Below are 57,671 nucleotides of genomic sequence, written 5' to 3'. Positions count from 1 at the left end.
AACGTGATAGGCACCCACCAGCGAAAAGAGATAGTAGAGTACGCCCGGAATGTTCAGAACGGCGACATTGACCCGGCAGCCGATTCTCTGCATGATTTCAAGGAAAACGCCGCTGACAATCCATCCGGGGAGGAACATGAATTTCCGGTAGTCCGGACGATATTTTTGAACCATCCATGCCATCCAGTAGAGCGGGACGGCAAGAGCCGCGGCATGCATATTCAGAGGCAGAGTGACAGCTCCCGCTGCAAGCAGAAGACCGAGAAGGCCGAAGAACATTGCGAAAATGCCGGCGGACAAGGATGCACAGCGTCGGAGTTTGGCCGGTTTCTCTGCGGCAAAATCAGAACAGGTCTCCGTCCTGTCTTTTGCCGGAGCACAGTCCTTCGCGGAAGGAGCGCGGTTAAACTTGGCAGACAGCGCATTTCCCGCCCACACGCAGCCGCCGAAGAGTGCCGCGGAGGTGATCCAGACCGGGACAAACCACAGGGCACCGTGAAGCGGTTCCGGGCACTGGAAGGTGACGGAGGTGAATATGGAACCCAGTATCTGCGGGAGGGAATAGATCGGCTGATCCCGATAAATCCCGTGGGTCACGCAGAAGTTATGGATCAGGGCGAAAAATGCCGTGTATACCATGTATCTCGGCCAGACGCCGCGGACGCGGGCCGCAAAATATCCCCAGGGATTACCGGCATATTTTTTTTCGTTGTATAGAAAGCCGGTTATAAAAAAGAAGAGAGCTACATGGAAGAGATAGAGGAACCGGTGGGCGAGCCCTGTATGGCCGATTACGATGGCAAGGATGCCGATTCCCTTTACGATATCCCAGTAGGGAGAGCGATTCATATTTTTGTCCTCCAGGCTCAAGCAGACAAGCTTGCTTGTCTATTTGAGCCGTCAATCAAAGTTTGAAAGTTTACTTTCAAACTTTACTCCTCCTCCGGTTTTACATACAGCCGGTAGTGGTAGATCAGATCAAATGCGGTCTGCTCGTCGGATTCATTGTCCAGAGTCCACCCCTCTTTTTCCAGATCCACCATGAAGGTGTCGGCGTCATAGGTGTATTCGACCCGGGTGATCAGCGCCTGGTCGCAGTACGGAAGAAACTGACGGTAGATCTCGCCGCCGCCGATGATCACCACATCCTCGTCCCGGAGATCATTTTCCTTCTCCAGACGGTCAATGATGTCAATGGCTTCCTCGAGATCGGAGACAACGTAGGCATCCTTCGGATTGAAGGACGGATTCTTGCTGAGGACAACGTTGAGACGTCCCTCCAGAGGACGCATGGCACCGAAGGTCTGAAAGGTCTTTCGGCCCATGACCACGATGCGGCCCATGGTTGCGCGGCGGAACATCTGCATATCTTCCGGGATCGTGACGAGCTGCCGGCCGTCCTTGCCGATACCCCATTGCTGGTCAACGCAGGCGATCATCGCAAAATGACGGCCGGCCTTTCCGGTGAAATCGATATTTTTAAACATGGTTTGCACCTCTTTCTTTCTGATGTGATTGTCGGGCAAAACGCAGCCAAGGCTCATTCCGGAATCGTCCCCGAAGCATGGCTTTCCGATCGCAGGGGCGTCCGCTGACCGGAGTCGTTCATGTACTGTCTGTCAATTTCCCGGAAAAACGGGAGAAGCGAAGTCCATAGCCTGCTTGACAACGTTTTATTCTATAACTAAAACGTTATACAATATAGAAATGAGGAATGATAAGATTCTGTCGGATTTCACAAAACTGTGTTATAATAGCGACGTTATCTATAATCACTTGGATCAGGAAGCATTTTGCCGTCCACTATTATAGGGGAAAATGCGTTTGAAGGAAATACCGCACAGGGCAAAATCCGCGGATTGTTTTCCGGAAAACGCAGAAAACGGGGAAAGGCGGCTGGAAACTCTACGGAGAGGAACCGATGCATCCGAATAACAGGAGGGAAATCAATGTTTGAGATTCTTAAGGCGGAAAAGCTGGCCGAGCGAATCTTTCGTCTCGTAGTCAAAGCACCGAATGTCACTCATGCATGTCAGCCGGGAGAATTTGTCATTGTCAGACCGGATGAGAAGGGGGAGCGTGTTCCGTTTACGATCTGCGATTTCGATCGTGAGGCGGAGACACTGACTCTGGTTATCCAGACGGTCGGAGCAACCAGCGAAAAGATGAGCAGATACAAGGCCGGTGATCGTTTCGCGGATATCGTTGGCCCCCTTGGAAATCCGTCCGACTTTGTGACGGAGGATATCGAGGAAGTGAAAAAGAGACGGTATCTCTTTGTGGCAGGCGGTCTCGGAACCGCTCCGGTTTATCCGCAGGCAAAATGGATGCACGATCACGGCATTGAGTGTGATGTCATCATCGGCGCAAAGAATAAGGATCTCCTGATTTATACAGAGGAAATGAAGTCGGTCGCAAACCTCTATATTGCGACGGATGACGGCTCCGAGGGCTTCAAGGGAATGGTTACCGCACTGATCGAGGATCTTGTGAAGAATCAGGGAAAACACTATGATATGTGCGTTGCGATCGGTCCGATGATCATGATGAAGTTCTGTTGCATGACAACCGAAAAACTCGGAATCCCGACCATTGTCAGCATGAACCCGATTATGGTGGACGGAACCGGAATGTGCGGTGCCTGTCGTCTCACCGTCGGTGACGAAGTGAAGTTCGCATGCGTGGACGGACCGGAGTTTGACGGCCATAAAGTGAACTGGGATGAGGCAATGGAGCGTCAGCAGCTCTATAAGACCCAGGAGGGAAGAGCGATGCTCAAGCTGAAGGAAGGCGATACCCATCACGGCGGCTGCGGACAGTGCGGAGGTGAAGACTAATGGCAGATATGATGAAGAAAGTACCGGTACGTGAGCAGGACCCGCTGGTGCGTGCAAAGAATTTTGAAGAGGTCTGCCTCGGATACAATGAAGAAGAAGCAAAGGCAGAGGCGGAGAGATGTCTTGACTGCAAGAATCCGCGCTGTGTTCAGGGATGTCCGGTGAACATCGACATTCCGGGATTTATCCGTGAGATCAAAAAGGGCGATATTGCGGCAGCCGGCCGCGTCATCGCAGAGTCTTCCTGTCTTCCGGCAGTATGCGGCCGTGTATGTCCGCAGGAGACTCAGTGTGAGGGCGTCTGCGTCCGCGGAATCAAGGGCGAGGCTGTTTCCATCGGAAAGCTGGAGCGTTTCGTTGCAGATACCAACCGCGCAAACGGCGGCGTTGAGGCGGCAAAGGCTCCGTCCAACGGAAAGAAAGTTGCAGTCATCGGTGCCGGCCCGTCCGGCCTTTCCTGCGCCGGCGACCTGGCAAAGAAGGGGTACGACGTGACGATCTTTGAGGCACTCCATCAGCCGGGCGGCGTACTGACCTACGGTATTCCGGAGTTCCGTCTGCCGAAGTCCAGAGTCGTTCTTCCGGAGATCGAGGAAGTGACGAAGCTTGGCGTAAAGATTGAGACTGATGTGATCATCGGCAAGTCCGTCACGATTGACGAACTTCTTGAAGAGAGAGGATATGACGCGGTATTTATCGGATCCGGCGCAGGCCTTCCGAAGTTCATGGGAATTCCGGGTGAGAACGCCCTCGGCGTATTCTCCGCAAACGAGTTCCTGACCAGAAACAACCTCATGCGTGCATATCTGGATGAGTACGATACTCCGATCATGATGCCGAAGAAGTGCGTTGTCGTCGGCGGCGGAAACGTGGCGATGGATGCGGCGAGAACCGCTCTTCGTCTTGGCGCGGAGACACATATTGTATACCGCAGAAGTGAGGCAGAGCTTCCGGCGAGAGTCGAGGAGGTTCATCACGCAAAGCAGGAAGGCATTATCTTCCAGCTTCTGACCAATCCGGTGGAGATCCTGACTGACGAGAAGGGCTGGGTTCGCGGAATCCGCGTGATCCGGATGGAGCTCGGCGAGCCGGATGAGTCCGGAAGAAGAAGACCGGTGGAAGTTCCGGGATCCGAGTACGAGATCGAGTGCGACGCAGTCATCATGTCTCTCGGTACTTCTCCGAATCCGCTGATTTCCAAGACCACAAAGGGACTGGAGATCAACCGCAGAAAGTGTATCGTTGCCGAGGAAGAGACCGGCGCGACCAGCCGCAAGGGCGTATTTGCCGGCGGTGACGCGGTAACCGGCGCGGCAACCGTTATTCTGGCAATGCAGGCAGGAAGAGCGGGCGCGAAGGGAATCGATGAGATGCTCAGCGGAAAGAACTAAGTGGTAAGAATGTGATATATTCGGGCAAGTTGCCCGTGGGTCAGCGTAAAGAAGTCCAGCCCGGCCGGAGCGGAAATGCACCGGCCGGGCTGTTTTTTACGCGAGCAGCGAGCCAAAGCCCACGCTTGCACGAGGCCTTGGCGACCGCCGCTAAACGTTCGAAACTCGCGAAGCGTGTTTCGTCTGAATCGTCCAAAAGCCGCCCGGAGTTTTGGCGGCGACCGCCGATGAGAATACCGGACTCGCAAAGTTGCGGCATCCCGTTTCGACAAAGCATAATGTATGAACCTGTGATGAGATTGTTTTGCAGAAAAGGCACAGATGTAGTAAACTCTATGGAATGAATGCCGGTTTTTTACGAATGGGAAGATGTTTCGCGTATGGCACAGATTCAGAAACTGAAATGCCGGAGTGTGAAGATGATCGGTGAAAATCCGGAGACAAATACGGAAAGAAAGGAATATGGTGATTTTGTCACAAAAAGCACCATTGAAGAATGAATATGGCAGAATCTTTGGTAAAAGACGGAAAGGTGATTCTGAAGAAAGGCGAAGGAAGAACCATCAAGTCAGGCGGTGCATGGGTGTTTGACAACGAGATCGCATCCATGGAAGGAAACTTTGAGGATGGTGATATTATCCAAGTAGAAGATTTCGATGGCTTCTTCCTTGGATACGGCTTTATCAACAGCCGATCCAAGATCCGTGTGCGGATGCTCTCACGCTGGAGAAAGGCGCCGATCGACGCGGACTTCATCCGGGAGAGAGTGAGAAAAGCATGGGATTACCGCAAGAAAGTGATTGACACCTCCTCCTGCCGTGTGATCTTCGGCGAGGCAGACTGGCTTCCGGGAATCGTGGTCGATAAATACGAGGATATCCTGGTGGTTGAGTCACTGGCTCTCGGCATTGACCGTCTGAAGATGATGATTTTGGAGTTTCTTAAGGAGCGCCTTGCGGAGGACGGAATCCGAATCCGCGGTATTTATGAGAGAAGCGATGCGCCGGTCCGCCGGAAAGAGGGACTTGCTCCGGTGAAGGGATTCATCGGGGAGGAATTTGATCCGAATGTTGAGATCTGTGAGAATGGCGTAAAGTACATCGTTGATGTCGCAAACGGACAGAAAACCGGATTTTTCCTGGATCAGAAGATGAACCGTCTGGCGATGCAGCCGCTCTGTAAGGGCGCGAGAGTTCTGGACTGTTTTACACACATGGGAACCTTTGCCCTGAATGCGGGACTTGGCGGCGCAAGGGAAGTCACCGGTGTGGATATCTCTGAGTTCGCGGTGAAGGAGGCGGAACGGAACGCAAGGCTGAACGGTCTGGATCAGACGGTGAAATTTGTCTGCGCGAATGTTCTGGATTATCTGCCGGAACTGGAGAAGAAGGGCGAGAAATATGATGTCGTGATTCTGGATCCGCCGGCATTTACCAAATCCAGAGAGGCGACCAAGAATGCGATCCGCGGCTACCGCGAGATCAACATGAGAGGACTCAAACTCGTGAAGGACGGCGGTATCCTTGCCACCTGTTCCTGCTCACATTTCATGACGCAGGAACTCTTCACAAAGACCATCGCCGAGGCGGCAAGAAGCGCACACAAGCGCCTTCGCCAGATCCAGTTTAACACACAGGGACCGGATCATCCGATCCTCTGGGGCGCGGGCGATTCGTATTATCTGAAGTTTTATATCTTTGAGGTAAGCGACGAGAAGTGATATATATGACGGTGAAAAGAGTCTGAAAGTGCATGCAGCACTTTCGGGCTCTTTTCATGAATATCACCATTGTTCTGTGTTATACTTGAAATATATGATGGACCGGAGGAACAGAACAATGGCATTATTTGAACGTCCAGAAGTGGTGATTCTCAAAGAATCAAGTGATGCAAAAGAGTACCTTGAAAAACTGTTGGATTTACAAAACGAGGTACAGAAGGACACTCCGTTATATAAGAAAATTGAAAAGGAAATAGCTGTCGTAAAGGCCGGAATCGCTGGAGAAGACAGAATTATGTTTGAATTGAAGAACAGCGGTATGAATCTGGTGGTTCTTCATGATATATGTCTGGTCGATCCGGAGGGAAATACAGCACAGATTGATTTCATTGTACTGACTCCTTATGTCAATGTTTTTATTGAATGTAAGAATCTCTTTGGAGATATTGAGATCAACGCAAAAGGGGATTTTATTCGTACATTTTCCTATAATGGGCACAGGTTTAAAGAAGGAATTTATAATCCTCTCACACAAAACGAACGTCATATGCTTGTGTATAAAAACTGCCGGGAGGCTAATAAAAGCAAGCTTGCACGCTGGGGATTTGAATTATACTTTCAGCGTTACAATAAACCGCTGGTAGTACTGGCAAATCCGAAAAGTCTGATTAATGATCGCTATGCTCCGAGAGAACTTGACGGAAAAGTGATCCGGGCGGATCAGCTGATCAATACGCTGAGGCAGATGAAGTCGGATTTGAAAAGTAAGAAAACGGAACTGTTGGACTTTGGCAACAGTATTCTGGAGATGAATCGGGCAGACCGGACGGATTATCTTGCGAAATTTGTCGAATTGAAAAGTGCTGTGGAAAATGAACCTGCAAATCAGGCAGCCGAAGAAAAGACAAAAACGGTTTATCAGGATGAGCAGGTTGATAATGCTGCTGAACATTGCGGTCCGGATTCGGAAGCGGCGGATTTCAAAGCACCGGATTTCAAGGCTTCTGTGGCTGAAGATGCTGGAGTGGCAGACGGCATACCTCAGAAGCCCGGAAGTGAGGCATTCCAGTCACCGGTTGTTGAGGGCAAGGTGAAAGAAGATATCGGAAAGGAAGAGGACGAAGTCAGAATCTGTCCAAGATGCGGCAATCGGCTTGTGATGAGGACCGCAAAACGAGGCAGTTATCAGGGAAATCATTTCTGGGGCTGCTCCAGTTATCCCAAATGCAGATACATTGAGAATTTGCCATCTGGACAGAATGAAGGGTAAAACATATTCTCCCGGAATAATCCCGTAATAGAAACGCGATTTATTATGGCTGCTGAATCTCAGGATTTCCAAAGGAATTACGCATCGTTATGCACATCATCGAAGTATCATTTCCATCGCAACAGACTGGTGATAAAAGAGGAGGACATATGAACGCAATCAAAATGTTTCAGGTTTCCACACTTCAGGCGCTGATGCTGGGATATTCCAGACCGGTGATCACCGTGGAAGAGCTGCTGAAGCACGGTGATACGGGCCTTGGGACTTTTGAGGACGTGGACGGGGAAATGATCGTTCTGGACGGCGTCTGCTATCGGGCAACCGAAGACGGAACGGTTGTGGTCGCGGATTCCGCAAAGGGTGTTCCGTTTTCGGCGGTCTGTCATATGAACCGGAGCCGCACCTTTGAGATGGGAGAGGCCCGGTGCGCCGCTGAACTGAAGTCGGAGCTTAACAACCGGATCGAAGAGGGATTCGGACTCAACAGTATGCATGTGATCCGGATTGATGGAGAGTTCCCGATGATTGACGCGAGGTCGGAGTCATCTTACCGTTCCATGCATGTGTCGCTGAAGACGATTTTATCCAAAACGCAGAAATCCTTCTGCTTTGAGAATGTGAAGGGATCTCTGGTCTGTGTGTATTATCCGGATTATATGGACGGGATCAATGCGGCGGGCTGGCATTTTCACTTTGTGTCGGATGACCGGAAACGCGGCGGACATGTCTTTGAGATTGCAATGAAGCGCGGCACGGCATTTCTGGACAAGATTAATTCCATCGAACTGAAACTCCCGGATGAGCCGGTGTTTGACACTTATTCGCTGAAAAATGCGTCCGAGAGCGAGATCAAACAGGTGGAGCAGGGAGAGTAACAAAGCGGGCGAACAGAAGAAACGGGAAAAACGGCAAAAACGGCAAAGGAATTCCGGGACGGACCGGAGATTCCGGAGCGAATCGGCGGATGGGAGAAACGATATGGGTCAGGAAGCAACAGGTGGAAATATGCGGAAATTTTGCGACGGAGAAGTGATTTTCCGCGAGAATGAAATCAATCCGTATATGTATAAAGTGCTGAAAGGGAAAGTCGCGCTCTATGTCAATTATGAAGAAGAGCAGGAAAATATTCTCGGAATTCTGGGCACGGATAAATTTTTCGGTGAGGTTTCCATGCTCACCGGCAAACCGCAGGTTTATACCGCGGTCGCCATTGAGGATTCTCTGCTTCTGAAAGTGGGAGAGGCGCAGCTGGAGCAGTTTCTGATCGATAACCGGGGCAACACACTCGGAATCATGAAGAGTATGGCGCAGGTGATTCTAACCCAGAATACGAACATTTCCCTCCTGATGGAGGATATGAAGACCATTCTGAAACAGCTTCCGGAGGAGGTAAAGACGGATTCCCGGATCGAGATGACGATCCGTCAGTATCAGCTGAAATATATGGTAAACGGTTCTTCCGCGGCGGAGCTTATGGTGAACAAAAAGGCGTAAGCAGATCCCGTTCAGCGTTCGAAATGGTAGTATTCATGGACCAGACTTCGGTACCCCATTTTCTGGAGGTCCCGGTAGCGGAGCCGATAGCGCTTTGCGGAAAAGGAACCGCAGTATACATAGCGGATTGCCTCCTGTGCGTAGTGGTCCATTTCCTTTAAGGATGCGATGGTGTTAATGACCGGGAAAATCCATCTGCTCCAGCTGAGTTCATTGCTTCCCGCTTTGCCGAAAAAAAGATTATTGCAATAGACGGTCATCTGAACAGCCGCTTCCCGGTCGGTCAGATGCCGTTCTTTTTTTGCGAGAATCAGCCGCTTGCTGTGCATGCGGATTTTGCGCAGAAGTTTTTGCCTGGAATGATCGGCAATGTCGAGGATTCCCTGATTCAGGGAATAACCGAGAATGTCCACCTGTTCTCCCGGTTCAATGAGACGCATTTTTTCCGGATTGACCGTCAGATGTTTTTCCTTCAGGACGGATTGAAAAAAAGAGATATACCGCTCTGCCTCTGCACGGTTTTCGGCAAAGATGATCAGATCATCCGAATAACGGCAGTAGAGCGGAGCGTGGCATTCATAATACGTATCCAGATCCATGAGACAAACATTCATCAGAAAATTGGAGAGCGGATTGCCGCCGAGAATTCCTGGTTCGCATTTTACAAGGGAGCCGTCTCTTTCGATACACTCCCGCCGGAGCAGTAAAAACTCATAGAGGGAATACATTCCGGGATCATTTTGAAAGATCTTTTTTAACTGCGGAAGAATCTGTTCCGGGACAATGGAAGACGCATAACTGGAGATATCTGCCTTGACGATGTAATACTTCCGGGTGTCCGGACAACGCAGCAACTTTCGGATAAAATCGTGTGCATTCATTTTGGAACGGAAAGAATAGAGACAGGGGGAAAAGATCGAGTCATAATCCCGCAGAAGATAGCAGAGCAGACTCAGGAGATATTTTTCCGTACCGTACCATACATAGATGTCCCGTTTGCGCTGGCTGAAATCTTTGGGAATCCGAAAATGCCGCGGCGCGGAAAAGAAAAATTCTCCGCGCTTTAACCGGTTCAGATCATTTTCTACAGCGCTGCTTCGTATATAAGAAGCCATTTCATCATATTTTTCGGGCTTTGAATTATTTTGTTTCTGACGGGAAGACAGAAAATCCTCTCGGATTTCGACAGCGGCAGCCCGGTCAAAGATTCCATTCGCGTTATTTTTCATTTTATCCAGATATTCATCTCAATTTCAGAATGTCCGTGTACAGAAATGACACGGTCGGGTTTTTGATTTCGATTACAATATGTACGGATTGCTGAAAAAAGTCAACTCCATTCTATGGAATACCGTTGTATTGACGGCTGACGTGGATTATAATTTCAGATGAGAGAAGGGTGCGGAAATCGTGTTCTCAGAGAACCGGACATGCTCACATGAAAAGCTTTGAGAACGGCTGTGAGCACAAGCCGGTTTTGTCCAGCCAGGCAAAATACCCCTTCTCTTTTGTTGTATCCAGGATCAGGAGGGAAGGAAAACAGACGTGAAGATACCGGTTATGATTCAGATGCAGAACGGTGAAAATGCGGCAACCGCTTTGTGTATGATGCTGGGATATTTCGGGCGTTTTGTTCCGATTTGTGACATGCGGGAAGTCTGCGTGTCTTCCCGGAACGGGTCCAGCCCGCAGCAGATCGCCGACGCGGCTCTTGTCTATGGATTGGAGACAGAAATCCGGAACATGACGATCCCGGAGCTGCGAAATCAGGAGTTTCCGGTCATGGTCCGGTGGAAAAGGCGTTATTACTGTCTGATCGAATCGATCCGGGGAGATCTGGTCCGTATCGTCGATCCGGCCCGGGGGACGTACGGAATCCGGCTGGAAAAGTTTGAACAGCTTTTTTCCGGAACCGTGCTGGTATTCCGGAAGACGAAGGAATTTCAGGCCGGTGGAAGAAGAGAACCGCTGTTCAGCCAGATCAGCAGCCGGCTGAAAACGCTCCGTGGGCCGATGGCCGTGATGCTGGTCTATACCGCCGGATGTATTGCACTGAACGTTTTTATGATGAATCTGGAAAAACAGATTCTGGACCGGCACATGGGCAGCAGAACGGCGGTGGTTTCGGATGGCGCAGAGGGGCTGATCCGGTATTATGCGGCGGCCATGGTACTCTATGTGATGTTCAGTATTCTCAAAACCCGTCATGTCGACCGGTCCAGCCGGAAGGCTTCCGCCGTTTCCGGGATCCGCCTGTTCAAAAATATTTTCCGCCAGCCGCTCCGTTTTTTTGAGGAACACAGTGCCTATGATCTGATCTCGAGAATGGAGAACAATATCACATTGGACAACTCGATTCTGAAAGCCGTGGTTCCGAGAAGCATCGATATGATGATGTCGATCGTCTATCTCATATATCTGTTCCGCTATCAGCCGTTTATTGCCGGAATCTGTGCGCTTCTTGTGGCGGGATCGGTCTTTTCGAGCACGCTGGTTCAGAATAAGAGGGCGATTGCGTCCAGAAGCATGGTCACGAACGGGAACTCCGTCAATGCATCACTGCTGAACGGGATGAATATGATTGACACGATTCAGGCGTCCGGGGCGGAGCACTCGTTTTACAATATGTGGTACCGGTCGCAGTACCGTTATCAGAAAAACCGTATGGTTCAGTTCCGGTATTCTGCTGTGTCCAATCTGATCAGCATGCTCTCCCAGAACCTTCTTCAGGCTGTATTACTCTTTATGGGGGCGTATTTTGTGGTTCACGGAAACATTACCCTGGGCGGGATGTCGCTGTTTCAGGGAATTTTAGGAAACATGATCACATCGGTCAACCGCTGTGTGGGTTCGGTCGATATGCTTCAGACCATGCGGACCAATATTGAGCGGATCGATGACATCAACAGCCGGGCGACAAGACCCCGCCTGTCCCCGCGGACGGATACGATGGAAAATGTCGACAAACTCGAGGGCGGACTTTCGGCGAGGGATATCTGTTACCGTTATCATGCCGGGGACCGGCTGGCACTGGATCATGTCAGCATTGAGGTTCGTCCGGGGCAAATGGTGGCGATTGTCGGGGAGAGCGGGTGCGGAAAAAGCACCCTCATCAAAGTTCTGTCAGACCTCTATCAGCCCGAGTCCGGCGAGATTTTCTATGCAGGCCGACGCCGGGAGGAGATTCCGGACGAAGTTTTTTATTCCTCTGTGTCCGGCGTGGATCAGGAAACGATGATGTTTGAGGATTCCGTCTATAACAATATCAAGATGTGGGACAGTACCATTCAGGATTATGAAGTGATTCTGGCGGCGAGAGATGCTCAGATTCATGAACGGATCAGCCGGGAAAAGAAGAATTACAGCGTCCGGATGAAAGAAAACGGACGGAATTTCTCCGGAGGGGAACTCCAGCGGATCGAGCTGGCGAGAGCGCTGGCGCATGAGCCGACACTGCTTTTTCTGGATGAGTTTACATCCGCGCTGGATGCGCGTACAGAGGACAGGGCGATGAAAGCGCTTCGGGAAAAGGGAACCACCTGCGTGATTGTAGCGCACCGGCTTTCCACCATCGTGGACTGTGACCGGATCTATGTGATGGAACACGGCCGGATCGTGCAGCAGGGAACACATGAGGAACTGTACGCGCAGGAAGGTCTTTACAGAACGTTAATCGGATAAGGGAATAAGAATGGGGCTTTACGGAGAAATCATCAAAAAGAGGGAAGAAAACAATGCCCGGATGGAGCAGAACGCGGACGCAGCGCTTCTGCAGGACAGACCGGTCCGGCTCATTGAAGATGAGATGGAGGACGTCCAGACCACAGTGCTCTATATTCTGGGACGTTTCGGCATTGATGCAGACCGGCTGTACGGATTTCACAGTATTTCGCCGCTTCTGGACACGATGCTGGATCCGCTGGGGATGATGTACGATTATTATGAAGATACGCAGGCGGTCTGCAGGAAAAAAACGGATTTTATTCTGGCTTTCCGCGCGGACAACAAAGCGGTCGCCGTCATCCCGACCGGAATGGGATACCGGTATTACTGCCCCGGTGATGCGTCGGAAGGATATGCGTCCGCCGCGTTTTGCGAAGGTCTGAAAAAGGGATGCTATATTTTTCACCGACCGCTGACCGTGCGAAAAACAATCCTGCGGACTTTTTGCGTCCATGCCATATACAGTCTGAGACTGTCGGATGTTGCCCGGCTTGCTCTGGCAACCGGTCTGTCCGCCGCGCTGGGCCTGGGGATTCCGGCGGTCAGCAGGTATATTTATCAGAACTACATTCCGTCAGAGCATTCTGCCGGCGGTTTTGCCATCGCGGTTTTCATCTACCTTCTGGTTGTTCTGATCCGTGCACTGATCACGACGGTCAAGACGCTGCTGCTCTCGGAAACCAAGATCCGTGCGTCGATTGAGGTCGAATCCAGTGTCATGGCAAAGCTTCTTCATTTGCCATATGCCTTTTTTAAAGATACCTCTTCCGGAAAGATATCGCGCAGAATTAACAGCTGCAACCGCCTGTCGGACATTATTCTGGACATCATTATGGATGTCCTGCTGAATCTCAGTTTTTCCGCGGCCTATCTGGTCCAGCTGCATTCTTTCAGCGCGGATATGTTCGGGCCGGCGATGATAATGCTTTCCGCGTACATCCTGTTCTCTGTGCTCAGTGCATGGATGAACATGAGAAAGGAAGCCCGTCTTCTGGATCTGGACATGGAGTATACGGATTTTCTGTTTTCGGCCATCAGGGGAATTCAGAAGATCAAGGGCCTGGGCGCCGGTGTTTTCGTCTATGCCAGATGGGCAGAAATGTACCGAAAGCGGTTGGCGCTTACCTACCGGCAGCCGTTTCTTCTGAAATACAGCAATGAAATCATGGCCGGAATCAGGCTTCTGACCACGATGGTTTTTCTCATGGCGGCGCTGAATGCAGGTTTGCGCAATACCCAGTATCTTACCTTTCTATCGTCATTCGCACTGATTATGACGGTAGTCGACCGGATCACGGATATTATGAAAAATATGTTCCTGACCGTTCTTTTATGCAGGAACATCGCGCCGATCCTTGAAATGCCGGCTGAAGAGACGGAGAGCCTGGAATATGTGCGGAGTCTTCAGGGAAATATCCGACTGGAAGATGTCACATTTTCCTATGAAAAGGGAAGCCGGCCCTGTCTGGACGGGTTTTCCGCCGAGATAAAAAGCGGAGAAAAACTGGCCATTGTAGGGGAGAGCGGATGCGGGAAAAGCACACTTCTGAAGATTCTTCTCGGACTGGAAAAACCGGATTCCGGAAATGTTTTTTACGATGAGAAATCGATCAGCGGTCTGAATCAGAAATCGCTCAGGAAATGCATCGGATCTGTTTTTCAGTTCAGCCGTCTGTTTCCGGGAACCATTGCGGAAAACATTGCGTTCGGAAAAGAGGAATATGCGGACATGGGGCAGATCTGGGCGGCTGCGGATGCTGCGGTCATCGGAGATGATATCCGGTCACTGCCGCTTCAGATGAATACGGAGATTTCGGAATCCAACTCGGGCGGTTTTTCCGGCGGACAGCGTCAGAGACTTCTTCTGGCGCGGGCTTTTCTGGCAAATCCCAGAATTCTTTTGCTGGATGAGGCAACTTCCGCGCTGGACAATGAAAGCCAGCGGGCGGTACTGGAGCATGTTCGCCGGATGAAAGCAACGGTGATTATGGTGGCGCACCGCCTTTCTACCGTGGAACAGTTTGACCGGATTATCATGATTGAGAATGGAAAGATTGCGGAAGAGGGTAAATATTCTGAATTAATGGAGCGAAACGGAAAATTCGCAGAGCTTGTGCGCAGGCAGCTTTTGTGATACGTCCATGGATAAATGAAAGAAGACATATCGAAAAAGGTGCTGTCGCACTGGTTGATTGATCAATCAACGAATGTGACAGCACCTTTCAAAGCTTTTATCAATTTTCATCCTATCAGTATTGAAATTCAGAATGATCAGTTCGTTACGGCAAGCGGTACACGGATACAGTGCGAACGCCGTAGTTATAGCACTCGCGGTTGGTGTTGAAGAAGATGTCCAGCTTGTTTCCGCGGATGGCGGATCCGGTGTCTTCCACGGTGTATACAGTTCCATCGATCAGAAGCTTTGTTCCCATCGGGAACACATTGCGGTCTGCTGCGATTGTGTGATTTGCCTTTGCATAGACACCGCTTGCGGTGAGACTGGATCCATACTCCTCAGCACTGTAAGCGCTTGCACGGAATTCTCCGGCATAGGATGCGATGGTGCCGTCCGGTGTCTGCATGGTCAGTAGGTGTCCTGCCTCGTCTGTCTGCTGGGACTCCGGCGTGGTTTCTTCCTGAACGGCCGCAAGTGCGGGACCGGTGGCGGTATCTGCCGCAAAGGAAGTGAACGTCGAAGCTGCCGCAATGAAACATGCGGTCACAGCAGTGATCATCTGTGAATTCTTCATATAACCTCACTTTTGGGCTGACACAAAAGATATCGTTATGTCATTGGGTTTCGGGTCAGGAGATGATTTGTAGTAAATCATAAAATCCTGTCACATCTTCAATGTCAGATTTTGCAGTTTCGTGTTCATTATATTACAGAAATGTTAAATGTCAAGCCCGGGCCCGGAAGCACAGGTTGAAAAGGGCGCATTTAGGCGCTTTTTGAGACAGGGAACCTATCATTATGGACATAAGTACAGCATCGGTTTTTTTACATTAGTTTAGATGTACCCTATCCGGATCGGAGGGAAAGGAAAATGCGAAAAATGTGTTGACAAAGCATTCCCACCGTCCTATATTATGAACTGTAGATATTAGCACTCCACAAAAATGAGTGCTAACAAATCGAAAGAGAACAGGGAGGAGCATTGGATGGAACTGGATGCGAGAAAGATTACGATTCTGAAGACGATTATCCAGACCTACCTTGAGACAGGTGAGCCGGTCGGTTCCCGGACGATCTCGAGAAGTTCCGACCTCAAGCTGAGCAGTGCGACGATCCGAAACGAGATGTCGGATCTGGAACAGATGGGCTACATCATTCAGCCGCACACCTCATCCGGAAGAATTCCCTCGGACAAGGGATATCGCTTCTACGTCGATGAGATTGTGAAGGAGAAGGATGCCGTCATCAAAGAGAGGGACGCTGAGAAGGCGGAACTCGCAGAGGTGACGGAGGAGAAGGACTCCGTAAACAGCCTGATGATCAGCCGGGTGGACCGACTGGAAGATCTGCTGAAGCAGATGGCGAAAATCCTTGCGGTGAGTACAAATTACGCCGCGATGATCAGCGGTCCGCAGTATAACCGGACAAAGTTGAAATTTGTCCAGCTTTCCAGAGTAGAGACAGGCAAACTCCTGATTGTAACGGTGCTTGAGGGAAACATCATCAAAAACTCGATGGTGGATACCGCAGAGACGCTGAGTGATCAGGAACTGCTGAATCTTAATATTCTTCTGAACAATAATCTGACCGGCCTTACAATGGAGCAGATCAACCTGGATGTCATCTCCAAGATGAAACAGCAGGCTGGAGAACAGCGTGAGGTGGTCGACATGGTTCTGAATGAGATCGCGGAAGCGATCCGGACCAACGAGGAAGATCTGAATATCTACACCGAGGGTGCAACCAACATCTTTAAGTATCCGGAGCTGTCCGACCGCAAGCAGGCGAGCGAACTTCTTCATACTTTTGAGAAAAAGGATGAACTGAAGGAATTTCTGGCAGAGAATGCTTACATGGAGGAAGTGGCGGAGGATAAGAAGAACGGGATTCAGGTCTACATTGGCCAGGAGAATCAGGTACAATCCATGAAAGACTGCAGCGTCGTTACCGCAAATTACGATCTGGGTAACGGTCTTCGCGGAACGGTCGGTATCGTCGGCCCGAAACGAATGGATTATGAGAAGGTTGTGGGAACTCTCAGAACGCTCATGAGTCAGTTGCAGAGCACGTTCAATGACAAAAAGAACGGCAGTGGAGCGGGCTGAAACATTTCGAAGAAAGGTGTGCTGAAAAGTGAGAGAAGAAGAAATGAAAGAAAATCTGAATGCTGAAGAGTGTGCTGAAAATGCCGAGGACGCGAAGACAACCGGTAATGTCGACGCGGAGGCAAGGGAAGCAGATGAGAAGCAGGAGGAGCCCGAGAAGGAAATGACTTCCGGTGAGGAAGCGACATGCGACGCGGAGGAAGCTTCGGAAGAGGCATCCACAGGCGATAAAGATAAAAAAGGCTTTAAATTCTTCAAGAAGGATAAGAAGGATGAGCGCGACGAGAAGATCGCTGAACTCACCGACCGCCTTCAGAGAAATATGGCGGAATTTGACAACTTCCGCAAGCGTACCGAGAAGGAAAAAGCGCAGATGTTTGACATGGGCGCGAAAAATGTCATCGAGAAGATTCTTCCGGTGGTCGACAACTTCGAGAGAGCGCTCGGAAGCCTTTCCGAGGAAGAAAGAGAAGCATCTTTTGCAAAGGGCGTCGACGGCATTTATCGTCAGATCGAGAAATTATTCGAAGATCTGGATGTGAAGCCGATCGAGGCGCTGGGACAGAAGTTCGATCCGAACCTTCATAACGCGGTTATGACCGATGAGGATAGCGATGCCGAGGAAGATACGATTACCATGGACCTTCAGAAGGGTTACACCTTCAGGGGACAGGTAGTCAGACATTCCATGGTTAAGGTAAAGAAATAAGCCTTTCGGAAACCGCGACAGTCCCGAAAAAACAGGAAAAATAAAACCATTTGGAAAACCACATTCCGGCGACGGCGAGTATCCGCGCCGGACATCATAAAAAGGAGATACATCATGGGAAAAATCATTGGTATTGATCTTGGTACAACAAACAGCTGTGTAGCAGTTATGGAAGGCGGAAAGCCGACCGTTATCGCAAATGCAGAGGGTATCCGCACAACCCCGTCGGTTGTTGCATTTTCCAAGACCGGTGAGAGACTGGTCGGCGAGCCGGCAAAGCGTCAGGCGGTAACCAACGCAGACAGAACCATTGCTTCCATCAAGAGACACATGGGAAGCGACTATAAAGTATGCATTGACGACAAGGCATACACTCCGCAGGAGATCTCCGCGATGATCCTTCAGAAGCTGAAGGCAGACGCAGAGGCATATCTCGGCGAGAAGGTAACCGAGGCGGTTATCACCGTTCCGGCTTATTTCAACGATGCACAGAGACAGGCAACCAAGGACGCAGGTAAGATCGCAGGACTTGATGTCAAGAGAATCATCAACGAGCCGACCGCTGCAGCGCTTGCTTACGGTCTGGACAATGAGTCCGAGCAGAAGATCATGGTATACGATCTCGGCGGCGGTACCTTCGATGTCTCCATCATCGAGATCGGTGACGGTGTCATCGAGGTTCTGGCAACCAACGGTGATACTCACCTCGGCGGTGATGACTTCGATAACGCGATCACAAACTGGATGATCGACGAGTTCAAGAAGGCAGAGGGTGTTGACCTTTCCGGCGACAAGATGGCAATGCAGCGTCTGAAAGAGGCGGCTGAGAAGGCAAAGAAAGAGCTGAGCTCCGCAACCACAACAAACATCAACCTTCCGTTCATCACAGCAACCGCTGAGGGACCGAAGCACCTGGATCTGAACCTCACAAGAGCTAAGTTCAACGAGCTCACCAGAGATCTGATCGAGAGAACCGCAATCCCGGTACAGAACGCGCTCCGCGATGCAGGCCTTACCGCTTCCGAGCTTGGAAAGGTTCTTCTTGTCGGTGGTTCCACACGTATGCTGTCCGCACAGGATAAGGTGAAAGAGCTCACCGGCAAGGAGCCGAGCAAGAGCCTGAACCCGGATGAGTGTGTCGCAATCGGTGCTGCAATCCAGGGCGGTAAGCTTTCCGGCGATGAGGGCGCAGGAGATATCCTTCTTCTCGATGTAACCCCGCTTTCCCTGTCCATTGAGACCATGGGCGGCGTAGCAACCAAGCTGATCGAGAGAAATACAACCATCCCGACCAAGAAGAGCCAGATCTTCTCCACCGCAGAGGACAACCAGACGGCAGTAGACATCCACGTTGTTCAGGGTGAGAGACAGTTCGCAAGAGATAACAAGACGCTCGGAAACTTCAGACTGGACGGAATTCTTCCGGCAAGAAGAGGTATCCCGAAGATCGAGGTTACCTTTGATATCGATGCAAACGGTATCGTAAATGTATCCGCGAAGGATCTCGGCACCGGCAAAGAGCAGCACATCACCATCACTTCCGGCTCTAACATGAGCGATGCCGATATCGATAAGGCAGTGAAGGAAGCTGCTGAGTACGAGGCTCAGGATAAGAAGAGAAAGGAAGCAATCGACGCAAAGAACGAGGCGGATTCTCTGGTATTCCAGATGGAGGATGCTCTTTCCAAGGTTGCCGATAAGGTTTCCGAGTCCGACAAGGCTACCGTTGAGGCAGATCTCAAGGCTCTGAAGGATATTCTCGCAGAGGTTCAGAACGGTGAGCCGACCGAGGATCAGACCGCAAAGATCAAGGAAGCAAAAGAGAAGCTGATGAACGACAGCCAGCCGATCATGGCGAAGGTTTACGAGCAGGCACAGGCTGCAGGCGCAGGTGCGGATGCCGGTGCTCAGGGCGCAGGCCAGGCACAGAGCGGTGCAGATGACAATGTCGTAGACGGTGACTTCAAGGAAGTCTGATAAAGAACGGTGCGGGTTCCGTCAGATACGTTGAGAGAACCGGCACGAAAAGGTCGGGTTTGATGATCTGATGAAATAGCACTTTGAGCGTGATGGGGATCGGGCTTCGGCCTGAGCCCCATCATGTGTGCCATAAAGACATTGAATCGTAGCAGGAATGCCGCTTGCGGGATATCCTGGAAAGAACATACCCGAGGCGACGCGGGCACAGAAAGACCGGATACGGCATTTCTGACTGGAGGAATAACATGGCAGAGTCCAAAAGAGATTATTATGAAGTGTTAGGCGTTTCCAAGGACGCGGATGATGCGGCGCTGAAGAAAGCCTATCGTAAACTGGCAAAGAAATACCATCCGGATGCCAATCCGGGCAATGAAGAGGCGGCGGAGAAGTTTAAAGAAGCGTCCGAAGCGTACAGCGTGCTGAGCGATCCGGAAAAGAGAAGACAGTATGATCAGTTCGGACCGGATGCATTCAGCCAGGGCGGCGCAGGAGCCGGCGGCTTCGGCGGATTTGATTTTAACGGTGCGGATATGGGCGATATTTTCGGCGATATTTTCGGCGATATCTTCGGCGGCGGCCGCAGATCATCCCGGAACGCCAACGCTCCGATGAAGGGGGCAAACGTTCATTCCAGCGTCCGGATTTCATTCGAGGAAGCAATTCACGGCTGCGAAAAGGAGATCAAGGTCAATCTGAAAGAGACCTGTTCGAAGTGCGGCGGAACCGGTGCAAAGCCGGGAACCAAACCGGAGACCTGCCCGAAGTGCGGCGGCCGCGGAAAGATTGTTTACACACAGCAGTCCCTGTTCGGCACCGTACAGAATGTGCAGAGCTGTCCGGAATGCGGCGGAACCGGAAAGGTGATCCGGGAGAAATGCCCGGACTGCTACGGCTCCGGATATGTATCCCGCATGAAGACCATCAAGGTCAAAATTCCGGCCGGCATCGACAACGGCATGAAGCTGCGTGATCAGGGCAACGGTGATCCGGGTATCAACGGAGGACCGAGAGGTGATTTGCTGGTGGAAGTAATTGTTGCACCGCATCCGATCTTCCGCAGACAGGATACCACGATCTTTTCCACGGTTCCGATCTCATTTGCCACTGCGGCACTGGGCGGAACCATCAAGATCCGCACGGTGGACGGAGAGGAAGAATATGAGGTAAAGGCCGGAACACCGACCGATACGAAGATCCGTCTGAAGGGAAAAGGCGTTCCGTCGCTCCGAAACCGCAATGTTCGCGGCGATCAGTACATCACTCTTGTGGTTCAGGTTCCGCAGTCGCTGAATGCAAAGCAGAAGGAAGCGCTGAAGGCGTTCGATGACGCGATGCATGGCATTGAGCCGGAAGAGAAGAAGAAAAAGGGATTTTTCGGAAAGTGATTTTGCGGAGAACCGCAATATAATGAAAAAACGCGTGATAATAAAGTAAAGAAACAGGGGATTTGCGGCACTAACTGCGAGTCTCCTGCTTTTTTATGTCATAGCAAAAAATGTTACAGCAATATGATCAGAGGGCACTGCTATATTTCAGAAGTGTTAAATCTTACGAAAACGGCGGGAAGACTTTATGGTAATGTCAGAGGAATGACATTTGACGCTATGCACCGGATTACTATAGAATAGACAAAGACTATGACAGGGTGGAAAACGCCTTTTACGGAGATAGATGGAATGAGTAAGAAAGATAAAATGAATACGCCGGAGTCTCTTCCGAAACGAGGAAGAAGCCGGTCGAAATATGCGAAGAAAGAAGTTCTGAAGGAGACACCGCCGATTGAGGCGGCGGAAACGTCTCTGGCGGAAAAAGCACAGACGGATATGCCGGATGAACACGAGGCGGAGGAAAAGGAGAGCGCTTCCGGTGCGGAAGCATTTCCGGAAGAAACGATCGTTTCACCTGACGCAGAGGAACCGCCTAAGCGCGGACGAAGCCGTGCGGAAAAGAACAACCGTGATCTTGCGGCGGAGGGCGGTATGTCCGGAAAAAAGAAAGCAATGATTGCAGCGGCGGCAGCGGCAGCAGTTCTTCTTTGCGGTGCCGGCGGATATGCGGTAAAAGCGCAGACCTACCGGAATGCGTTCTTTCCCCGGACGGTCATCAACGGTGTTGACGCATCCGGAAAGACCCCGCAGGAAGTTGAACAGGAAATTGAGCGTGATACGCGGAATTATACCCTGACGATCGCGGAGCGGGAGGGAAAGTCGGAAAGCATTGCCGGAGAGGCGGTCGATATGAAGCCGGAGTTCGACGGCAGTATCGAAAAACTCCTCGGAGAACAGAATATCTGGGCATGGGGACTGACGCTCGGAAACTCTAAAAAGATCACGATCGATACGGCGGTGACTTTCGACGAGAAAAAACTCGAAAAACTGGTGGACGATCTGGAATGTCTGGACCGCAAAACACAGACCCGGCCGGAAAATGCTTCCGTTTCGGACTATGTCGAAGGAAAAGGATATTCTCTGATTCCGGCGAAGAAGGGAACGCTTGCGGATTCGGACAAGCTTTACGATGCCGTGCGGGATGCGATGAAGAATCTTCAGACGGAGCTTGATCTGGAGAAAGAAGATCTGTATCTCAGTCCGGCGATCGATGATGATAACGAGACGCTTCTCTCAACATTGGATCACCTGAACAAAGCCGCGGAGATGTCGGTCATTTACCAGTTCGGTGATGAAAAGGAAGTGCTGAGCGGCGATACAATCCGTAACTGGCTGTCGGTCGGCGCGGACGGTTCCATGCAGGTGAACGAGGGTGAAGCAGCAGCGTATGTCAGCTCACTTGCACAGAAATACGATACGGTCGGCAGAACCAGAGGTTTTCGGACAAGCTACGGGACAACCGTGGATGTCAACGGCGGAACCTATGGATGGAAGATCGACACGGCGACCGAGACCGCAAATCTTCTGACCGCAGTCCGCGAAGGGGAGAGCACGGAGAAAGAGCCGGCCTACTCGAAATCCGGAAAGTCCAGAGCGAACGGAGGTATCGGTGATACCTATGTGGAAGTGAATCTGACCGGTCAGCATTTATATTATTATAAGAACGGAACACTGGTGCTGGATACGGATTTTGTGTCAGGAAATCTCTCCAAAGGACACGGTACGCCGAACGGGGTATATACCGTGGCGTATAAGCAGAAAAATGCTGTCTTAAAAGGTGAAAATTATCGAACGCCGGTCAGCTACTGGATGCCGTTCAACAATGGAATCGGCTTTCATGATGCCAACTGGAGAGGATCGTTCGGCGGCACGATTTACAAGACAAACGGTTCCCACGGCTGCATCAATATGCCGCCGGCGATGGCAAGAAAACTGTTTGAGAATATCGACACGGGATGCGTTGTCGTCTGCTATGGCGCGGCGGGTACCGAGAGTAAAAAGACCAGCAGAGACGGCAGACCGTCCGGCCAGGAAACGGCAGCGGAGACATCCGCGCAGGCATCGGAGAGCGCTCAGACAGCGCAGACAACCGAAAACACGCAGAAAACCGAACCTGCGAACACGCCGGTCGGACCGGGCGGCGCGGCGACACCGAATACGGCGGAGACACAGCCGGAGACCGCAGCTGCAAAACCGGCTGAGACCGCGGCGGCAAAACCGGCCGGGACGCAGGCAGACGGACCGAGAGCCGGTCAGTCCGCTCAGACGAAGACCGAAGCGGCCGCTCATGAGACGGCTGCCGTTTCCGGACCGGGAGCGGATCGGAACATCGGCGCAGCAGTCGGACCGGGAGCGGCATAAAAACTGAAATTATTATTTACAGTTTTGAGCCGACATGATATAATACGCGAGGTATGAATTCGCCGATACGCAGTTTATCCGAGGTACTCCTGACGTAAACTTCGTATACGGTCAGTTGAAAAAACAAGGAGGATCTATCATGATCACAAAAGAGAAAAAGACAGAAATCATCAACCAGTACGGCAGAAAAGCCGGTGATACAGGTTCACCGGAGGTTCAGATCGCACTTCTTACAGAGCGCATCCAGGAGCTCAACGCTCATCTTGCTAACAACCAGAAGGATCATCACTCCAGAAGAGGTCTTCTGAAGATGGTAGGTAAGAGAAGAGGTCTTCTTGATTACCTGAAGAAGACAGATCTTGAGGGTTATCGTGCGCTGATCGAGAAGCTCGGTCTGAGAAAGTAATTCGCTTCGAGTGCTCGGGGGCAGAGATTTTGCGGTCTCTGCCCCTTTTTCACAATCGGACAGGGGGATGAATGTCCCGGTCCGGTATGCAACCAATATTATTTTTATCCTTCTGACTACTTCCGGGACCGCTGCTGTACATGTGAGGAACCGCAGGCTTTCCCTCTGAAGTGAGGGATGGGAAGCCGAAGGAAGCGAAAAGCGTAGTCCTTTCGCGGGTTTTGTTTCAGAGATCTCGCGTGCAGAGCAGTAGTCACGGACAAGAGTCGGGAAAGAGGAGAAAAGGAGACAATATGTTTAAGAGTTTTTCAATGGAGCTTGGCGGCAGAACGCTGACCGTTGACGTCGGCAGAGTTGCGGCACAGGCCAATGGTGCAGCATTCATGCATTACGGCGATACCGTTGTGGTATCCACAGCAACCGCGTCCGCAAAGCCGAGAGACGGCGTGGATTTCTTCCCGCTCAGTGTTGAGTATGAGGAGAAAATGTATTCGATCGGAAAGTTCCCGGGCGGATTCAAGAAGCGCGAGGGTAAGGCAAGCGACAATGCGGTTCTGATCGACCGTGTCATCGACCGTCCGATGAGACCGCTGTTCCCGAAGGATTTCAGAAATGATGTTCTTCTCGACAACCTTGTTATGTCCGTAGACCCGGACTGCAGCCCGGAGCTGACCGCGATGCTCGGTTCCGCAATTGCAACCAGCATTTCCGATATCCCGTTTGACGGCCCGTGTGCAACCACACAGCTCGGAATGATCGAGGGTGAATTCATTGTCAATCCGACCAACGACCAGAAACTTGTTTCCGATCTGGCGCTGACCGTTGCATCCACCAGAGAAAAGGTTATCATGATCGAGGCCGGTGCAAACGAGATTCCGGAAGACACCATGATCGAGGCAATCTACAAGTGCCATGAAGTAAACCAGGAGATCATCAAGTTCATCGACCGCATCGTTGCAGAATGCGGCAAAGAAAAGATGCAGTACCAGAGCTTCGGCGTAGACGCGGATCTGGTTCAGGATCTCATGACAAAGATCCCGTCGGAAGAGATGGAGAAGGCTGTCTTCACCGATGACAAGATGGTTCGCGACGAGAGAATCGCCGCTCTGACCGATAAGCTTGCAGAAGAGTACGCGGAGAAGCCGGAGTGGGTTGCACAGCTTCCGGATGCCATGTATCAGTACGAGAAGAAGACGGTCCGCAAGATGATCCTGAAGGACCGCAAGCGTCCGGACGGCAGACAGATTGACGAGATCCGTCCGCTGGCTGCGGAAGTTGACCTTCTTCCGAGAGTTCACGGTTCCGCAATGTTCACCCGTGGTCAGACACAGATTCTCGATGTTGTCACACTGGCTCCGCTTTCCGAGGTTCAGAAGCTGGAAGGCCTTGACACCAACATCACCTATAAGAGATATCTCCATCAGTACAACTTCCCGTCCTACTCTGTCGGTGAGACAAAGCCGTCCAGAGGTCCGGGCCGTCGTGAGATCGGTCACGGCGCACTCGCAGAGAGAGCGCTGGTTCCGGTTCTGCCGACAGAGGAAGAGTTCCCGTATGCAATCCGTGCCGTATCTGAGACCATGGAGTCCAACGGTTCCACTTCTCAGGCAAGTATCTGCGCTTCCTGTATGGCACTCATGGCAACCGGTGTTCCGATCAAGTCCATGGTTGCAGGTATCTCCTGCGGTCTGGTTACCGGTGAGACCGATGACGACTACATTGTCCTGACCGATATTCAGGGCATCGAGGACTTCTTCGGCGATATGGACTTCAAGGTAGCAGGTACACACAAGGGTATCACTGCGATCCAGATGGATATCAAGATCCACGGTCTGACACGCCCGATCGTTGAGGAAGCGATCCGCAGAACCAGACAGGCAAGACTTCACATCATGGATGATGTCATGGCACCGTGCATCTCTGAGCCGAGAAAGCAGCTTTCCGAGTATGCTCCGAAGATCGATATGATGATGATCGACCCGAAGAAGATCGGCGATGTTGTCGGAAAGCAGGGTAAGGTGATCAATGGTATCATTGATGAGACCGGCGTAAAGATCGACATCAACGATGACGGTCAGGTTTCCATCTGCGGCACTGATCAGGAGATGATCGACAAGGCAAAGGCGATCATCCACAGCATTGTCACAGACATCGAGCCGGGTCAGGTATACACCGGTAAGGTTGTACGTATCATGAACTTCGGCGCATTCGTACAGCTTGCTCCGAACAAGGACGGTATGGTTCATATCTCCAAGCTCTCCGAGAAGAGAGTGGAAAATGTGGAGGATGTTGTCAACATCGGCGACGAAGTAACCGTAAAGGTTATCGAAGTCGACAAGATGGGACGCATCAACCTGAGCATGAAGCCGTCTGATCTGGGCACCAACCGATAATCGCGGCAATCGCGATCATCGAAAATCATGATCATAAGGTTCCGGCCGTGAGCCGGATAGAGGGCAGGGCCTCCGCTTTCGCGGGGGCTCTGTTTTGTGTTATTTCATAGGAAATTTCTCCGAAATTCCCTATGAAATAAAAACGCTCCGCGGACTTTGTTCCATAGAGAGTGCTTTACACTTTTCATGGAAAAAATTATGCGTATTATGCGGTGAAAAGAATTGCGCAAAACGCATTCGGAACGTATAATGAAAGTTACGGAGATTGACGTTTTTTGGAAGGATTGTATTTTCAGCATGATTCCGAACCGATCAATTCCGGATCTGAGACATATCAATTATGGAACAATTCTAAGAAAGGAGTGAACGCAGTGGAAGGTCGAACGAGCAGAGCAGATTCAGACGGCAGTCATCCTGAACGGAAGGCAGTGTGTGCCTCTGAAGCATCTGACATATTCATATGTGACAAGCATGCCGGGCGGAATACAGCCGCTGCGCGCACTGCCATCTGATTTTTTATATCTGTCATCCCGGCCGCATGGATGGGAGGCCGTATCCGGGCAAGAGCTTTTCTGCCCGTGGTTTTTTCGTGTGCGAAAATGACAGAGAAGGAATTCCGGGACGAAAAACAAAGAATCTGCAGGGACCAGACCCGCGGCACGGATCGCGCCTTAAGGGTTTTCTTTGTGTGCCCTGCTGCAACGCAAATCGTCCGGAAATGCTGTCTTTCTGCTGATCTAAACTGTCGATCATCATTGAATGCGCAGAAGTCATTCTGCGGACAGATACCGGTTGTTCCGAGACGGAACGGGACCGGTGTTTAGAAAGGAGAAAGAACCGGTGGATAACATGGAAATGGACGAGCTGTTCGATAAACTGAACGCGCTCGTGAAAGAGAAAAAATACCGCGAATTGAAGGCCGAGCTCATCGAGATGAACGAGGTCGACATTGCAAACTTTATGGAAGATCTGAATTCGGAGCAGACGGTGGTGGTATTCCGTATGCTTCCGAAGGAGCTGGCCACGGATGTGTTTGCCGCGCTTCCAGTTGAGAATCAGCAGCAGATTATCACCAGCATCACCGATAACGAGCTCAGCGTCATTGTCAACGACCTCTACGTCGACGATGCGGTTGACATGCTCGAAGAGCTCCCAGCGAACGTCGTAAAGCGTGTTCTCAAGAACTCCAACCCCGATACCCGGAAGCTGATCAATCAGTTTCTGAATTATCCGGACGACAGCGCAGGAAGTGTCATGACGGCGGAGTACATCGGACTCCGCAAGACGATGACGGTTCGGGATGCATTTGAGTATATCCGGGAAAATGGTGTCGACAAAGAGACCATTTACACCTGCTATGTGACCGATAATACGAGATGTCTTGAGGGCGTCATCACGGTCAAGGATCTTCTGATGAATCCTTACGAGACTGTCATCGGCGATATCATGGATGATAATGTGATCAAGGTTACGACCACGGAAGACCAGGAAAATGTGGCAATGATCTTCAACGATTACGATCTTCTGTCCCTTCCGGTCGTGGATAACGAGGACCGTCTGGTCGGCATTATCACGGTCGATGACGTCATGGATGTCATGGAGGAAGAGGCAACCGAGGATATCCAGAAGATGGCGGCGATCATTCCGTCGGAAAAGCCGTATCTGAAGACGGATGTTCTGACACTTGCCAGAAACCGTATCCCGTGGCTTCTGGTCCTGATGTTTTCGAGTCTTTTTACCGGAGCGATTCTTCTGAAATACGAGAATGCCTTTGCGGCGGTTCCGCTTTTGGTAACATTCGTGCCGATGCTGATGGATACGGGCGGAAACTCCGGCAGCCAGGCGAGTACCATGATCATCCGAGGAATGGCGGTCGGTGATATTGAACTGCCGGATGCGGCGCGGGTCCTCTGGAAAGAGGTGCGGGTCGGCATGATCTGCGGTTTTATCCTTGCGTCCGCGAATTTTGTACGGCTGATGATTCAGTATCCGGGGCACACCATGATCAGCTTTGTCGTAGTGCTGAGCGTGTTCTGTACGGTCATCATTGCGAAGAGCATCGGCAGCATGCTTCCGATGCTGGCTAAGGCGATTCATCTGGATCCGGCCCTCGTCGCGTCTCCGATGCTGACGACGGTGGTTGATGCGGCCAGCCTGATGATTTATTTCACATTTGCCAGCAAAATCCTCGGATTGATGAACAACTGACCGATTCACAGGCCGCATTTCAAGTATTTGGACATATATGATGAAATGTGGTAAAATGTAATATAATTTTCAGATTGAAATTGTTCCAAGAATTTCAGAGAATGAGGGGTAAATAAGAATATGAAAATCAGAACGAGATACGCGCCGAGTCCGACCGGAAGAATGCATGTCGGAAACCTGAGAACCGCGCTTTATGCATATCTGATCGCAAAGCATGAGGGCGGCGACTATATTCTTCGAATCGAGGATACCGATCAGGGACGTTTTGTCGAGGGCGCGACCGAGATTATCTATGATACCCTGAAAGGCACCGGACTGATCCATGATGAGGGACCGGATATCGGCGGCCCGGTTGGTCCGTATGTTCAGAGTGACCGTGTCAGAGAAGGCATTTACATGAAGTATGCGAAGGAGCTCGTCGAGAAGGGCGAAGCTTACTACTGCTTCTGTGATAAGGAGAGACTGGAGTCTCTGGCAAGAGAGGTAAACGGCGAGCGCATCATGACCTATGACAAGCACTGCCTGCATCTTTCCAAAGAGGAGATCGAGGCAAATCTCGCAGCCGGAAAGCCGTTTGTCATCCGTCAGAATAACCCGGCCGAGGGAACCACGACGTTCCACGATGAGCTGTACGGAGATATCTCTGTTGACAACTCCGAGCTGGACGATATGGTTCTCATCAAGTCCGACGGTTTCCCGACATACAATTTTGCCAATGTTATCGATGATCATCTGATGGGCATCACCCACGTGGTCAGAGGAGCAGAGTATCTGTCTTCCTCCCCGAAGTACAACCGTCTGTATGATGCGTTCGGATGGGAGATCCCGAAATACATTCACTGCCCGACCATCACCAATGAAGAGCACAAGAAGCTTTCCAAGAGAAGCGGACACGCTTCTTATGAGGATCTGATCGAGGCAGGTTTCATCCCGGAGGCGGTGGTCAACTTTGTGGCGCTCCTCGGATGGTCTCCGACCGACAATACCGAGATCTTCTCACTCGATGAGCTGATCCGTGCCTTTGATTATACGCATATCGCTAAGAATCCGGCGGTCTTCGACATGCAGAAGCTTCGCTGGATGAACAGTGAGTATGTCAAAGCAATGGATGAGGACAAGTTCTATGAGAATGCGCTCCCGTACATCAAAAAGGTGATCACGAAGCCGCTGAATCTCAAGCGCATTGCAGCGATGGTGAAGTCCAGAATCGAGATCTATCCGGATATCCCGGAGATGATCGACTTCTTCGAGGAACTTCCGGAGTACTCCACGGATCTTTACATTCACAAGAAGATGAAGACCACGAAAGAGAACTCTCTGGAACTTCTGAAGGAAGTGATGCCGATCCTTGAGGGACAGGAAGACTGGAGCAATGACGCCCTGTTTGAGACCCTGAAGAAATTCGGCGAGGAGAAGGGATACAAGACCGGTTATATCATGTGGCCGATCCGTACCGCTCTCTCCGGCAAGCAGACCACACCGGCCGGCGCAACCGAACTTCTGGAGGTATTCGGAAAAGAAGAGTCTCTTGCGAGACTGAAGAAGGGCATTGCTCTTTTAGAGGCATAAAACACCTTTTCCGGTCAGATGACGGAAAAGATTCATCAGTGAACAATGGGCTGCCGCGGGCAGCCAGCGGAAAAGAGGGCCGTTTGTGCCCTCTTTTTCCGACAAAGGAAACAGGAGAAAGGAGCGCTCATGGCATTCAGCGAAGCGCAGCAGCAGGCGATCACCCACGGCGAAGGGCCGATGATCGTTCTGGCCGGACCGGGATCCGGAAAGACCACGGTTATTACGCACCGCGTAAAATACCTGACGGAGCAGTACGGTGCAGATCCCGGATCGATTCTGGTGATCACCTTCACCCGTGCCGCAGCGCTGGAGATGAAGGAACGCTATGGAAAACTCACCGGAAAACCGTCCAGGGTCACGTTCGGAACGTTTCACTCGGTTTTTTTCCGGATTCTGAAACTGGCGTATAACTATTCCGCGGACAATATTGTGCGGGAAGAGCAGCAGCGCCAGGTGATCCGGGAACTGTCCGAACGGGCGGGGATTGAGCCGGAGGATGTCAATGAATTCACCTCCCAGGTTCTCTCCGAGATCAGCATGGTGAAATCCGAGCGGATGTCACTTCGGAATTATTATTCCACGAGCTGTCCGGACGAGGTGTTCCGGGGAATCTACAGCGGATACGACGACTGGATGCGGCGCGCGGGACTCATCGATTTTGACGACATGATGGTCATGTGTCTGGAACTCTTTCAGCAGCGAGGGGACATTCTTGCGGCATGGCAGCGGAAATACCGATATATTCTGATTGATGAGTTTCAGGATATCAACCGGCTTCAGTACGAGATCATGCGGATGCTCGCCAGGCCGGAAGACAATCTGTTTATTGTCGGCGATGACGACCAGTCGATCTACCGTTTCCGCGGCGCGAGACCGGAGATTATGCTTGGATTTGAGAAGGATTATCCAACCGCAAAACGGGTGCTTCTTGACGTCAATTACCGCTGTACAGATGAGATCGTGAGGGCGGCGCTCCGGCTGATCGACCATAACCGGAAGCGTTTTCCGAAGGCGATCCGCTCGGCCGGTTCTCACGGAAAAGAAGTCATGACACGGGTGTTTGAGGATCCGAGAGAGGAAGCCGGTTTTCTGGCTTCGGCGATCGGAGAGTACATCCGTTCCGGCGTGCCGGCAAAAGAGATTGCGGTTCTCTACCGGACAAATTCCGGGCCGAGAACGCTGATGGAAGCGCTGATGGGGGACAATATCCCGTTCCGGACGCGCGACCGTGTTCCGAATCTCTACGACCACTGGATTTCACAGAATATCATCGCCTACATCCGGATGGCGATGGGCGATATGGGCCGGAGCGGTTTTCTTCGGATTATGAACCGGCCGAAGCGCTATATCAGCCGGGCGAGTCTGATGTCGGAGACCGTGTCGTGGTTTGATCTGAAAGAATACTACAAAGACAAGGACTGGATGATCCAGAAGATCGAGGATCTGCAGTATGATCTGAAAGCCATCTCCCGGATGTCGCCGCTTGCGGCGGTCAATTACATCCGTCAGGGTGTGGGATATGACGCATTTCTCAGGGAATATGCCGAGACGCGGCATGCGCGGCTGGAAGATCTCATGGAGACGGCGGATGAACTCCGGGACAGCGCGGCAAATTACAGTACATTTGAGGAATGGTTCGCGCATATGGAGGCGTACCGGGAGGAACTCCGCAATCAGGCACAGCAGGGGCAGCTGAATACGGATGCGGTCACGCTGGCAACGATGCACGGCGCAAAAGGACTGGAATTTCAGATTGTCTTCATTCTGGATGCGAATGAAGGCGTAGTCCCGCATAACAAGGCACTTCTGGATGACGATATCGAGGAAGAGCGGAGACTTTTCTATGTCGGTATGACGAGGGCAAAGTTTAGACTGATGGTCTGCGCGGTGAAGGAACGGTTTAAAAAGCCGGTGGAAGTGTCCCGCTTTGTCGCAGACTACGGAGGTATGCCGGAGGCGATGACCGGGAAGGGAACCGCCGGAGGAAACGATGAGGGCCGGGGCTCACATCGCGTTCGTCCGGAAGCCGCAGGCAATGCCGGATCCCGGCTGAGAGCTGAAAAAAGAGGCAATGGAATTCCGGGACGGGCGTCATCGGCCGGGGAATCCGGCGGAGAACATTTTCGGGTACAGAACGGGTTCGGCGTGCGTTCCGATACCTATGACGGGAGGTAAGCATGGGGCTGGTTCATCTTTACTGCGGAGACGGAAAGGGAAAATCGACGGCAGCGGCCGGACTGGCACTGCGCATGGCCGGCAGCGGAAAGCGGGCGGTGATCTGCCGCTTTCTGAAAAATGACCGCTCCGGGGAGGCGGCAGCGCTGAGCCGGATGGAAAACGTCACGGTGATTCCGGCAGCCGGTGATTTCGGTTTTACCTGGAATATGACCGCGGAAGTAAAAAAAGAGGCTGCAAAAGCGAATCTTACGATGTTCCGGAAAGCGGTGGAAACGGTGAATTCCGTCCTCGAAAATGTGGATCATCCGTCAAATGCGGTGGATGATTCCGGTGCAGATTCCGGGGATCTCACGGCAGAGGTGCTGCTTGTTCTGGATGAGGCGTGCGCCGCTGTCAATACCGGTATGATTCCGTTAGAGGAGCTGACCGGCTTTCTGGATCAGCGGCCGGCGGGACTGGAGGTGGTTCTGACCGGGAGAGATCCGGCGGAAGAACTCATCGCCCGGGCGGATTACATCACCGAGTTCCGGAAGCAAAAGCACCCGTATGACCGCGGAATCCGGGCCCGGAACGGTGTGGAATACTGAACGCGGTGTTTCGAAAACCGATTGGAGAAAGAAGTTGCTTTTTTTATGGACGGTCTGATAGAGTGGAGATAGTGTTTAACAGCGACACACAACAGCAGAGATAACGGAAAGGAGAACCGGGCGCGTTCGGCGCACCGGAAAAACAGATGGCAGAGAATAAGAATGGAAATGCGGGCATGGAGCAGGAAGAGCAGCAGAGAGATACTGTGACGGTAATGCTCGATGACGGAAAAGAATTGGAGTGCGTGGTCCTCATGATCTTTGAGGCGGGCGACGGAGAATACATTGCGCTTCTTCCGGAAGAGACGGCGGACGAGCAGGAGAGCACCGTCTTCCTGTATCGCTATTTTGAGGATGAGAACGGTGAGCCGCAGCTCGACAACATCGAGACGGATGAGGAATATGATACCGTGAGTGCTGCGTTCAATGAGATTATCACAGAGAATGGTGATGAGGACATCATCGATGAGGAAGAAGCAAAGAATATGTGACCGTCTGATTCCGGCGGTGCTGATCGCGGTTTTTCTGATCTCATCGGGAATGTTTCTTCGAGACTATCTGAGTTACCGGCAGGCGGATGATGAGTATGCGGCGCTGGACCGGTATATGACGGCGGATGGAGCGGGCATCGGTCCGAATCCGGAATACGGCGAAGCCGGCGGTGCGGATCAGGCGGCAGACGGGAATTCGCAGAAACGTCAGGAAAACGTGCCTTCGTGGGCGCTGCCGTTCGATGTTTTCTATGAACCGCTTCACGTTGATCTGAATGCTCTCTCTGAAAAAAATCCGGATTTTGTCGGTGTGATTGATATTCCGGCGTTGGAGATCCGGTATCCGGTTGTGAAAAGCCATGACAACGAAGAGTATCTTCACCGGACCTTTGACGGAACAAAAAATGCGGCCGGCTGCATTTTCCTGGACAAGGACGCGCCGGCGGATTTATCGGCGCAGAATACGTTTGTGTACGGACACAACATGAAGAACGGCTCAATGTTCGGAAAACTGAAGAACTTCCGGGAGAACGGAACCGTGGACCGCTTCCCGTATGTCCTTCTCTATACGCTGGAGGGGACATTCCGGTACCGAATTTTTGCCTGCAGCGAGGTGGAGGCATCGCACAGCATCTACCACGGATTCGAAGACGGGGATGGCTATGATGCATACATCCGGATGGCACGGAATCTGAGCGCGTATTCCATGCCGGAGAATGATGAGGTGGATTTTGCAAAAAGGCCGAAGCTGCTCTCACTTTCGACCTGTACGGGTTCATCCCACACGATGCGCTATGTCGTACAGTGTGCTCTTGTGGAAAAGAATTGATCATTTCTGACTATTAATGACAGATCTGTGTATGATTTTTCTTAGTAATTGATATAGTCCGGTCGATATTAATAAGAACGGACGATCAGGAACAACGGGTACCGCTTTTCGGGCGGACCAGGGGTGGAAAAAGGCTACAGGAAGTATAGGAAGAACATGAATTTGTACGATATTGAATTCGACGGTCTTCTCGGCAGAAAAAAGAAAGATACGGGTGAGAATCCGGAAGCTGAAAAGACGGAGAAGAAAGATAAAAAGTCCAGACTGAGGGAGCAGCTGGAAGATGTGATCCGCGAGAAAAGGAGATCCTTCTGTCTGGGAATTTCGGGAGTGTTCCGGGCCGAGGCGGAGAGTGAAACGACGATTCTCGGATATATTCGCGGAAAAGTCCGGATCGGAGATAAATGTTATCTGACGGATCCGGGTAAGCGGTTCTTTGAACCGATCCGCATGAAAGTGACCGGCATCTGGGTCAACGGAATTGAGGAGGAAGAAGCGGCAAATCATCAGATCGAGATCAGCATGAAATGCATTGACAGTGAGGCGGAATACGATCCGGATATTGACCTTCGCGTCGGCGCGGTTGTGTATCTCGGCGAAGTGACGCCGCAGGAGATTTTCACCGAATATCTGAATTCCATCGGCGCAGAGTACGTGGTACGGAGAGACCTGAATCTGTCACAGGAAGAGCAGGAGCGATTCAGCCTCAGCGATGCCAGGGAGATCTGGTATTATTTTCACTGCTTTTATAAAGATGATGTGCGCAGTGACAAACTGGATGTTCTGAAACTCCAGTACCGGCGCAAACATGTGCGGAGACTTACCATGCACAAACTGTTTGCGATGGATTATGTGTACTGCATTTTCGGCAAGAATACCGGCGAACCGTATATGTTCCAGGAATCCTTTGACGAAGGTTCGGACAAATACGGAAACCTTCTGCGGGATATCATCCTCTTCCCGGAGACCCATATGTACCGCGCGAAACGCCGGTATAAATCTCCGAACTACAATTTTGTCAAGATTCAGAACGGCCCGGAAGGCGACGGCATATACAAATTTGTATGTGAGACGATTCGCAATAAGGGAATCCGCAAGATCCGGATCTTTGACGAATTGACGGCATTTACCGCCGAAGAGATCCGCAAATACCGGAAACCGGTAAAAAAAGAATAATGAGCAGCACGAACCGGGCGGAGAAAATCCGTCCGGTTTTTTCTGTATCCGTGTATAATAGAGAGCAGAATGAGCTGATAATTTTGGGAGGAAATGCATATGTCTCTAAGATTCATCATCGGTGGTTCCGGATCCGGTAAAACGACAGCACTCTACCGCGATCTGATCCGCGAATCCATGGAAAATCCGGATCGCCGGTATTATGCGATCGTGCCGGAGCAGTTTACCATGCAGACGCAGAAGGAGATCGTGGATCTTCACCCGAATCACGCGGTGATGAACATTGACATTCTGAGTTTTGAGCGGCTGGCATACCGTGTGTTTGAGGAACTTGCTGTCCGGCAGCTCGCCGTGCTGGATGATATGGGAAAGGCCATGGTCATCCGTAAGACGGCGGCCGGGGTGAGAGATGAACTTCGGGTATTCGGCCGGCATCTGGATAAGCCCGGCTTTATCGATGAGATCAAGAGCCAGCTCTCCGAGTTCTTCCAGTACGGGATTCGGGAAGAACAGCTAACGGAGATGCGCGATACGGTGTCCAGCGATCTTCTCCGGGCAAAACTCTCCGATATGCTGACCGTGACGAAGGCATATCATGAATATACAGAAGACAAGATGGCGTCCAGGGAAGAGATACCGGAGATTTTCTGCTCCTATCTTCCGCAGTCCGAGCTTCTGCGGGACGCGGTCGTCACGCTGGACGGATTCACCGGGTTTACGCCGGTTCAGTATCATATTCTCGAAATTCTCCTGAAAATGTGCGCAAAAGTGACAGTGACGGTGACCATGGACGCGGATGAGAGTCCGTATCGGGAAGGTGCGCCGGAGGAACTGTTTCACCTGAGCCGTCACACGGTGTGCCGGCTGATCGATATCGCAGCGGCGCAGGGCGTCCGGCGAGAGGAGGATCTTCTGCTCGGAGCAGGCGGGTATCCCCGGTTTCAGGACAGCCCGGAACTTCAGGTGATCGAGAAAGCCATTTTCCGGAGACGTGATCCGGCCGGGACAGAGACTGTGCGTGCGATCGGCAAAACGGCGCAGAACGGCCTGTTTCTTGTGCGCGCCGCAAACCCGATTCAGGAGGTCAGCCTGATTACGGCGGAGATCAGCCGGCTTGTACGGACGAAATCCTATCGATACCGCGACATTGCCGTGATCACCGGAGCGTTGGATTCGTACCGCGGCATTCTCGAGCATGCTTTTGCGGAAGAGCGGATTCCGTGTTTTATCGACAGCAAAAAGAGTATCATGGAGAATCCGGCGACCGAGCTGATCCGTGCGGCGCTGGAAGTCATTTCGTCTGATTTTTCTTATGAGTCGGTGTTCCGGTATCTGAAGACCGGTCTGGTTCTGCCGTTTCCGGACGGAAGCGGAGACGCCGGCGAGGGTTCCGGCCAGACCCTGTCGTCGGATGGATATTCGGACGAGGAGTGGATCCGCTTTCTGGAAAATTATGTCGCAGCGCTTGGCATCCGGGGCTTTCGCCGCTGGAATTCCGAGTGGATGAAAACGTATCCCGGCGCGGATCTGATCAATCTAAATTATCTGAATTATGTGAGAGAGGCGGTGCTGACGCCGTTCCTTTCGCTGAAAGAGGCATGGGGGAAACGCGGTGTGACCGTGACGGAGCGCACGGCGGCGCTGACCAGGTTTCTGGAAGAATTAAAACTGGAGGAAAAACTCCGGAAAAAGGCTGAGGCGTTTGGCGCGCGGGGAAATGTGGAATTTGAGCGGGAGTACAGTCAGGTTTACGGGCTGATTATCGATCTGTTTGACCGCACGGCGGCGCTTCTCGGAGACGAGAAGGTGAGCCGGGATGAATACAGAGACATTCTGGATGCCGGATTTGCGGAGATCAAAGTGGGTCTCATTCCGGCGGCGGTCGACCGCGTTGTGGTGGGCGACATCACCCGAACCCGTCTTGCGCACATAAAGGTTCTGTTCTTTGCGGGAGTCAACGACGGTATCGTGCCGGCCGCGTCTTCGGGGACCGGAATTCTCTCGGAGTCGGAGCGCCGGCTTCTCCGCCGACAGAATATTGAAATTGCGCCGACCGCAAGGGAGGACGGATTCCTCCAGCGGTTCTACCTTTATCTGGCGTTGACAAAAGCATCGGAGAAACTGTATGTGACGTTCAGCACATCCGATATAGAAGGAAAAGTGATCCGGCCGTCAACGCTGATTGCGCAGCTCCGGAAAATATTTCCGGAAAAGAAAATCGCCGATGCGGATCCGAAAAACCTTGCCGTCTGGTCGCGCGCCGAAGGGCTGCGCAGGCTTGCGGGCGGACTGAGGGAAGGAAGGGATGCCACGGGCGATGTGCTGGAACTCTGGCGAAAATACCGGGCAGAGGAGAAGGCGGTTCCGGCCGGCCGTTCCGAAGAACAAACGGATGGAGGAGAAGCGCTGACCGGCGCAGTCCGGACGGATATCACGACCGGACAGACCGTTCGAAGTCTTCTGGACGCGGCATTTTGGACCTGGACGGATCGGGGGATCGGAAAGACGGCGGCGCGTCTTCTGTACAGTCCGATTCTGCGCGGCTCCATCAGCCGGCTGGAAAAGTATGATCAGTGTGCCTATGCACATTTTCTTCAGTACGGACTGGACCTTTCCGAGCGAAGAGTGTATCAGCTGAAGCAGACGGACATCGGCTCTCTGTTCCACACTTCGATCGAACTCTATTTCCGTGCACTGATGGAGGAAAAGCGGGCCGCCGCGGACGTGACCGAATCCGAGAGGATCGAACGGGTCCGCGAGGCCGTCTCGAAGGCGGCGGGCGACTATGGGAACAGCATTATGGACTCGAGCGCACGGAACCGATATCTGATCCGGCGGATGACGCGGATCGCGGACCGGACGGCGTGGGCGCTCACCGAACACCTCCGCAGAGGGGATTTTGTGCCGGAGGCGCTGGAGATGGCATTTACGCCGCGGGAAGGTCTTGAGGCGATGCGGATTGCCCTCGGAGGCGATGAGTTCCTTGACCTTCGCGGGAGAATCGACCGGGTGGATCTGTGCGAAGATGACAATGATCTGTATCTGAAAATTATCGATTACAAGACCGGTCAGGTCAGATTTGACCTGAAAAGCATTTATTACGGTCTCTCGCTGCAGCTTCCGGTCTATATGGAGGCGGCTCTGGAGAAATACCGCGGCCGTTATCCGGGTAAGACGGTGCATCCGGCCGGCATGTTTTACTACCGGATTTCGGATCCGCTGATTGACCGGAACAAGGCTGCAAAGGAGGAAGACCGGCAGCAGGAGCTCCTCGAGAAGCTGAAAATGAACGGTGCGGTCAATGACGACGGGATTTCCGTGCGGCATCTGGATCACGGAATCGCGGCGGTGGGAACGGAAACGTACAAATCGCCGGTGATCTCGGTGTCGAGATTGAAGGATGGCGCCGCAAAGGGCGCGCTTCTGTTTGACGAGGTTCATTTCCGCGCGCTCGGAAAGTACTGCGGACTCATCATGCGGGACGCCGGCCGGAAGATTCTGGAGGGATCGATCGAAATCAATCCGTATAAGGACGGCGCGAAGAATGCCTGTGAATGGTGTCCGTACCATGCAGTCTGCGGCTTTGATGCGCAGATGGACGGCTTCGCATTCCGAAAGCTTCCGCCGCTGAAAGCGGAAGATATCTGGCCGAGAATCGGAAAGAAGGCAGGGATCACATTTGCCGGAGAAGACGGGGAGGATGAGGAAGCACCGGAGAGCGGCGGGGACCGTCCGGACTGCCCGGCAAAGGGAGAAGTGCCGAAGAACGTAAACGGAAATGAGAAGCCGGAATCCGCAGAGAGGGAGAAGAAATAATGGGTGTGAATTGGACAGCCGACCAAAAGGCCGTGATCGACGCGAGAGGGTCAAATCTTCTTGTGTCTGCCGCGGCAGGAAGCGGAAAAACCGCGGTGCTGGTCGAACGAATTATTCAGAGAATCACGGAGGGCGACCATCCGCTGGACATTGACCGCATGCTGGTGATGACGTTCACCCACAGTGCGGCGGCGGAGATCCGTGAGCGAATTGCGGAGGCAATCGAGAAGAAAATCGGAGAGAATCCCGGAAACCGCCACCTTGAACAGCAGGCGGTTCTGGTTCAGTATGCCCAGATCACAACCATCGACAGTTTCTGTTTGTATCTGATTCATCAGTACTCGGACCGGTTGGATATCGATCCGGCATTCCGGATTGCGGATGACGGAGAAACGGAGCTGATCCGGGCGGATGCCCTCGAAGAGGTGATCGAGGAGTGCTATGCGGAGTGGGGCGATCGCTTCATGGATCTGGCCGAGGCATTCACCACCGGGAATACGGATAAGGGAATCGAGGATACGATTCTGAATGTGTGGAAGTTTTCACAGAGTAATCCGTGGCCGGAGGAGTGGCTGGACCGATGCCGTGCGGAACTCGAGGCCGCAGGGCCCGAAGAACTGGAACAGACGGAATGGATGAAGTTTCTGATATCCGATGTGAGAACTATGGTTCGGGAATGGATCGGCGAACTGGAATATGCCCTCGAAGTGTGCGGGGAGCCGGACGGGCCGGAACCTTACGGAAAAACGATTAACGATGATCTTGAACATCTGAACGGGATTCTGAATGCGGAAGACTATGCGGCCATGTCGGGTGCGGTCGCCTTTCAGCATGCCACGCTGGGGCGGATCGGCAAAAAGATCAAAGATCAGGTTGATCCGGAAAAGCAGGAGCAGGTAAAGAAGATCCGGGATGACTGCAAGAAAAAGACCAGAGCCCTGATCGAACAGTATTTTTCGTCCTCCCCGGAGGAAATGTTCCGCGACATGGAAGCGGGCAGGGAGAACATTCTGACGCTTCTCGATGCGGTCCGGGCTTTTTCCGGGCGGTATGCCCGGAAAAAACGGGAGAAAAATGTCGTCGATTTCGGCGACCTCGAGCATTTTGCACTGGAGATTCTCGGAAGCGGGGAGAAACACGGCCCAGGACCGGAAGCGGATGAGATGGCGCAGGAATTTGACGAGATACTTGTCGATGAATACCAGGATTCCAATCTGGTTCAGGAGGAGCTGATCCAGTTTCTCTCCAGAGAACGGTTCGGCGAGCCGAACGTGGTTATGGTCGGTGACGTCAAGCAGAGTATTTACAAGTTCCGTCTGGCGAGACCGGAACTCTTCATGAATAAATACGATACATACGGTGAGACCGGCATGCACCGGAAGATTGAGCTGCATCAGAATTTCCGGAGCCGGAATGAGGTGTTGGACGCGACCAACGACATTTTCCGCAGGATCATGACGAAAGAGGTCGGGTCCATCGAGTACAATGATGATGCGGCACTTCATCCGGGGGCGGTATTCGAGAAAAAAACGGAAAAAGACTCCCTGTCACTCTCCGCGGAGCTCCTGATTATGGATACCGATCTTGAGAATCTGCCCGAGATAGCGGAAGCCGCGGCAGAAGCGGCAGCGGAAACGGATGGGGATGAGGATGTCGATTACACCTCACGGGAACTGGAAGCCGGGATGATCGCCGGAAAAATCCGGGAACTCACCGATCCGGATCACGGACTTCAGATCTGGGATAAGAATGAAAAATGCTACCGCAGAGCATCGTACGGCGACATCGTGATTCTTCTTCGCGCGACCAGTTCCTGGGCGGAAGATTTTTCTACGATTCTGACACAGCACGGGATTGCGGTTTCGGCCGAGCAGAAGACGGGTTACTTTGATACGATGGAGATCAGCACGGTGATCAATCTTCTTCGGGTCATTGACAATCCGGTTCAGGATATTCCGCTGGCCAGTGTTCTTCGCGCGCCTTTTTCCGGGATTACCGACACGGAACTTGCCCTCATCGCGGCAGAGAACGGGAAGCGGACGGAAGCAGGAAACCGCGGAGAGGGACTGTACGGCGCGGTTCGATCCTTTGCCGAAGCGTATGGACCGGGCAAAACGGAAGACGGAATAATGCCGCAGGAAAATCCGATAAAAACGACGTCGTTCGGGATGGAATATCGGACCGAATCCGGCATCATTCTCCCGCACAAGACACTGCCGGAACAGATTTCCGGCATAAGTCCGGCGGATACCGCAATAAAATTAAAGAAAATTCTACAGCTTATTCATGAACTTCGGGAGATTGCTCCGCAGGTTTCGCTGGATGTTCTCCTTCATAAGATCTATGACGAGACCGGATTTTATCTCTATGCTGCGGCGATGCCGGGCGGTGAGATCCGGCGTGCCAACCTGGATCTGCTGATTGAGAAGGCGAAATCTTATGAGTCATCCAGTTATCGCGGCGTGTTTCATTTCATCCGCTATATTGAGAAGCTCAGGGAGAGAGAGGTTGATTTCGGAGATGCGGGCGGCGTCGATGTCACGAACTGCGTCCGGATCATGACCATCCATAAGAGCAAGGGACTGGAATTTCCGATCGTGTTTGTCTCGGGACTCAGCAAGCATTTCAATCAGATGGATCTGAAAAAAAATATCCTTATCGATGCGGATATGGGCATCGGAACCGATTATACGGACACGAAAAACCGGATTAAGGGAAATACCCTCAAAAAGAATGTGATGAAGCGCCGGCTGATGCAGGAGGCGCAGGGAGAAGAACTTCGCGTCCTGTACGTCGCACTGACCCGCGCAAAGGAGAAGCTCATTCTGACCGGCTCCCTGAAAAACGCGCGGGAAAAGGCAGAGGAGCTGATGAATACGAGATTCCGGGACGGAAAGATTCCGGCGTCGAAACTGCTTGAAAAGAAAACGTATCTGGAGTGGATCCTGATGTCCTGCTCGGAGGGACATCCTCATCTGAAAATTTCCTTTGATACGCCGCGCGGTCAGCTCATGCGGGAGATGGATGAACAGCGGGACCGCGGAGAAGACCGGAGATATCTGGAACAGCTTCCGGACGACGGCATCTGGGATCCGGAATACCGGCGCATACTCGAACGCGCCGGACAGGCGGAATACCCGCACAAAGCGGATACGGTCCTGAATGCGAAGTATTCGGTATCCGAGCTTCGGCAGAAGGAGACGGACGACGAGATTGTTCCGACCGTGCCGCAGTTTATGATGAGTGCGGAAGAAACCGGAGGACCGGTGCGCGGTACGGCCTACCACCGGGTACTCAGCCTGATCCGTTTCGAAAACATAGAGACAGAACAGGATGCGGAGATGGAAATCCGGAGAATTGTTGATGACGGACGGATCGCGGAAGATGAGGCGGCGCTGGTGTCCGCGCGAGACATCTGGAAATTCCTTTCGTCCCCGCTGGGACAGCGGGCGAAAAGAGCGGCGGAGAACGGGAAACTGTTCCGGGAGCGTCAGTTTGTCATGGGCGTTCCGGCCCGGGAGATCGGCACCGGTGAATCGGACGAGCGCGTCCTGATTCAGGGTATCATCGATGCGTATTTTGAGGAAGAAGGCGAATGGGTTCTTCTCGATTACAAGACAGACCGGTCGCTGGACGCAGATGCATTGAAGGAACATTACCGCGCGCAGATTGCACTGTATGAGCGGGCGCTGACCATGTCATCGGGGAAAACAGTGAAGGAGAAATATCTCTACTCGTTCCGTTTCGGAGAACTGCAAGTTTTATAAAAAGAAACATAAAATGAAAGCATAAAACGAATGCAAAAAATGAAAGCATAAAAGGAATGCAAAAATGAAAGCATAAAACGAATGTAAAAATGAAAGCTAAATTCGAACGGAGCGTTGAAAACAGTTTTTCACGCGGCTACTCCGGGTTGCCATGCGGCCGACGGGTGCACAAATGAAAAACAGATCGAATGAGGAAGTGAATTATGATAAAAAAACAGAAAAAACCGTTCCGGGCGGCCATGCTGGCTGCTCTGACAATCTCTCTTGCGGCAGCGGGCGGCTGTGCGAAAAAAGCTCCGGAGGAGCCGACCGCCGATGCAGCGGCGCAGACGATGTTCGAGGGGCAGGCCACGGTGCCGGAAGGCTATCGTATGGCGAGTGACCGTTCGGCGGACGACTGTGCGAAGGAGCTTGGTTATCTTCCGCTGGTTAAGGAAGAAACCGGCGTGATTGCGGTCAGCAAGCCGGACGGCACAGAAGTGCGTGAGGCCGAAGGACTGACCAATGCCGGAATGGCGACATTTTTCCGGGAACATTTTTACTATGTAACGATGGATGCCGCGGGGCGTTCCGTGTGCAGCGCATATGATCCGGAGACGCTTGAAAAAACGGAGGTGTTTCACGCAGACCGGTTCCCGATTGTCCGCGCGGAGAAGGACGGATATGTCTATTATGCGCTGTGCGGAGAAGCGGCGGACGAAAAGGCGGTGAGGTTTTACCGTGCGGCCGCAAACGGAACGGACAATGCGGATGGATTCCCGGTTGAGATCGGCTTTGCGGCGCAGGGGGCCGGTATGTCCGAAATGAAACAGGATCTGACGGAATTCGTGATCGATGGTAATCTCTGCCATTATTATACTGCAAGGGACGGCGCGATCTATGCCGCAACAGCGAAGCTGACGGCGGAGGGCGCGAGAGCACCGGAACTCTCGGAGACACCGGTGGAAACGTCCGTTATGAATACGGTTGGAAAGATGAGCGCGGAGATCGGGGAAGCGCGTGCGGCGGATCCGATCGCTTACCAGGAGCAGCTGAACCGGGCGAAAAAGGAACAGACGGAAGGCGTGGAGACGGAATCCGGTGATTCATCGGTGACCAATCCGGATGCGGCACTGCTTTGCTACTATATAGAAACGATTGAGTTCGATGGAGACAGCGATGCGGCAAAACGCATGACGGAAACCATGGGGAGTGTTCAGCAGGAGATTATCCGGGAAGCGAAGGAACAGGGCGAAGAGATGGCAAAGATGCCGGTTTCTTACGACCATCCGGCGGTGATCACCTGGCGGTTCAGCGGAACCAGAGGTATTTCTCTGGATCGGGAAAATATCCTCTGTGTGGAGGGAGACCGGTATGAGTGGAATGCGGAAAGGGTTTCCCGGAGAAAGCGGTATTTCACCTTTGACAGAGAGAGCGGAAAACTGCTTTCCCTGAACGATATTACCGGGACTCCGGTGGAACAGATTCAGCGGATGGTCGGCGAAGCATTCCGGAAGAAAGCGGAGCAGTCCAATTTTGCCTATGAGTCACCGGAGGCGCTGGAGCATACCGTGGCCGATTCGATCAGTCTGGATTCTCCGTTCTTTCTGACGGATCGGGGAATCGGTTTCTTCTTTGAACCGGGACAGATCGCGGCAGAGTCGGAGGGATTTCCGGAAGTTGTGATTCCGTATGGGGAGTTTGAGATGAAGTATGACATAAAATAAAACGTTTCTCCCCGTGTATCAATCATTCAATAAATTACATAGAATTCAGTATTATTGTTTTCCTGATTTCGTCGATGATGTCAGTAGAATATCCATTATGCCTGTTATTTTTGTGCCATTTAACCAAGGAATAGGAGAATAGTTTATGGAAAGACAATCGACAAAACTGGGAATTCACTCATTGAAAGTGACAATCATTCTGATTCTTCTGGCGACAGCGCTCATTACCGGAATCGGAACGGCTTCATTTTCACTTTTCAGGACAATTCAGAACAACAAAGATCAATCTGCAGCTTATCGCAGCCGTCTGGAAAAGGATGTAGAGGAGAAGCTGAGACAGGAGACAGAGATTGCGCTCAGTGTGATCAACAGCGTCTATGAACAGCAGAAAGCCGGGCTTCTGAGCGAGTATGAGGCGAAGGAGCAGGCGGCGAATCTGGTGCGTCAGATGCGTTACGATAACGGCAGCGGCTATTTCTGGATCGATACATATGACGGCACAAATGTGGTTCTTCTGGGACGTGATACCGAGGGAAAATCCCGCTGGGATTCAACGGACCCGAACGGCGTCAAATTCATTCAGCTCATGATCCAGAACGGAAAGCAGGCAGATGGCGGATTTACCGATCTTTCCTTTGCAAAGCCGAATGAGACCACTCCGCTTCCGAAGCGGAATTATACCAAGGCTTTCGAGCCGTATCAGTGGGTTGTCGGAACCGGCGTATGGATCGATGACATCGATGCGGATCAGGCGGTATACGATGAGACTGCAAATGCGGCAATTAAGAGTATCATTGGAATTATGATTGTCTTCCTTATCATTCTGTTTGTTGTGCTGACGGTTATCTCCATGGCGATCGGCAACATGATCGTAAATCCGATTCAGAGAGTGACTGCGGCGGCAGAGCGGATCGCAGACGGCGATTTCAATGTCAGTCTGAAGGAAAATTCCAAAAATGAGGTTGGCGTTCTTGCGAAGGCATTCTCCAGAACAGTGGAGCAGCTTCAGAATTATCAGGGTTATATCGATGAGATCTCCGAAGTTCTTTCGAAGATTGCACACGGCAATCTGGATGTGGAACTGAAGAAGGAATATACCGGTCAGTTTGCGAAACTGAAGGATAATACGGATGAACTTCTGGAGAACCTGAATACCGTAATCGGCTCCATTCGTGAGTCGGCGCACATGGTAGACAGCGGTGCATCTCAGGTATCGGACGGCGCGCAGAATCTGGCACAGGGCGCGACCGAGCAGGCAAGTTCCATCGAGGAACTCTCTGCTGAGGTAACCGATGTCAATGACGCAACCAGCCGGACTGCGGACAGTGCAAGAGAGGCCCGCAGCAGAGCGAAGACAGCAGAAAAACAGATTCTTGTCAGCAACGAGCAGATGCAGAATCTCCGTGACGCTATGACGGAGATCACTGATAAATCCAAAAAGATCAACGGAATCATCAAGACCATCGATGATATCGCGTTCCAGACCAATATTCTGGCGCTCAACGCGGCGGTTGAGGCGGCGCGCGCAGGAGAAGCAGGAAAGGGATTTGCGGTTGTTGCAGGCGAGGTAAGAAATCTTGCCGGCAAGTCTGCCGATGCGGCAGCGGATACTTCCAACCTGATCAATCAGACGATCGAGGCGGTGGAGAGAGGTTCCGAGATGACCGAAAAGACCGCACAGTACCTGATGGAAACCAAGGATGCGACCGAGAAGGTTGTAGAACTGATCGAGTCGATCAGCGCAGCGAGCGACAAGCAGCAGGAGTCGATCAATGGAATCAAGACCGGTATCGATCAGATCTCTTCCGTTGTACAGACAAATGCGGCAACCGCAGAAGAGAGTGCGGCGGCAAGCGAACAGCTGACCAGACAGGCACAGGCGCTGGATCAGGAAGTAAGCAAGTTCACACTGAGATAAGTTTTGAGACAGATCTTCTCCGGAATCCGGTGAGATATAGAACTCTTCCTTATCAACAGAAAAACAGAAAACGAGGCGAAATCCGATGTTCGGGTTTCGCCTCGTTTTTGCTGTCAGGAAGCGTTAAGGCCATACTTGAAGGAGGGACTACTCCCGTCTCGTCATTGCCATACTTCTATGGCACAAAAAAACGGGCAGAACGTTTCGGCGTTCTGCCCGTTTCAGGTTGGTAATCATTTTTCTCCGGTTGATTCCTGGTCTGCTTCGTTGTTCTGGCGAAGAGAGGAGATCCTCCGGATCATCTGATCAACAGAAGTGGCATTGGAAGAAATTGCCTCTCGATTGATCGCCTCAGCGTTCGACAACTCCTCACGGATGATGGAGACCTGCCGCGGAGCGTCAATCGCCAGACGCACACCATCCGCTGCTGATTCAACAACGGTGATACGAATATCTTTGCCAATCAGGATACTTTCATTCTTTTTGCGTCTTAAAATGAGCATTTTCTTATACCTCGAAGCCTTTCTGCGTTATTTGTTCTCCAGAAGAGCGGAGAAATCGCCGACACGGTGGCGGAACTCATACGGTGAGTCACTCAGGATAACCTGCATGCCGGTACGGGTTGTCGGGTTCAGGATGATCGGACACTTCAGATTGACAGTATTGTCCAGATAATCCTCATGAAGAACACAGATGACATAAAAGCTAAGCTCATTCTCGGAAGAAACCTGAAGATAGTTGAGCTCTTCGTGGCGAAGAACCGGTGCGTAATCCGGCTCAAGGACGAACGGATTGATAACCACAAAGGCAATTTCCGGCAGCTCAATCGACTGAAGAAGAAGGATGGAGTTGTCTTCGCCTTCTTCCAGGCACAGAGGAATGAAATGTTTGCACTCGGTGAATCCGAACAGGCCGTCCGGGAAATTCAGCACATCACTCTCTTCATATTCAACGGTTCCGTAGTCTCTGGTTTTAAGTGTAAGCATTCTGTGTACCTCGCATCATAAGCAGTGAAAAATCAAACGTTACAAAGTTTCATTTATCAGCTTTTACTTTACAAAATCGAACAGAGAGTTCTGCATGATCTTGGATCCAACCTGCATTGCCGCGTTGTAGGCATACTGATCGGAGTACATCTTCGCGATGGCCTCGTACGGATCGATTCCCATACGGTCATCGTATTCATCCTGGTAGGTGTCCATCTTCAGCTGCAGGCTTTTCTGCGTGTTCTCAAGGAGCGCGTAGCGGACACCGGACTCACGGTAGGTATTGCTGACACGGTTTTCGGATTCCTGCCATTTTCCGAGGATGTTGCCGAGAGCGTGATGCATATCGGAACGGACTTCGTTGGAATTGCCGTGCTCTTCGAGCTTTGCGCAATAATCGGAGGTTGTATAAACCGCTTTGGCCGTCAGGAAGATCGGTGAATCCATCAGATACTTGTCCAGATTGTCGTATGCGGTATCCTGGAAACCGGTGATATGGCCGGTTGCGGAATCAATATTGGCCAGTTTGCGCACCTGATTGGATGTGATGCCGGTCAGCATATTGAGACCGCCGCTGTTCGTGTCAAGGAGTGTATCGCGCACACGGATATCGCCGTAGCCGAGATCCACATGTCCCTGCTCGGACATGGCGCGAAGAATCGTGGTCATCGCATCACGGCCGGTTGCCTCCGAGCCGTCAGCGTAGGTTACCTTGTATTCCAGACTGTAGCTGTATCCGCCGTCGGTCTTCTCATATGCCTCGTTATAGGCATCTTCATCCAGCACCATACCGCCGTTACCGTCTGATACCATGTAGTCGTCCTTGTTGATATGATCTCCGCGTACCAGCGTCATTTCCATCTTGGATGCCGCGGTATCGCCCGGGAAAATGTGGTTGAACGTGAAGGTATTGCCGGAAGCATCCAGCTGGAACGGATAGGTGGTAAGGTCGTTTCCGCCGTATACATAATAGTTCTCGTAGGTCGCGTTCATATCGTTGACAATGGTCTGCGATCTTGTCTTGAACTCGTTGATGACCGTGTTTACGGCAGAAGGATCCGTGTTGCCGGAATCATTATTGATGAAAGAGAGTTTGGTGTTGATATTCCGCATCTCTTCCTGGATTGCGCGTGCACCGGATTCCTGCTGATAAAGACGGTTCTTGACAGACTCGGATACCGTATCCTTTGCATCCGCGTCCATGTACAGATTGTCAAGCTTTTTTCCGGCGTAGTAGGAGAGCGGATCTTCCTGTGCGCTGGAGAACTTCTGACCGCTGGAAACCTGTTCCATCGAGTGGTTATATTCCGCTTTCAGTTTCTGAACGGTCTGAGCGTACTGTTTGTAAAAAGTTCCGCTGGTAACTCTGATTCCCATAGTTTAACCTCTTTTCGATTTAGCCTTTGATTGCAAGCAGAGTCTGAAGCATTTCATCCAGTGTGGTCATCAGCTTTGCAGCTGCGTTGTAGGATGAAACATAGGTCATCATGTTTGCGGCTTCTTCATCCATGCTGACGCCGGAGATCTGATCTCTCGAAGAGGAGATCGCGTCCAGAACAGCCTGGTTTGTTGCGGTTGCATTTGCGTTGGCTCTTGCGTCATTTGCCAGGGTGGTGGAAATGTTGTTCATGTAATCCGAATAACACTTGCCCTGAAGGACGGAATGCGGATCGGACATGGACTGAAGAATATCCAGAATCGTGTCAGTGGTATTGTCACCCTGCGTTCCGATGTGGGTGTATCCGTTGCTCCAGTTGTCGCTGACGGTAATGTTCTTTGCGGTGATATTTCTGCTGGTCTGCCGGTCGGAACCCGAATCGGTGCCGCGGTTGACCAGAAGAAGATACTTGTTGACGACCGGATTCCCGTCTGCGTCGACCGCATTGTCGTCACTCGCATCGATGACTTTATCCGCGCTGCTGGAATTGCGGTAATCCGCGACTGCCTGCGCATCGCTCGGTCTCGTATAGGAGTGATCCGCATTCTGCACGGCGTTGGTACCCTGATAGTTTGCGACATTCAGCTTCTCGGCAAAGGTGTTTGCCAGAAGATCCAGACGCTTCATATAATAATCGTATCCGTAGTATGTGCCTTCTTTCAGACCGGTCGGATCTCTCAGAGGATCTCCGCCGTCCGCAAGTGCATCCGCGGTCAGGTTGCGGGCCTCGGCGAGCATATCCATGCTTGCCTGAAGGGAGCCGGAACCGAGACGCATCCGGACATCCTCGCCCTTTTCGGAACTTGCGGAATCCGGAACCGCGGTCTTCTCGGCATCGGTCATATTGTTGAAGTGATGGTTTGACGCATTCTGGACGCCGGTGAAGCGAACCGCCGTATTCAGCGGATTGTCCTCGGTATAGGCATCGCTGGCAAGACCGACGCTTCCATAGTTTTTGCCGTCGGTTCCCTTCAGAGAACCGTTGACCAGCGTCATGTAGCGGGTTTCCTGTGTAACCGTTCCGTTCGAATCCGTAACCTGAGCGGTGTAGACCAGCTCGACACGGATGTCCTCCGGATAGTTGGACTTGCCGACCGTGCGGCCTTCCTTATCATAGGCAAGGCCGAGGTTGCGGCCGTCCGGATACTGTGCGAGCAGTTCCGGGTCCGTCGGTACCTCATCATGCTCGTAGAAAGAGGAGACACGGATCGGAATGATCTTGGAAAGCTCATCGAGTTTCAGATTTCGCTGATCCATCATCTCCAGCGCGCTGTTATTCAGAATCTGGTTTTCTTTGATCTTGATATTCAGATCACCGATCTCCTGAAGAAGACGGTTGACATTCTGAATGGCGCCGTTCTCACTGGTGCCGGTTCCGTCGATCTTGTGGAACTCGTTTGCTTCGGCGAGCTCAATCTCGCGTGCGGCATTGTTCAGAAGATTGGTTGTGGCTTCCACACTGGAACGAAGCTGCGCCTCATAGACAGAATCGTTGACTTTGGACGGATCCTGCATGCTGGTGAGCGCCGTCTGAATACCGTCGAATGCTTTGCGGATACCATCCACGTTGGTCTCATCAAGCAGGGTCGCGATGGATTTCTCCGATGTCGCGATGGTGTTGTTGTATTCTGTGATGGCATTCTGTGAGCGGTACTGTTTATCAAGGAACTGATCACGCATCTGGGTGATTCCGTCCATGGAAACACCGAAGCCTACGTTGATATCGTTCTCATTCATATAAAAGGAAGTCGGGTTTTCGTAGTTCAAGCTCGAAGTCTGCAGTTTCTGACGTGTATATCCTTCCACGTTCATGTTTGCAAGGTTCTGGCTTGTTACATCTAATTTTTTGGAATTCGACTGCATTGCACTCAGTGCAGAGGTAAATCCCGCAAAAGTGGCTCTGATCATGAAAAAACCCCCGTTTTGGAATCTCTTTTTTCTACTGTAGGTTTATCGACGTTAATCAGGAAAACATTAGAAAACAATGAAAAAAACCGCCCATATGAAAGGGCGGTTCACGCGCGGCACCGATATGTCATCACAGATGACCCGAAACCGCTGTTATTAACCGGCAGCGCTGGCCGGCCGATGCATGTCCCGAAGTGTTTTTGGAAAATAGAAAATTTTACTATCACAAAACGAACGCACCAAAAGAAAAAGGTGTGCTTGCTTTTATGATTTTTCATGACATGCTGTCACCAAAAGGGGCAGGGGGTCCTCTTTGAGTGAGAGAAATGTCATCCTGTAATGCCATTATAGCAGATAGAAATCAAAAAAACAATCATAAATTTAAATTTTTTTTGATTCTCTCTATTGGCTTCCTGTATCGCGAAAAAAATGATAAATATATCGCGGATAAAGGCGATCGGGCAGGGTAAATCATTCCTTCCTGCCCGGTTTCAAAAGCCGGTTTCCGGCACAAAAAACAGACCGATCAACGAATTGCTCAGCCCTGTCGTTAGAGAATATGAAAAACCGGCCCTTATGCCAGTGTGTTTGTGTGCAGGCGATCCTGTTTGACCGGTGCGTCCGCGCTGTGAAGCATCTCCTGGATCTCGCTCAGACGAACCTGCATAATGCGGTCGGAGGATTCCTGGGACTGCTGAAGACGGTCAAGAATATCACCAAGATCGGAGAGAACCGGTGCAAGAAGCGCTTTTTCCTCCGCATTCACAGACGAAAGAATCTGCGAAGCGGTCTTTCCGTGAAAGCCCAGAGAGGAAGCAAGTTTTGTGCGCTTCATTTCCAGTCCGCGGAAGTTCATCAGCTGCGGCTGAGAATCCTTTACGAGACGATCCAGCGTCTCCGGATCCTTTTTGGAAGCAGCAGAAGAAAGTGCCTCTTCCAACTGGATCAGTTCAGAGGCACAACTGCACTGTTCTTTTAAGACATTACAGAATTCCTTCAGTAAACTCATATCACTCATTATTCGCCCTCAATATGTACGGCATGCGGTTTTGACCGGAATGCCGGAATCCTGCACAATCAGCCGAAATATCCGAGAAGTTTCTCGGCAATCCGTCTGCTGTCCGGCTCATACTGGCCGCTCTGATAGAGTTCTTTCAGTTCAGCAACGCGATCGGATGATACCGGACGGCTGATCTGCTCTTTAATCTGACGAACGAGGCCATTTACGAAATCGCTGTCAGATGCTTTGGCTTTTTTTGAAATGGTAACAGTATCATATGCGCCGGAAACCGGAGTATCCTTCTCGCGAACGGTTTCGGATGCAGCTTTTGATACGGGTTTCAAAGTTACGGAATGACTGGCCGCTCTCGCGACCTGCGCTGTTCTTAAATTGATATCCATAGGATACCTCCCCCTGATAAGTAAAACACTCGAGACTGAAAAATTAGTCTCTGCATACTATCTATCGACTCATTTTACCACGATATAAGAATCATAAAAATAAATATTAAAAAATAACTGGGATTTTTCGAAAAAACATTACAAAGAAAAAATGACATTATATAATAGTATAAAATATCGACGTGGAAAAGCTAATAATTTCTCTAATAAATGTCGATAATAAAACAGATAAGACGAAATGTATCAGTTTACATTTTTTATGGAGTGGATATGCCGAACATCTTACAAGTGACCGAGCCTGGCGTCAGCAAAACGCAGCAGATAAAAAACGATCTTAATATCAAATCGCCTAACGTCATACTTCCGCAGGGGCCCGACGCGGTCACCGGCGTTGCCGGAAAGGAAAACGGAGCTCAAAACGGTGCTTCCGGTGGCGGAGTCGATTTTGCGAGCAATTACCAGAACTTCCTGACGAAACTGGGCGAGAGCGCGGAGATTTCGAAGCAGCTGGCCAATCTTCTGTTCGGAGCGGATACACAGCTTCAGGCATCGGAGATCACTCCGCAGTTTGCGGAGCTGATGGATACGCTCTATTCAGAGCTGACGATGAACAGCGCGGATGAGATTGCGAAATACATCGACGATCAGCAGAAGACGCAGGTGATGTTCAAGGGCGGTTTTTTTGACGCGATCCGAAAGATGATGAAAGACGATATGTCTCCGGTCATGCGAAGCAATATTCTGCGTTTTATTCAGCAGTACAGCAGTATGGCGGAAGGACCGCATCATCTGGAACAGATGAAGAATCTCGGTGAGGATATCCGCAATCTGATGCTTCCGTCCGTCCGCGGCGATCTGGAAGACGTTCTGGAACAGATGGACTGGGACGCACCGGCGGGCGATACGAAGAAGAATACGGAGATTCTGAACAGTCAGGTTATTCCGTTCCTGTCAAAATATATTTCCAGAACCCACAATTACGGACCGATCCGGACGGCAAGCGTTCTTTTTTCGCTCTATGCCGTGAAATACGAGAACGGAGACAGTGATGATCTGGACGCACTGTTCAAGAGACTGATGCGGTACGGTGATTTCGGACTGTTTTTTGAGGATGAGCCGGAGGCAGAATACGCAAAGCTAAAGGAAGAACTGCAGAAGCAGCAAGGACAGCCCATATCAAAACTGATCGCCGATGTCCTCGAGAGGGGTGCCAGAGGCGAGGGCGGAGCTGACAGCGCCGACCGTGCGCAGCAGGTTATGAAGCATCTTCTGATGAATCAGAGCGTCTATATGCCGCTGCTTCATATGCTGGTGCCGTTCCGATATCAGGATAAGAATGTCGTTTCTGAGATGTGGATTGATCCGGACGCGCACCGCGACAGGAATTCGGAAGGATCCGGAAAGAAGATATTTGTCAAATTCAGCATCCAGAAAGTCGGAAGTTTTGAACTGGTTGCGTATATGGAAAAGGGCGCTCTCGATATGCAGCTCTTTGTTCCGGGCACACTGGAAGAACAGTACAGCAATGTCAACCGGCAGGTGAGTGAGATTGTCAAGAGAAACGGCCTGCGCATCAACAGTCTGCAGGTTGCGGAAAAAGTCAGAGATCTCAGAGTAGATCAGGTATTCCCGGAGATCCGGGAGAAAGAAAGAGGAATCAATGTCACAGTTTGAGTCGGTTCAGAAGCAGAGAGCCGCAGCGCTGAAATACGATCCGGAAAAAAACGGAGCACCGGTTATTGTCGCTTCCGGCATGGGATATACCGCGGAGCGGATCACCGAGGCCGCCATGCGCGCCGGCGTTCCGGTCTATGAAGACGATTCTCTTGCATCCCTTCTCACCCAGCTGAAGATGGGGTCTGAGATACCGCGAGAACTTTTCCAGGCGATCGTCGAGATCTATGTCTATTTTCTGGGCTTTGGAGCATCCAAAGACGCAAACGGGAATCCGGTCAAGGCGGAAACAGCTGAGAATGCGGAAAACGGCGGTGCTGCCGGTGAGAATGGTTTCACTTCCGTCGGTACCGCTCTGGCAGAGGGACAGATCCTGGCGGAACAGGCGGCGGCAAAGGGCAATGAGCGGGCGATGCGGACCGGTGACAGGCCGGTCAATCCGGCAAAGAGCGGCCTTTCGTCGGAGGAAGCGGCGGTAGAGATCGCAGCAGCGGCCGCGGCATCCGTGATTCAGAAAGCGCCGGCAGAACGGAATGAGAAAAAAGAGAAGGAACCTTCGGAAGTGGCATGGAAGCCGCAGCGCTATCGCGCGGACGGCACGAAAGTGGAAGACGGAGGAAGATAATCGATGGGACTCATGGAATCCATTACGGAACTGAATAACACCGGAAAAGGAAGAAGTCTGGACACGAGGATTCTGAACGAGAATACCAGGGTGATCCGCAATACCGGCGGGGGGACCCGGAATGAAGCTGCGGTTTCGTCCGGAAGTTCGTCCGCGACCTTCCAGCAGATGGTCAGCGCGGTGAAGAAGACGGATTCCGCAACAAAGGCGGTGAAGACATCTCTTCCGCTGGAAGGACAGAAGAAGACATCGGGGACATCAGCATCACAGAAACAATATCTTTCGGCCGGAACTTCCGTCCGAAAGAACAATTCTACCGGGCTTACCGGAACGATGACGCAGGATCTCTTCCGTTCGGCGAGCCATATTGACCGGACCACTTCGATGGATGAGATGTTCGAGCGCGCCGCATCCGCGACGGGACTTTCCACCAAGCTTCTGAAAGCGGTGGCGAATCAGGAATCCAGTTTCAATCCGACGGCAGTATCCAAGGCCGGCGCAATGGGCGTCATGCAGCTCATGCCGGCAACCGCGAGAAGCCTTGGCGTCCGGGACCCGTTTGATGCAGAACAGAATATCATGGGAGGAGCAAAGTATCTTGCACAGCAGCTTCAGCGATTCGGCGGAAACATTGAAAAGGCGCTTGCGGCCTATAATGCCGGACCGAATGCGGTGGAAAAATACAATGGAATTCCTCCATATAAAGAGACACAGAACTATGTCCGCACAATCATGTCCAAGCTGAACGGCGGCGAGATCTCTGCCGGATATGTGAAGGGATCGTCCTCATATTCCGCGGCGAGTGCCGATATGCTCGGCATCGGATCAAGCTTCGGTGATGTTCAGTCCATGCTGTTGTCCTCCGGACTCGGCGGAAATGATATCAATGCGTCGCTGATGTCTCTTTTTGCCATGTCAGCGCAGAATGGTACGGGGGACGGATCGACACAGAAACTGGATGCGAAAGCATATTCCAGCATGGTGGAAATACTTCGGATGCAGATGCTGATGAAGGCAAGCGGAAGTATCGGCGATTTCGGAGACAGCGACAGTGGATTCAGCGTGATCTGAAATCACGGGATGCAGTAGGCGAATCGGGAAAAATCTGATATGATGGTGGGGAGATCCGACGGAATTCTACTGACATTCGAATGGTGGGGAAAAAAGGCTAAATATCGGTGCATTACCGAAGACAAGAAAGGCAGGACCGATCGATATGGGGTTTTTTAAGAAGTTTTTAAATGGGGCAACCGAGTACGAGGCAGACATCATGGAGGACGAGCCGGACGAGGAGCCGGAGGAAGACAGCAAGCTCACCCTGCAGTCCATATCGGGAAAGGTTATTGCGGAACTGGGGCGATCTGATCAGGTCGAATACCGCAACCGGAAAAATGAAGACGAAGTATCCATTCTTGTCCGCAGGAAAGACGGGGAAAACATCAAACTGATCTCCTGTGGGATTCCCGACAGCGTATCGGATCAGAATGAACTGTTTCATATGATGAAGATGGTCACCGACGATATCGGAAGAGCCAGAAGAAACGGCGCGGAGACCATTAAGATTCCAACCAATGAATACGATCTGTATGCGTATATCCGAAACCGTCCGTCCATCGATGTTGATCTGGACAGTCTCGAGGAGTCGATTGGAACGGATACGAAATCCTCTGTTCTGTCGGATTTTAATTCCGATATGCACAGTGGAAAGAGAGTGGATATCTATTTCACCCTGAGTTCTATTTATAATGAAGAAGCGGTCCGCATTCTGCGTGACGCATATGCAAAGTATAAGAACATTCATTTTAAAGAGATCCATCTGAAGGATAATAATTATGCCTTCTGGAACAATGCCGAGATCCAGAATCAGATCCGCCAGGATCCGAGCGCTGCGCTGATCGGTGTCGGCATCATTGGCGCAAAGCCGTCGCACTGTCTGGCTCTGATCAACGATGACCGGTCTTCTGTGATTCACAAGGCGTCGGTTCTGGCCAATCATCAGATGACGACGAGGGAGCAGCTTCTTGAGGCACAGTGGCTGGAGCATGCGGCCGGAGTAAACCGGGTCGGCAATAAGCGCCGCATGAGCCGGGATGTTATCCGCAAAGCGATCATCGAGCTGGCCATTGATGAGGCAAAATACCGTATGCCGCAGAGCAAGATCGATGTCTACGCGGATGCTGTCCGCGCGCTGCCGCAGCAGAATGCCGGAATCAATCTCCTGAAGGTTCCGTTTATGGATAAGACGCTTCTGAAAAACATGGTGCCGGAGATGGAAACCGGCATTGTCGTTGAGGTTGCGCAGAGGGATCTCTATTATTACGGAAAAGAACATGCGATTGAGATGCTGAAGCAGCAGTATCACTGGAAAGACGGAGAGAGCGGTGAAGCCATCTGTGACGTCGTCTTCCCGGAGAGACTCCGCGAATACGAACTTCAGGCGCTGGCCATCAGTCTCCGCCAGGAGTATGTCACCGAGATGAATGCGCTGCTTGCGAGCAACAAGAATCTGTCCGTTGCCAAGGCATACGGAAATGTGAAAGAACTCGTGAATAAGTACAGCACGAAGTCGCTGCAGATGGAAGATCAGATCGCTCTTCTGGATCTGGTGGAGAATCTGAAGAATGAGAACGCGAAGACGTCCATCGAGAATATCATTCGTGAGACATTGACCACAGAGTCCCCGTTCCGTTCCTTCGGAGAGCTGTTCCATAAGAGGGGAAGATAAGATTTCAAAAAGCTCACGAAAAAAGCTTATATATATTTTTCAAGAGCCGATGATAATAAAGTAAAATAAAACAAGTATTACACCGCCGGGTTCCATGCTTTACGGGATCCGGGATCGGGACAGGGAGGTTCCGGTAGAAGGTAAATTTAGGAGGTAATCTATGGTTATTCAGCACAATATGGCAGCTACCAACTCTTACAGACAGCTCAACACCAACAACACTTCTCTGAACAAGAACCTTGAGAAGCTGTCTTCCGGTTTCCGTATCAACCGTGCGGCTGATGATGCGGCCGGTCTTGCTATTTCCGAGGCAATGAGATCCAAGATCAACGGCCTTGATCAGGCACAGGCAAACGCAAACGATGCAATCGGTCTGATTCAGACAGAGGAAGGTGCTCTTACTGAGACTCACAGCATGCTGCAGCGTATGACAACCCTTGCAACTCAGGCTGCAAACGGCACATACAACACAACATCCCGTGATTCCATCCAGAAGGAGCTTGATGAGCTCGGCAACGAGATCAACCGTATCGCGAACAACACCGATTACAATGATATCAAGCCGCTGGCACAGAGCCGTGAGGAAGGTCAGGTAGATTCCATGACCATGCAGATCGGTGCGACCAAGGGCGAGACTCTGAGACTGAAGGGTCAGGATATGACCGTATCCGGTATCTTCAAAGATCTTGACACCATCAAGGTTAAGGATGACG

At 51.6% G+C, this 57,671-nt stretch carries 40 protein-coding genes and 1 pseudogene (1 of these 41 running past the window's edge); 31 read left to right on the top strand and 10 right to left on the bottom strand.

Features of this window, described 5'->3' with window-relative positions; all coding sequences use genetic code 11:
• On the bottom strand, window positions 1–849 hold the 5' portion of the coding sequence (locus BR86_RS0111190; RefSeq protein ID WP_031473948.1) for an acyltransferase family protein. It extends 285 nt beyond the left edge of the window; only the first 849 of its 1,134 coding nucleotides appear in the window; its start codon is at window positions 847–849; the stop codon falls past the left edge of the window.
• A gap of 83 nt (window positions 850–932) precedes the next feature.
• Window positions 933–1,487, bottom strand: a complete 555-nt coding sequence (locus BR86_RS0111185) for a dihydrofolate reductase (RefSeq protein WP_242841606.1) — start codon at window positions 1,485–1,487, stop codon at window positions 933–935.
• A 462-nt stretch (window positions 1,488–1,949) separates the two neighbouring features.
• Here BR86_RS0111185 and BR86_RS0111180 point away from each other — a divergent pair, with 462 nt between their 5' ends.
• The 6 genes from BR86_RS0111180 to BR86_RS0111150 all read left to right on the top strand — a co-directional run bounded on the left by BR86_RS0111180 (window position 1,950) and on the right by BR86_RS0111150 (window position 8,712).
• A complete protein-coding gene (locus tag BR86_RS0111180; RefSeq protein WP_031473944.1) occupies window positions 1,950–2,837 on the top strand; it encodes a sulfide/dihydroorotate dehydrogenase-like FAD/NAD-binding protein in 888 nt (295 codons plus the stop codon).
• Window positions 2,837–4,228 carry an NADPH-dependent glutamate synthase gene (gene gltA, locus BR86_RS0111175; protein WP_031473942.1) on the top strand — a complete coding sequence of 464 codons (1,392 nt, stop codon included), beginning with the start codon at window positions 2,837–2,839 and terminating at the stop codon, window positions 4,226–4,228. The genes BR86_RS0111180 and gltA overlap by 1 nt, the downstream gene beginning before the upstream one ends.
• A 502-nt stretch (window positions 4,229–4,730) precedes the next feature.
• Window positions 4,731–5,948 carry a class I SAM-dependent rRNA methyltransferase gene (locus BR86_RS0111165; protein WP_031473940.1) on the top strand — a complete coding sequence of 406 codons (1,218 nt, stop codon included), beginning with the start codon at window positions 4,731–4,733 and terminating at the stop codon, window positions 5,946–5,948.
• 28 nt (window positions 5,949–5,976) lie between these two features.
• Window positions 5,977–7,218 (top strand): NERD domain-containing protein, encoded by a 1,242-nt coding sequence (locus tag BR86_RS16365; RefSeq protein WP_083426002.1) that lies wholly within the window; start codon window positions 5,977–5,979, stop codon window positions 7,216–7,218.
• A gap of 149 nt (window positions 7,219–7,367) precedes the next feature.
• Window positions 7,368–8,093, top strand: coding sequence for an acetolactate decarboxylase (locus tag BR86_RS0111155; RefSeq protein ID WP_031473936.1), 726 nt, complete (start codon window positions 7,368–7,370; stop codon window positions 8,091–8,093).
• 103 nt (window positions 8,094–8,196) lie between these two features.
• Window positions 8,197–8,712 carry a cyclic nucleotide-binding domain-containing protein gene (locus BR86_RS0111150; protein WP_031473934.1) on the top strand — a complete coding sequence of 172 codons (516 nt, stop codon included), beginning with the start codon at window positions 8,197–8,199 and terminating at the stop codon, window positions 8,710–8,712.
• A gap of 11 nt (window positions 8,713–8,723) precedes the next feature.
• Here BR86_RS0111150 and BR86_RS0111145 read toward each other — a convergent pair whose 3' ends face one another.
• Complete coding sequence (locus BR86_RS0111145) at window positions 8,724–9,827, bottom strand: reverse transcriptase domain-containing protein (protein ID WP_161767323.1); 1,104 nt, start codon at window positions 9,825–9,827, stop codon at window positions 8,724–8,726.
• A 430-nt stretch (window positions 9,828–10,257) separates the two neighbouring features.
• Between BR86_RS0111145 and BR86_RS0111135 the strand changes: the two genes are divergently transcribed.
• Entirely contained in the window at window positions 10,258–12,393 is a 2,136-nt protein-coding gene (locus BR86_RS0111135) for a peptidase domain-containing ABC transporter (protein WP_031473931.1), read from the top strand.
• Between the two features lie 10 nt (window positions 12,394–12,403).
• A complete protein-coding gene (locus BR86_RS0111130) occupies window positions 12,404–14,569 on the top strand; it encodes a peptidase domain-containing ABC transporter (protein ID WP_031473930.1) in 2,166 nt (721 codons plus the stop codon).
• Window positions 14,570–14,714: 145 nt separating this feature from the next.
• Here BR86_RS0111130 and BR86_RS15300 read toward each other — a convergent pair whose 3' ends face one another.
• The gene (locus tag BR86_RS15300; RefSeq protein ID WP_081844239.1) at window positions 14,715–15,185 is read right to left on the bottom strand and encodes a 3D domain-containing protein; all 471 of its coding nucleotides are present in this window, start codon (window positions 15,183–15,185) and stop codon (window positions 14,715–14,717) included.
• A gap of 412 nt (window positions 15,186–15,597) precedes the next feature.
• On the opposite strand from BR86_RS15300, the gene hrcA reads away from it, so the two are divergent.
• The 18 genes from hrcA to BR86_RS15295 all read left to right on the top strand — a co-directional run bounded on the left by hrcA (window position 15,598) and on the right by BR86_RS15295 (window position 46,201).
• The gene (hrcA, locus tag BR86_RS0111120) at window positions 15,598–16,716 is read left to right on the top strand and encodes a heat-inducible transcriptional repressor HrcA (RefSeq protein WP_031473926.1); all 1,119 of its coding nucleotides are present in this window, start codon (window positions 15,598–15,600) and stop codon (window positions 16,714–16,716) included.
• A 43-nt stretch (window positions 16,717–16,759) separates the two neighbouring features.
• The gene (gene grpE, locus BR86_RS0111115) at window positions 16,760–17,425 is read left to right on the top strand and encodes a nucleotide exchange factor GrpE (protein ID WP_031473923.1); all 666 of its coding nucleotides are present in this window, start codon (window positions 16,760–16,762) and stop codon (window positions 17,423–17,425) included.
• Between the two features lie 114 nt (window positions 17,426–17,539).
• On the top strand, window positions 17,540–19,402 hold the full coding sequence (gene dnaK, locus BR86_RS0111110) for a molecular chaperone DnaK (protein ID WP_031473921.1): 1,863 nt from the start codon (window positions 17,540–17,542) through the stop codon (window positions 19,400–19,402).
• A gap of 248 nt (window positions 19,403–19,650) precedes the next feature.
• Window positions 19,651–20,790, top strand: a complete 1,140-nt coding sequence (dnaJ, locus tag BR86_RS0111105; protein ID WP_031473919.1) for a molecular chaperone DnaJ — start codon at window positions 19,651–19,653, stop codon at window positions 20,788–20,790.
• Window positions 20,791–21,081: 291 nt separating this feature from the next.
• Window positions 21,082–23,154 carry a L,D-transpeptidase family protein gene (locus BR86_RS0111100; protein WP_051684768.1) on the top strand — a complete coding sequence of 691 codons (2,073 nt, stop codon included), beginning with the start codon at window positions 21,082–21,084 and terminating at the stop codon, window positions 23,152–23,154.
• Between the two features lie 139 nt (window positions 23,155–23,293).
• Complete coding sequence (rpsO, locus tag BR86_RS0111095) at window positions 23,294–23,560, top strand: 30S ribosomal protein S15 (protein WP_038288574.1); 267 nt, start codon at window positions 23,294–23,296, stop codon at window positions 23,558–23,560.
• Window positions 23,561–23,853: 293 nt separating this feature from the next.
• Entirely contained in the window at window positions 23,854–25,953 is a 2,100-nt protein-coding gene (locus BR86_RS0111090; protein ID WP_031473913.1) for a polyribonucleotide nucleotidyltransferase, read from the top strand.
• An 855-nt stretch (window positions 25,954–26,808) separates the two neighbouring features.
• Window positions 26,809–28,161: a magnesium transporter gene (gene mgtE / locus BR86_RS0111080; RefSeq protein ID WP_031473911.1), complete on the top strand. Its 1,353-nt coding sequence runs from the start codon at window positions 26,809–26,811 to the stop codon at window positions 28,159–28,161.
• Window positions 28,162–28,281: 120 nt separating this feature from the next.
• The gene (gltX, locus tag BR86_RS0111075; protein WP_031473909.1) at window positions 28,282–29,730 is read left to right on the top strand and encodes a glutamate--tRNA ligase; all 1,449 of its coding nucleotides are present in this window, start codon (window positions 28,282–28,284) and stop codon (window positions 29,728–29,730) included.
• A gap of 129 nt (window positions 29,731–29,859) precedes the next feature.
• On the top strand, window positions 29,860–31,908 hold the full coding sequence (locus tag BR86_RS0111070) for an ATP-dependent helicase (RefSeq protein WP_075034484.1): 2,049 nt from the start codon (window positions 29,860–29,862) through the stop codon (window positions 31,906–31,908).
• A 2-nt stretch (window positions 31,909–31,910) separates the two neighbouring features.
• The gene (locus tag BR86_RS0111065; protein ID WP_031473905.1) at window positions 31,911–32,498 is read left to right on the top strand and encodes a cob(I)yrinic acid a,c-diamide adenosyltransferase; all 588 of its coding nucleotides are present in this window, start codon (window positions 31,911–31,913) and stop codon (window positions 32,496–32,498) included.
• Between the two features lie 146 nt (window positions 32,499–32,644).
• A complete protein-coding gene (locus BR86_RS0111060) occupies window positions 32,645–32,989 on the top strand; it encodes a DUF1292 domain-containing protein (RefSeq protein ID WP_031473903.1) in 345 nt (114 codons plus the stop codon).
• The gene (locus BR86_RS0111055) at window positions 32,964–33,818 is read left to right on the top strand and encodes a class B sortase (RefSeq protein ID WP_051684767.1); all 855 of its coding nucleotides are present in this window, start codon (window positions 32,964–32,966) and stop codon (window positions 33,816–33,818) included. The genes BR86_RS0111060 and BR86_RS0111055 overlap by 26 nt, the downstream gene beginning before the upstream one ends.
• A gap of 156 nt (window positions 33,819–33,974) precedes the next feature.
• Window positions 33,975–34,994 (top strand): hypothetical protein, encoded by a 1,020-nt coding sequence (locus BR86_RS0111050; RefSeq protein WP_031473899.1) that lies wholly within the window; start codon window positions 33,975–33,977, stop codon window positions 34,992–34,994.
• A gap of 99 nt (window positions 34,995–35,093) precedes the next feature.
• Complete coding sequence (locus tag BR86_RS0111045) at window positions 35,094–38,810, top strand: PD-(D/E)XK nuclease family protein (RefSeq protein WP_051684766.1); 3,717 nt, start codon at window positions 35,094–35,096, stop codon at window positions 38,808–38,810.
• Complete coding sequence (locus BR86_RS0111040) at window positions 38,810–42,577, top strand: UvrD-helicase domain-containing protein (protein ID WP_031473895.1); 3,768 nt, start codon at window positions 38,810–38,812, stop codon at window positions 42,575–42,577. Before BR86_RS0111045 ends, BR86_RS0111040 begins: the two co-directional genes overlap by 1 nt.
• Before the next feature lie 203 nt (window positions 42,578–42,780).
• Window positions 42,781–44,283: an RsiV family protein gene (locus BR86_RS0111035; RefSeq protein WP_031473893.1), complete on the top strand. Its 1,503-nt coding sequence runs from the start codon at window positions 42,781–42,783 to the stop codon at window positions 44,281–44,283.
• Window positions 44,284–44,428: 145 nt separating this feature from the next.
• Window positions 44,429–46,201, top strand: coding sequence for a methyl-accepting chemotaxis protein (locus BR86_RS15295; RefSeq protein ID WP_051684765.1), 1,773 nt, complete (start codon window positions 44,429–44,431; stop codon window positions 46,199–46,201).
• A 233-nt stretch (window positions 46,202–46,434) separates the two neighbouring features.
• On the opposite strand, the gene BR86_RS0111025 is transcribed toward BR86_RS15295, so the two are convergent.
• From BR86_RS0111025 to BR86_RS15290, 6 genes are all read right to left on the bottom strand, one after another.
• Window positions 46,435–46,704 (bottom strand): carbon storage regulator, encoded by a 270-nt coding sequence (locus tag BR86_RS0111025; protein ID WP_031473889.1) that lies wholly within the window; start codon window positions 46,702–46,704, stop codon window positions 46,435–46,437.
• Window positions 46,705–46,731: 27 nt separating this feature from the next.
• Window positions 46,732–47,187: a flagellar assembly protein FliW gene (gene fliW / locus BR86_RS0111020; protein WP_031473887.1), complete on the bottom strand. Its 456-nt coding sequence runs from the start codon at window positions 47,185–47,187 to the stop codon at window positions 46,732–46,734.
• A 63-nt stretch (window positions 47,188–47,250) separates the two neighbouring features.
• The gene (locus tag BR86_RS0111015) at window positions 47,251–48,564 is read right to left on the bottom strand and encodes a flagellin N-terminal helical domain-containing protein (RefSeq protein ID WP_051684764.1); all 1,314 of its coding nucleotides are present in this window, start codon (window positions 48,562–48,564) and stop codon (window positions 47,251–47,253) included.
• A gap of 19 nt (window positions 48,565–48,583) precedes the next feature.
• Window positions 48,584–50,533: a flagellar hook-associated protein FlgK gene (locus BR86_RS0111010; RefSeq protein WP_031473883.1), complete on the bottom strand. Its 1,950-nt coding sequence runs from the start codon at window positions 50,531–50,533 to the stop codon at window positions 48,584–48,586.
• Between the two features lie 574 nt (window positions 50,534–51,107).
• Entirely contained in the window at window positions 51,108–51,551 is a 444-nt protein-coding gene (gene flgN, locus BR86_RS0111000) for a flagellar export chaperone FlgN (RefSeq protein WP_051684763.1), read from the bottom strand.
• Between the two features lie 59 nt (window positions 51,552–51,610).
• On the bottom strand, window positions 51,611–51,934 hold the full coding sequence (locus BR86_RS15290) for a flagellar biosynthesis anti-sigma factor FlgM (protein ID WP_051684762.1): 324 nt from the start codon (window positions 51,932–51,934) through the stop codon (window positions 51,611–51,613).
• A gap of 270 nt (window positions 51,935–52,204) precedes the next feature.
• Between BR86_RS15290 and BR86_RS0110990 the strand changes: the two genes are divergently transcribed.
• The 5 genes and pseudogenes from BR86_RS0110990 to BR86_RS0110970 form a co-directional block, all read left to right on the top strand.
• Window positions 52,205–53,608, top strand: coding sequence for a hypothetical protein (locus BR86_RS0110990; RefSeq protein WP_031473877.1), 1,404 nt, complete (start codon window positions 52,205–52,207; stop codon window positions 53,606–53,608).
• Window positions 53,595–53,879 (top strand): annotated as a pseudogene (locus BR86_RS16625) (EscU/YscU/HrcU family type III secretion system export apparatus switch protein); the annotation flags it as partial. The gene BR86_RS0110990 and the pseudogene BR86_RS16625, both read left to right, overlap by 14 nt.
• A 357-nt stretch (window positions 53,880–54,236) precedes the next feature.
• Entirely contained in the window at window positions 54,237–55,304 is a 1,068-nt protein-coding gene (locus BR86_RS0110980; protein ID WP_051684761.1) for a lytic transglycosylase domain-containing protein, read from the top strand.
• Window positions 55,305–55,449: 145 nt separating this feature from the next.
• Window positions 55,450–56,958 (top strand): hypothetical protein, encoded by a 1,509-nt coding sequence (locus tag BR86_RS0110975; RefSeq protein ID WP_031473871.1) that lies wholly within the window; start codon window positions 55,450–55,452, stop codon window positions 56,956–56,958.
• Window positions 56,959–57,118: 160 nt separating this feature from the next.
• Window positions 57,119–57,671 (top strand): flagellin N-terminal helical domain-containing protein (locus BR86_RS0110970; RefSeq protein WP_031473869.1); only part of this gene is annotated, 553 nt, incomplete at its 3' end.

It is taken from the genome of [Clostridium] aminophilum DSM 10710, from assembly GCF_000711825.1.
Classification (GTDB): Bacteria; Bacillota; Clostridia; order Lachnospirales; family Lachnospiraceae; genus Clostridium_R; species Clostridium_R aminophilum.
The sequence above is the reverse complement of the archived record's forward strand: the minus strand, read 5'-3'. Positions and strand labels throughout refer to the sequence as shown.

Excerpts from the sequence above, each read along its gene's own strand:
- BR86_RS0110980 (WP_051684761.1), top strand. The coding sequence starts at position 54,237 with ATGGGACTCATGGAATCCATTACGGAACTGAATAACACCGGAAAAGGA.
- BR86_RS0111145 (WP_161767323.1), bottom strand. The coding sequence starts at position 9,827 with ATGGCTTCTTATATACGAAGCAGCGCTGTAGAAAATGATCTGAACCGG.
- BR86_RS0111060 (WP_031473903.1), top strand. The coding sequence starts at position 32,645 with ATGGCAGAGAATAAGAATGGAAATGCGGGCATGGAGCAGGAAGAGCAG.
- gltX (WP_031473909.1), top strand. The coding sequence starts at position 28,282 with ATGAAAATCAGAACGAGATACGCGCCGAGTCCGACCGGAAGAATGCAT.
- BR86_RS0111090 (WP_031473913.1), top strand. The coding sequence starts at position 23,854 with ATGTTTAAGAGTTTTTCAATGGAGCTTGGCGGCAGAACGCTGACCGTT.
- mgtE (WP_031473911.1), top strand. The coding sequence starts at position 26,809 with ATGGACGAGCTGTTCGATAAACTGAACGCGCTCGTGAAAGAGAAAAAA.
- dnaJ (WP_031473919.1), top strand. The coding sequence starts at position 19,651 with ATGGCAGAGTCCAAAAGAGATTATTATGAAGTGTTAGGCGTTTCCAAG.
- BR86_RS0111180 (WP_031473944.1), top strand. The coding sequence starts at position 1,950 with ATGTTTGAGATTCTTAAGGCGGAAAAGCTGGCCGAGCGAATCTTTCGT.
- BR86_RS0110990 (WP_031473877.1), top strand. The coding sequence starts at position 52,205 with ATGCCGAACATCTTACAAGTGACCGAGCCTGGCGTCAGCAAAACGCAG.
- BR86_RS0111055 (WP_051684767.1), top strand. The coding sequence starts at position 32,964 with ATGAGGAAGAAGCAAAGAATATGTGACCGTCTGATTCCGGCGGTGCTG.
- BR86_RS0111035 (WP_031473893.1), top strand. The coding sequence starts at position 42,781 with ATGATAAAAAAACAGAAAAAACCGTTCCGGGCGGCCATGCTGGCTGCT.
- BR86_RS0111130 (WP_031473930.1), top strand. The coding sequence starts at position 12,404 with ATGGGGCTTTACGGAGAAATCATCAAAAAGAGGGAAGAAAACAATGCC.
- dnaK (WP_031473921.1), top strand. The coding sequence starts at position 17,540 with ATGGGAAAAATCATTGGTATTGATCTTGGTACAACAAACAGCTGTGTA.
- hrcA (WP_031473926.1), top strand. The coding sequence starts at position 15,598 with ATGGAACTGGATGCGAGAAAGATTACGATTCTGAAGACGATTATCCAG.
- BR86_RS0111050 (WP_031473899.1), top strand. The coding sequence starts at position 33,975 with ATGAATTTGTACGATATTGAATTCGACGGTCTTCTCGGCAGAAAAAAG.
- BR86_RS0111045 (WP_051684766.1), top strand. The coding sequence starts at position 35,094 with ATGTCTCTAAGATTCATCATCGGTGGTTCCGGATCCGGTAAAACGACA.
- gltA (WP_031473942.1), top strand. The coding sequence starts at position 2,837 with ATGGCAGATATGATGAAGAAAGTACCGGTACGTGAGCAGGACCCGCTG.
- rpsO (WP_038288574.1), top strand. The coding sequence starts at position 23,294 with ATGATCACAAAAGAGAAAAAGACAGAAATCATCAACCAGTACGGCAGA.
- BR86_RS0111150 (WP_031473934.1), top strand. The coding sequence starts at position 8,197 with ATGGGTCAGGAAGCAACAGGTGGAAATATGCGGAAATTTTGCGACGGA.
- BR86_RS0111070 (WP_075034484.1), top strand. The coding sequence starts at position 29,860 with ATGGCATTCAGCGAAGCGCAGCAGCAGGCGATCACCCACGGCGAAGGG.
- BR86_RS15290 (WP_051684762.1), bottom strand. The coding sequence starts at position 51,934 with ATGGATATCAATTTAAGAACAGCGCAGGTCGCGAGAGCGGCCAGTCAT.
- fliW (WP_031473887.1), bottom strand. The coding sequence starts at position 47,187 with ATGCTTACACTTAAAACCAGAGACTACGGAACCGTTGAATATGAAGAG.
- grpE (WP_031473923.1), top strand. The coding sequence starts at position 16,760 with ATGAAAGAAAATCTGAATGCTGAAGAGTGTGCTGAAAATGCCGAGGAC.
- flgN (WP_051684763.1), bottom strand. The coding sequence starts at position 51,551 with ATGAGTGATATGAGTTTACTGAAGGAATTCTGTAATGTCTTAAAAGAA.
- BR86_RS0111040 (WP_031473895.1), top strand. The coding sequence starts at position 38,810 with ATGGGTGTGAATTGGACAGCCGACCAAAAGGCCGTGATCGACGCGAGA.
- BR86_RS15300 (WP_081844239.1), bottom strand. The coding sequence starts at position 15,185 with ATGAAGAATTCACAGATGATCACTGCTGTGACCGCATGTTTCATTGCG.
- BR86_RS0111100 (WP_051684768.1), top strand. The coding sequence starts at position 21,082 with ATGAGTAAGAAAGATAAAATGAATACGCCGGAGTCTCTTCCGAAACGA.
- BR86_RS0111065 (WP_031473905.1), top strand. The coding sequence starts at position 31,911 with ATGGGGCTGGTTCATCTTTACTGCGGAGACGGAAAGGGAAAATCGACG.
- BR86_RS15295 (WP_051684765.1), top strand. The coding sequence starts at position 44,429 with ATGGAAAGACAATCGACAAAACTGGGAATTCACTCATTGAAAGTGACA.
- BR86_RS0111155 (WP_031473936.1), top strand. The coding sequence starts at position 7,368 with ATGAACGCAATCAAAATGTTTCAGGTTTCCACACTTCAGGCGCTGATG.
- BR86_RS0111165 (WP_031473940.1), top strand. The coding sequence starts at position 4,731 with ATGGCAGAATCTTTGGTAAAAGACGGAAAGGTGATTCTGAAGAAAGGC.
- BR86_RS0111010 (WP_031473883.1), bottom strand. The coding sequence starts at position 50,533 with ATGATCAGAGCCACTTTTGCGGGATTTACCTCTGCACTGAGTGCAATG.
- BR86_RS0111015 (WP_051684764.1), bottom strand. The coding sequence starts at position 48,564 with ATGGGAATCAGAGTTACCAGCGGAACTTTTTACAAACAGTACGCTCAG.
- BR86_RS0110975 (WP_031473871.1), top strand. The coding sequence starts at position 55,450 with ATGGGGTTTTTTAAGAAGTTTTTAAATGGGGCAACCGAGTACGAGGCA.
- BR86_RS0111025 (WP_031473889.1), bottom strand. The coding sequence starts at position 46,704 with ATGCTCATTTTAAGACGCAAAAAGAATGAAAGTATCCTGATTGGCAAA.
- BR86_RS0111185 (WP_242841606.1), bottom strand. The coding sequence starts at position 1,487 with ATGTTTAAAAATATCGATTTCACCGGAAAGGCCGGCCGTCATTTTGCG.